Genomic DNA, 55660 nt, shown 5'->3' with positions numbered 1-55660 from the left:
CCGAGGGCTTGCATCAGGCGGTCCATGACAAAGGCGGCGCGCGCCATGTAGCCGGAGTCCTCAAGGAAAGAGAGGAACAGATACATCATGCCGATCTGCGGCACCAGCGGCAGCACGGTGTTGATACCGCCGCCGATCCCTTGGGCGAGGAACACGGTCAGCCAGTCCGGGAAGTGCAGGGTGTAGCCCAGCCATTGAATACCGTGAATAAAGACCGCGACCGAGCCGGCGTCAAAAATCGGCTGCAGCGCGCCGCCGATGTTGATCGCCAGCAGGAACATCAGATACATGACAAAGAGAAAAATCGGCAACCCGAGGAAGCGGTTGAGGATCACCTTGTCCATCGCCGCGGTAAAGCGGCTTGGCTCGGCGGTCAGGGTGTTGCTGACGGCGTCGCAAATGGCGGCGATGGTCTGATAGCGCGCGTCAGCGATATGCAGCGCCGGGTCGTCGATCTCGTCGCTAAGATTCGCCAGGGTGATATCCAGTTTATCGGCGGCGTCGCCGGCATAGGCCCGGCTGTAGATGTCGCCCTCCAGCATCTGCAGACCGAGCCAGCGCCGTTGCTTGACCGGGATCTGCGCTGACATCTGCTGCGCCAGCAGGTCAGCTTCGCGCAGCAGCGGCTGCGGATAATGGACCAGCTCAATATCGCTGTTCGCCTGATGACGGTCGAGGGCAATCTTCAGCGCTTCGATCCCGCGTCCGCGGGTCGAAACCAGCGGAATGACCGGGCAGCCGAGGCGCGCGGCGAGGGCATCGATATCGATACGCACCTGCTGCTTTTCGGCAATATCCAGCATGTTCAGCGCCACGACGCAGGGGATCCCCAGCTCAAGCAGCTGCAGCGTCAAATAGAGGTTTCGCTCGAGGTTGGAGGCGTCGACCACGTTAATCAGCATGTCGGCCTCGCCGCTGAGGATGTAGTGGCAGGCGATCTGCTCGTCCAGCGAGGTCTGCGAAGAGATGGTGGTCAGAGAGTAGGTCCCGGGGAGGTCAACCAGCGTGACCTGGTGGTCAGTGGTGGCGAACACGCCCTCTTTACGCTCAACGGTGACCCCGGCCCAGTTGCCCACGCGCTGGCGGGCGCCGGTCAGTTGATTAAATAAAGTGGTCTTGCCGGAATTAGGATTACCAATTAAACCAACGGTTAATTTTTTCATATTTCAGACTCTTGTGCCGGGCCAGCCGTTATTGTGCAACCGCTTCCAGTTCGATTAAGGCGAGATCTTTTTTGCGTAATACCAAACTGACGCGTCGGGTTTCAATATGAACAGGATCGCCGAGCGGCGCCACGCGCACCACATGAAAAGAGGATCCGGGCAGCATGCCGAGGGAGAGCAATTTCTGACGGTATGCTGGGCTAATATCGCGGGAGAATCCAATGATTTTCCACGCACTATCAGGTGTGAATTGCATAGGGCCTACTTGTCTATCGCTAACCGAAGATGAATTGACCGGGCGTCGGGATGTCACCGCGCCGGATACCATAGCCAACGAAAAAAGAAAAAATCATTCTGAAAGTGATGATAATGAGAATGGTTTTTATCATCAATACATATGATGCGATCAACGCTATTTTTAAAGCGGAAATCACTTTTTTATTGATGTGCCGCAAAATCTGTCTGTGATCGAAAATGCACGAAATATTATTTCGGCGATCTAATGTTTAATTAAGATTTCTTAAGTTAACGAAATGAAAATATTAATTTCGCTGTCTTCAGGCGTGGAATAAAAACAGGTTATCAGAAACAACTGAACCTGTTTTGCGCGTGATGGCGATGGCCTGGTCATGAAAAAAAAACTGCCCCTGAAAAGGGGCAGGGTGGGATTAGCGTTTTTTACCCATCGCCGCCGCGAGGGCATCCATCATCGCGCTGTTGCCGGCAGGCTGCGCGTCGCGAACGCGAGGTTTGGCGGCTTTCGCGGCCGGGCGGTTGCCCTGCGGGCGATCCTGACCGCCGCCGCGGCGGGCGTTGCTGTCGCCCGGCTGCTCGTCGAGACGCATGGTCAGGGCGATACGCTTACGCGGCAGATCGACTTCCATGACCTTGACCTTCACGATGTCGCCCGCTTTCACCACGGTGTGCGGATCTTCAACAAACTTGTCAGAAAGCGACGAAATGTGGACCAGTCCGTCCTGATGGACGCCGATATCGACAAATGCGCCGAAGTTGGTGACGTTGGTGACGGCCCCTTCCAGAATCATCCCCGGCAGCAGATCGTTCATGGTCTCTACGCCGTCTGCGAACTTCGCTGTCTTAAACTCCGGACGCGGGTCGCGGCCCGGTTTTTCCAGCTCTTTGATGATGTCGGTCACGGTCGGTACGCCGAACTTCTCATCGGTGAAATCCACGGCCTTCAGGTGGCGCAGCGCACTGCTATTGCCCATCAGATCTTTCAGCGCCTGCTGGGTAGCGGCCAGAATGCGTTCGACCACCGGGTAGGCTTCCGGGTGAACGGTGGAGGCATCCAGCGGGTTGTCGCCGTGGTTGATACGCAGGAAGCCGGCGCACTGTTCAAAGGCTTTCGGCCCCAGGCGGCTGACCTTCAGCAGCTGCTGGCGGTTCTGGAACTGGCCGTTCTCGTCGCGCCAGGCGACGATGTTCTGCGCCATCATGCGGGTCAGGCCGGCCACGCGGGTCAGCAGCGGCACGGAGGCGGTGTTCAGGTCAACGCCAACGGCGTTCACGCAGTCTTCCACCACCGCGTCCAGCTTACGCGCCAGCTGGGTCTGGCTGACATCGTGCTGATACTGGCCGACGCCAATGGATTTCGGGTCGATTTTCACCAGCTCGGCCAGGGGATCCTGCAGACGGCGGGCAATGGAGACCGCGCCGCGCAGCGACACGTCGAGGTCAGGGAACTCCTGCGCCGCCAGCTCGGAGGCGGAGTAAACGGAAGCCCCGGCTTCGCTGACGATCACCTTCTGGGCGGTGACCTTCGGGAACTGTTTCTGCACGTCGAGGAAGAAACGCTCGGTTTCACGCGAGGCGGTGCCGTTGCCGATCGCCACCAGCTCGACGTTGTGCTTCTCGCACAGCGCCGCCACGACAACCGCCGCTTTAGCCGCCTGGCCGGTGTGGGGGTAGATGGTATCGGTGGCCACCAGTTTGCCGGTACCGTCAACCACGGCCACTTTCACCCCGGTGCGCAGGCCCGGGTCAAGGCCCATGGTAGCGCGCAGCCCGGCGGGCGCAGCCATCAGCAGGTCGTGCAGGTTGCGGGCGAAGACGTTAATAGCTTCGTCTTCGGCGCGCTCGCGCACGGTACCCATCAGCTCGGTTTCGAGATGCATCAGGACTTTGATCCGCCAGGTCCAACTGACGACGCCTTTACGCCAGCTGTCCGCCGGGGCGTTATTCAGGCGCAGGCCCAGATGGTCGATAATAATCTGCTCGCCGTGGCTCTCTTTCGGCGGCTCGTCAAACTGCGGGTCAGCGTTTAAAGAGAGCTGCAGGACGCCTTCGTTGCGACCGCGGAACATCGCCAGCGCGCGATGCGACGGCACGGTGGCGATCGGTTCATGGTGATCGAAGTAGTCGCGGAATTTGGCGCCTTCCTCTTCTTTGCCGCTGACGACGGTGGAGACCAGGTGGGCGTTTTTCCACAGATAGTCACGGACCTTCGCCAGCAGCGCGGCGTCTTCGGCAAAACGCTCCATCAGGATATAGCGCGCGCCATCCAGCGCCGCTTTGCTGTCGGCCACGCCTTTATCGGCATCAATATATTTTGCGGCTTCCGTTTCCGGATCGTGGGACGGTTCGTTCCACAGCAGGTCAGCCAGCGGCTCCAGCCCCGCTTCGATAGCGATTTGCCCGCGGGTGCGGCGCTTCGGTTTATACGGCAGGTAGAGATCTTCCAGTTCAGTTTTGCTGAGCGTGGTGTTGATGGCTTTTTCCAGCGCGTCGGTCAGTTTGCCCTGTTCAGCGATGGATTTGAGGATCGCCTGACGACGGTCTTCCAGTTCGCGCAGATAGCCGAGGCGGGTTTCCAGATTACGCAGCTGCGTGTCATCCAGACCGCCGGTGACTTCTTTACGATAACGTGCAATAAACGGCACGGTGTTCCCTTCATCAAGCAGGCGAACGGCAGCTTCTACCTGTTCGGCTCTGGCCTGAAGTTCACCCGCAATAATGCGGCAGAGCGAATCATTCATCATGGCTTTTAATTCATCTTTAGGGTCAAAAAACAGGGACTAGTTATACGGACTGACGACTAAAAATGCCAGTCGCGCCGGGCGTCTCTCGGAAAGTTCTTGTCTATTTAACGTATTCGATCTCATTGACATACCAGCTGGCTTCGCCCGCCGGCGTGTTGACGATGGCCAGATCGCCAACCTCTTTTTTTAACAGTGCGCGCGCCATCGGCGAGTCGATGGAGATATAGTCTTTGCGGCCAAAAATTTCATCGTAACCGACGATGCGAAAGCGCTTGATATCGCCTTCATCGTTTTCAATCTCTACCCAGGCGCCGAAGAAGACTTTGCCCTCCTGCTGTGGGGAGTAATCGACGATCTTTAACTGTTCCAGACATTTGGTCAGATAGCGGACCCGGCGATCGATCTCGCGCAGGCGCTTTTTGTTGTACTGGTAATCCGCGTTCTCGCTGCGGTCGCCGAGGCTGGCGGCCCAGGTCACCTTTTTGGTCACTTCCGGGCGCTCCTGGCGCCACAGATAGTCCATCTCCTGCTTCAGTTTTTCATATCCCTCGCGGGTGATCAGCGGCGTTTTCATCGTGAGTTCAACCTTCTGACAGTCTGTCGTTGCGCACAATTTGTAGCGCGTAATAATACCGACAGGATAAATACTGTGTCTTATGATTAAATGTATACTTAACCTGCTGTTAAATATGCTTTGTAACAATTTAGCCTGGAATATATACCAGATTTAGCTGGTGAGCGCGCCGGGCTTTTTTGAGAATACGCACTGACTATTGCAGTGAACCTTTGGGAGTACAAACAATGCAAGAGAATTATAAGATTCTGGTTGTGGATGACGACATGCGCCTGCGTGCGCTGCTCGAACGTTATCTGACCGAGCAGGGCTTCCAGGTTCGTAGCGTGGCGAACGCCGAACAGATGGATCGTCTGTTAACCCGCGAATCCTTCCACCTGATGGTGCTGGATCTGATGCTGCCTGGGGAAGATGGTCTCTCGATTTGCCGCCGTCTGCGCAGCCAGAGCAACCCGATGCCGATCATTATGGTGACGGCGAAAGGCGAAGAGGTTGATCGTATCGTGGGCCTGGAGATCGGGGCCGACGACTACATTCCGAAGCCGTTCAACCCGCGTGAACTGCTGGCCCGCATCCGGGCGGTGTTGCGCCGTCAGGCGAACGAGCTGCCGGGCGCGCCGTCGCAGGAAGAGGCGGTTATCGCCTTTGGTAAATTCAAACTGAACCTGGGCACCCGCGAGATGTTCCGTGAAGACGAGCCGATGCCGTTGACCAGCGGCGAGTTTGCGGTCCTGAAGGCGCTGGTAAGCCATCCTCGTGAGCCGCTGTCGCGCGATAAGTTAATGAACCTCGCTCGCGGCCGCGAATACTCTGCGATGGAGCGTTCCATCGACGTACAGATCTCCCGCCTGCGCCGCATGGTGGAAGAGGACCCGGCGCATCCGCGCTATATCCAGACCGTCTGGGGTCTGGGCTACGTCTTCGTCCCGGACGGTTCTAAGGCATGAAACGCGTGCGCTTTTCGCCGCGCAGCTCCTTTGCTCGCACGCTGCTCCTGATCGTCACCTTGCTGTTCGTCAGCCTGGTGACGACCTATCTGGTAGTACTGAATTTCGCGATCCTGCCAAGTCTCCAGCAGTTTAATAAAGTATTGGCCTACGAAGTGCGTATGCTGATGACTGATAAGCTGCAGCTGGAGGATGGCACCCAGCTGGTGGTGCCCCCGGCGTTTCGCCGTGAAATTTATCGCGAGCTGGGGATTTCGCTCTATTCCAATGAAGCGGCGGAAGACGCAGGCCTGCGCTGGGCGCAGCATTATGAATTCTTGAGCCAGCAGATGGCTCATCAGCTTGGCGGCCCCACTGAGGTGCGGGTGGAGGTCAATAAAAGCTCCCCCGTGGTGTGGCTGAAGACCTGGCTGTCGCCCAATATTTGGGTGCGGGTGCCGCTGACCGAGATCCATCAGGGCGATTTCTCGCCGCTGTTCCGCTATACCCTGGCGATCATGCTGCTGGCGATAGGCGGCGCCTGGCTGTTTATCCGTATTCAGAACCGCCCGCTGGTGGATCTGGAGCATGCGGCGCTGCAGGTCGGGCGCGGCATTATTCCGCCGCCGCTGCGCGAGTATGGCGCCTCCGAAGTGCGTTCGGTGACGCGCGCCTTCAACCACATGGCCGCGGGCGTGAAGCAGCTGGCCGACGACCGTACGCTGCTGATGGCCGGGGTCAGCCATGATTTACGGACTCCGCTGACCCGCATTCGTCTGGCCACCGAGATGATGGGCGAGCAGGACGGCTATCTCGCGGAGTCGATCAACAAAGATATCGAAGAGTGCAACGCCATCATCGAGCAGTTTATCGACTATCTGCGCACCGGGCAGGAGATGCCGATGGAGCTGGCGGATCTGAATGCGGTGCTGGGGGAAGTGATCGCTGCGGAGAGCGGCTATGAGCGGGAGATCGCCACCGCCCTGCAGGCCGGCGAAATTCCGGTACGCATGCATCCTCTGTCTATCAAGCGCGCGCTGGCGAATATGGTGGTCAACGCGGCCCGCTATGGCAATGGCTGGATCAAGGTCAGCAGCGGCAGCGAAGCGAGCCGGGCCTGGTTCCAGGTAGAAGATGACGGACCGGGGATTAAACCTGAGCAGCGAGAGCACCTGTTTCAGCCGTTTGTACGCGGCGACAGCGCCCGCAGCACCAGCGGCACCGGGCTGGGGTTGGCGATTGTTCAGCGTATTATCGATAATCACAACGGCCGGCTGGAGATTGGCTCCAGCGAACGCGGCGGGTTACTGATCCGCGCCTGGCTGCCGGTGCACCGGGTACTGGCGCCGATGAAACCGGCCAAAGAGAGCTGATCGCGCCCGCGGTTGGTTGGTCAGAACGCTGCACAATAAAAAGCCGGGCAAGCCCGGCTTTTTCATCTTTGCGCCCGTTAGCGCTGCGGCCCTGCCGCCACCAGCGCGGCGCCCGCTGGCGTATCGGTATACTTCTCAAAGTTCTCAATAAACAGCTTCGCCAGCTGGTCGGCTTTTTCCTGCCACTGCTCCGGGGAACCATAGGTGCTGCGCGGATCGAGGATCTGGGGATCCACGCCCGGGAGGGCCGTCGGGATCTGCAGGTTAAACATCGGCAGGGTAAAGGTCTCCGCGTTGTCCAGCGAGCCATTGAGGATGGCGTCGATGATGGCGCGGGTATCTTTAATCGAGATGCGCTTGCCGGTGCCGTTCCAGCCGGTATTGACCAGATAAGCCTGCGCGCCGGCCGCCTGCATGCGTTTGACCAGCACTTCGGCGTACTGCGTCGGGTGCAACGACAGGAAGGCGGCGCCGAAGCAGGCGGAAAAAGTTGGCGTGGGTTCGGTCACGCCGCGCTCGGTGCCGGCCAGTTTGGCGGTAAACCCGGACAGGAAATGGTACTGCGTCTGATCGGCGGTCAGGCGGGAGACCGGCGGCAGTACGCCGAACGCATCGGCCGTCAGGAAGATCACTTTGGTGGCGTGACCCGCTTTGGAGACCGGTTTGACGATATTATCGATATGGTCGATGGGGTAGGAGACGCGGGTGTTTTCGGTCTTTGAGCCGTCATCGAAATCGATTGTCCCGTCGGCGCGCACTACTACGTTTTCCAGCAGGGCGTTACGGCGAATGGCGTGATAGATATCCGGCTCGGCCGCTTCAGAGAGCTTGATGGTCTTGGCGTAGCAGCCCCCTTCGAAGTTAAACACCCCGTCGTCATCCCAGCCATGTTCGTCATCGCCAATCAGGCGGCGTTTCGGGTCGGTGGAGAGGGTGGTTTTGCCGGTGCCTGAGAGGCCGAAGAAAATGGCGACATCGCCTTTCTCGCCCACGTTGGCAGAACAGTGCATGGAGGCGATGCCCTTCAGCGGCAGCAGGTAGTTCATGATCGAGAACATCCCTTTCTTCATCTCGCCGCCGTACCAGGTGCCGCCGATCAGCTGAATGCGCTCGGTGAGGTTGAAAGCGATGAAGTTTTCCGAGTTCAGGCCCTGCTCTTTCCACTGCGGGTTGGTGCACTTCGCGCCGTTCATCACGATGAAGTCGGGCGTGAATTCCGCCAGCTCTTCGTCGCTCGGGCGGATGAACATGTTTTTAACGAAGTGCGCCTGCCAGGCCACTTCGGTAATGAAACGTACGCTGAGACGGGTATCGGCGTTAGCGCCGCAGAAGGCGTCGACGATAAACAGGCGTTTACCGGACAGCTGCTGTGTTACCAGCCCTTTCAGATGCTGCCAGGTTTCCTGCGAAAGCGGCTTGTTGTCGTTTTTACCCTTGCCTTTATCGGACCACCAGACGGTATCGCGGGTGGTGTCGTCGCGCACGAGGTACTTATCTTTCGGAGAACGACCGGTAAAAATGCCCGTGTCGACGGCGATAGCACCCAGACTGGTTAATACGCCACGTTCGTAGCCTTCCAGGTTGGGGTCGAGCTCTTCCTGAAACAACATGTCGTAGCTGGGATTGTGGACGATATCCTGAACGTCATTGATACCATAAGCCTTGAGATCCTGCGGGGTTAAACCATGATTAACGCGCATGTCACTGCTCCTTAGCCAAGATGTACTGCTGTAAATTGTAGGGTTTATTACCGGGTATTGACCGCGACCAGGCTCATAGATTTACGTATCTCGACATTCTTCAGAATGACGAAAAAAACGGTGACTCCTGTCACGAAGTGAAGTGGATTATCTCAGGAAATGGCCGGATGGTGGGGTTAGATGTTTCTCAATGGTTAAAAAGTAATTAAAAAAACTGCTGAAATGTGAATGTAATCGCTTTCCTGGAATAAAATTACGTAACTCTTTCAGCGAAAATCGATTCAACTCGTGAATAAAAAGTCAGGCACCGGGCGACATACCACATCGCCGCCCGGTGCCTGAAGAAGAAGTGAGGATTAATGGACCTGCGGATCGGCCGGAGAGGCGTTGTTACGGATCTCGGCGATGTCCATGGCGTTGAAGATATAGTGGTTACCGCAGTAGTCGCAGTGCATATCAATCTCGCCTTCGTCGGCAAGGATGCTATCTATCTCTTCGTCCGGCAGGGTTTTCAGCGCGCCGGCGCAGCGTTCGCGGGAGCAGGTGCACTTGAACTCCACGCTCTGCGGATCGTAGACCGTGACTTCTTCTTCATGGTACAGACGCCACAGCACATCGTTCGCCGGCAGGGTGAACAGCTCTTCCGCCTTGATGGTCTCGGTGAGCGTCGCCAGGTGCTCAAAGTCGGCAGTCTGGGCATCCTGCGCCGGCATCACCTGCAGCAGCATCCCGCCCGCCATCGGCTGACCTTCATGTTCGCCGGTGCGGATAATAAGGCGCGTCGGCAGCTGCTCTGAACGCTGGAAGTAATCTTCCAGGCAGGCGGCCAGCGTATCGCCTTCCAGACCGACCACGCCCTGATAACGCTCACCCTCTTCCGGGGAGATGGTGATGACCAGATAGCCGTTGCCGACCATCGCTTTCAGATCCGCATCGTCCGCAATCTCGCCCTGCACGCGCGCGACGCCGCGCAGCTGCTGCTGGTTATTGCCATTGATGACCGCCAGCTGTAAAGGCCCATCGCCCTGCAGCTGCACGGTGATGTCGCCGGCAAATTTCAGCGTCGCAGTCAGCAGACTGGTGGCGACCAGCAGCTCCGCCAGCACCGTTTTCACCGGCTGGGGATAAGTGTGATTCGCCAGAATCTGTTCCAGGGTTTCCGACACCGTCACCAGCTCACCGCGCACGGCATAGTTTTCAAACAGATAACGATGTAATTGATCGTGTTGAGTCATAATCATCTCTCTTTCTGGCGCGAGTTACTCACTCTCGCCGTGTTTAAATCTCATCAGGTCGCGGCGCTCTTTCTTGTCCGGACGTCTGTCAGGGTGCGGCATGGTCAGGGCGTTCATTTTGCGCGCCAGGGCCATTTTTTCACGCTTCTCGATACTCTCAGCCGTCTCTTCATACAGGGTGACGGCTTCGCTTGCCGGGCGGCGCTGTTCGGTGATACCGACGATGCGCACCGTCCGCTCGTCGTTGCCCTGACGCAGCGTTAGCATGGCGTCCAGTTCGACGATTTTCCCGGGCTTGCTGCGTTGTCCGTTGTAATGCACCTTGCCGCCTTCAATCATCTCTCGCGCCAGCGCGCGGGTCTTGTAAAAGCGGGCGGCCCAAAGCCATTTGTCCAGTCTGACGGTTTCGGTAGGCTTCTCTTTCATCGCCTCTCCTTCGGGGTAAGCGAAGGGATCAGTCGTCGGTAATCATTCAGCCCCGGATGGCGCAGATACTGCTTTTCCGCCAGCCCGGAGTCGGGATTGGTAATGCCCAGGCAGTAACGAATGCCAAACTCCCTCGCGGCATCCAGAATTGCCTCGCTGTCGTCGACAAACAGCGTTTTATGCGCCTCAAGGCCGGTTTCCTCCGCCACGGCGCGCCACAGACGCTGATCCTCTTTCGGATAACCAAATGTGTGGGTGGAAAGTAATAAATCAAGGTGCGCATCCAGGCCGGTGTGTTTGAGTTTCACCGCCAGATTGTGGGGATGGGCATTGGTCAACAGAATACGTCGCTTACCGCTGGCCTTGAGCGCATCAAGGAACGGCACGGTATCCTCACGCAGCGTGGCGCGCGGACCCTGTTCGCTGGTCATCGCACAAATATCCAAACCCAGGCGCTCGCTCCAGTAATCCAGACAGTACCAGTTTAGCGTATGCTGCACGGCGTGATACTCCTGGTGCATGGCCTCTTTCGCCTGTTGCAGATTGAGGCCGCGGGCGGCCCCCCAGGTTTCCGGCACCAGCGTTTGCCAGAAATAGTTGTCGAAAGCGAGATCCAGGAGCGTGCCGTCCATATCCAGCAGAACGGTATCGACCTCCTGCCAGGCGATATCAAAATGCATGATGACTCTCCAGCGAGCGGGAAATGGGCGACAGGGTATCACACCCAGTCGCCGGGAAAATTAATCTTGCGGGTCAGACGAGGGGAGCAGCACCGGGTTCAGGCAGCTTTCGTAATATTTCTGAATCTCTTCCATACGCTGGCGATGGCGTTGATAACGACGCAGCGCCTGCACCCCGTGGTAAGCCATGCATCCCACCATCGACAGCAGCAGCAGGGTGATGCCCAGATAGCGCCACAGGCCGCTGCGGTCAGGAATGCGGTGCAGGTTGATATGCTGAGTGCCGTTGGCGTCAGTAAACAGATTGGTGACTATCCCTTCGGCATGGAAGGGGGTATGCATCAGCATACCGGCCAGCCGCCGCAGTTCCCCCCACTGCTCATGCGCCGGGTAATCATACAGGCTCACCGCCGGCCACGGCTGATTGACCAGCACGCTACCCTCGTCGCTGGCGATGAGGAAGCCGCCCGGGGCCGGGCTGTTGAGCGCCTGCGCCGCCCGCGAGGTTTCACGCATGACAAAGGGGGCGGTTGAGGTGGTCACCAGATTCTCCAGCGACTCGGCGCTGACTGGCCGCAGCAGCACGTTCACGCCATCCAGTTTCCCGGCGGACGCACGCTTAGTTAACGTCTCCCAGTTACGGGTATTGCCGAGATTAACCAGCGCATTCTTCAGCCGCAGGCAATCATCGGCAGCGGAACAGAGATCGTTGGTTTTCTGAACGATATCGCCGAAATCATCCAGTAGCACCATGCCAGATTTCTGAATGGCGGAGCGCAGCGCCGGGCTGACGCGGGAGTCGTCGTCGGTTTCCGGGTGCAGCTGACGCTGGACGGACTGCATCAGAGCGGTCGCTTTGCTGACAATGTCAGACTCCGGCAGCGGCAGAGGAGGGGCATCGTTCCACACAATCTGCGAACAATCGAAAGGCAGGAACGGCGAATCCTCTTTGGCCGTCCAGCTGCCCGGCGTGCGGATGTTGCACATCCCGGTGCCGGTCAGGCGCAGCGTATCGCCAATGCGCACATGGGCCTTTTCCAGCTGGCTGACGGTCGTGGCTTCAATGGTCTGCGCCCCCTTCAGCCACGACAGGGTGAACTTAAACGGCATATTCAGCGGTACGCTGGCCCATAGCATGATTACCACCACCAGGGCGCCGGCGGCGATAATCGCGCTGCGCAGCCAGTACTGCAGCGGGAAGTTTTTCACTTCATCATGAAGCGACAAGTAGCGTCCCTGACGGGCTACATGGCGGTTGAGATAGATATCAATATCGGTCTGCTGTCCGAGGTCCTGGGCGATCCAGGGCTGCCAGTGGCGCGGATAGATGAGATCGATAATGCCCAGCGAGATATTATTGATATGCTCCTGATCGTTTTCGCCAAACAGCCCCCAGCGCTTAGGGACGCCGCGCAGGCAATGGATTTCGCGCAGCGAGGCGCGGCGCGGCGGGGCATAGATCCCCAATAGGCCGGCGGCGAGCAGCAGCAAACCGGCAGCCACCAGCCATGGGGTAAAGACGGCAGGCCCAATCAGACTGAAATAAAAGAACAGGAAAGAGGCGACGATCAGGATCGCTTCGCGCAGACCATCCGGGCGGTTCAGGGCGTGTTCTTCCGGGCTTTCCCGACGGATCTGCCGCAACTCTACCTGTTCGCTCTCTTCGCCGCGAATTGAGGCCTGGGTGGCCGAGGCGCGTTCCAGCGCGTAGCTTTGCGCTTCCTGACGATAGTCGCTCAGGGTATGGCCGTTAAGGGTGATAACCAGCGGCAGGCTGTCGGTGGGGATCAGCTCGACGCTGTTTTCATCGTTGATATGCTGTTCCCAGAACGGCGGCAGATGTACCTCCACCGAATCGAGAAAATAGCGCCATTTATTCGGCGCGTCGGTAGTGATCCCGTAGCGGGTGATGGCTCGCGTCACCCCATAGACGGTATCGCTCTGTTCGTTTAGCGCCAGAGCGACGGGCGCGCTGGTGGCGCCGGACGCGGGAACCTGCTGGGCGCGGCTCAGTTCGGCAAGATACTTTTCGATGGCCTGGCGCTCATCGGCCGCGATCGGCCGCGTGGTGGCATCGCTAAAGGCGTGCAGTAGAGGGAGCCGGCGGCGTCTGGCGTGCGTGCGATACCACCATCCAATGAGCAATACGCAGATTAGCAGAGCTGTAAGGAATATCAGAAAGGTGCCCATGCCCATCCCATCATAGTTATATTTTTCTTACGAAATCGTCGGTGAACGTGAAGACTAACGTCAAGCTGCAGTGTTAGCGGCGCACCTGCTTGCAGGGTAGTAAATATGTCATGCAGCAGCGCATTAGCTTACCAAAAACGTTAAAGGCCAGAAATCGGTAAATTCTCAAAGAGAATTCAAGCTATTGACTTTTTTATCTTTATTACTTTTCCCTTTGCAGGGAAAAGGTTACAACTCTGTAAATAAGTAGCGATTTGGATTGCCGAAAGCGTGTTGCGTATCGCACAATGACTGCTTAATCACAGCATAGACCGATGACAATGAGCAAATCATTACAAAAACCCACCATTCTCAATGTTGAAACTGTCGCCCGTTCGCGCCTCTTTAATGTCGAAAGCGTCGATCTGGAATTCAGCAACGGTGTGCGTCGCGTTTATGAACGTATGCGGCCTTCCACCCGCGAAGCGGTGATGATTGTGCCGATTGTTGATGATCATATTATTTTGATTCGCGAGTATGCCGTCGGGACGGAATCCTACGAGCTGGGCTTCTCCAAAGGGCTGATTGATCCGGGTGAAACCGTGGATGAAGCGGCCAATCGCGAGCTGAAAGAAGAGGTTGGCTTCGGCGCCAATAAGCTGACGTTTCTGAAGAAGCTCAGTATGGCTCCCTCTTACTTCTCCAGCAAAATGAACATCCTGGTGGCGGAAGATCTCTATCCGGAGTCGCTGCCGGGCGATGAGCCCGAGCCGCTGCCGCAGGTGCGCTGGCCGCTGGCGCAGTTGATGTCGCTGCTGGATGAAGAAGATTTTAACGAGGCCCGCAACGTTAGTGCGCTGTTTTTAGTGCGGGAATGGTTGCAGGCCCAGGGCCGACTCTGAACGAGCGTTTACGCTAAGCAGCAATAAAAAAGCGCCCGCAGGCGCTTTTTTTGTCAGAACAGCTCGTGGGTTTCACCGCCGCCGTCAGTCAGGGTGGTGCCCACCTCATGGACCGCCTGCTGCGTGGGCTGGGTACCCTCAATAAAGTATTCCGCCCGGCTGTTGCCACCGTTCGCCAACTGACCGGTGCTGCGGTCAATATTCACCGTGACGATACCCGGCGGCGGCGTTAATGGCTCTTCCGGAACGCCTTCCAGCACGCTCTTCATAAAGCTGTCCCAGGCCGGCTGGGCGCTTTTGGCGCCGCCTTCGTAGCCGGAGATCTGATCTTTAATCGCCCCCGATGCGGTGGTCCGGCCAAGATCGCGACGATGATCGTCAAAGCCGATCCAAACCGAGGTCACCACGCCCGGTCCGTAGCCTGAGAACCAGGCGTCCTTCGAGCTGTTGGTGGTCCCGGTTTTGCCGCCGATGTCATGCCGCTGAAGGTCACGTCCGGCGCGCCAGCCGGTTCCCATCCAGCCCGGTTCGCCAAAGATGTTGCTGTTCAGCGCGCTCTTGATCAGGAAGGCCAGCGGGGTGTTGATCACATGCGGCGCGTATTCCTGGGCGCCGCTCTGCGCCACCAGTGACTGATTGGCCTGCTCCAGCTGCGGCTGCGGCGGCACGGTGCCATTCTGCGGTTCCGTCGAGGTGGCGACATCTTCCACATCTTTGTTTTCCAGCACGTTGGATTTTGGCGTATCGCCGTAAATCACCGGTAAATCACACTGCGGGCAGGCGATTTTCGGACGCTCTTCGAAGAGGACCCCGCCCTGATCGTTCTCAATCTTACTGATAAAGAACGGGTTCACCAGGAAGCCGCCGTTGGCCATCACCGAATAACCGCGGGCGACCTGCAGAGGCGTAAAGGAGGCGGAGCCCAGCGCCAGCGATTCGGTGTGGACAATGTTTTGCGCCGGGAAGCCAAAGCGCTGCAAATACTCGGCGGCATAGTCAACGCCCATGGCGCGCATGGCGCGCACCATGACCACGTTTTTTGACTGCCCCAGGCCCTGGCGTAAACGAATCGGACCAGCATACTGCGGCGGCGAGTTTTTCGGCCGCCAGTCGGAACCGGCTCCGGCGTCCCAGCGCGAGATTGGCACATCGTTGAGCATGCTTGCCAGAGTTAAGCCTTTATCCATCGCAGCCGTGTAGAGGAATGGCTTGATGTTGGAGCCGACCTGGCGCAGCGCCTGAGTGGCGCGGTTGAACTTGCTCTGGTTAAAGTCAAACCCACCGACAAGGGCGATAATCGCGCCGTTTTGCGGGTTAATGGAGACCAATGCCGAGTTGACGTCCGGCACCTGCGACAGCCACCAGCTGTCTCCCACTTTGCGAACCCAGATCTGCTGCCCGGCCTGCACGACGTCGTTGACTTTACGCGGGGTTGCCCCCTGCTGCGTATCGGAGATAAAGCGGCGAGCCCAGCGCACGCCGTCCATCGTCAGCGAAACGGAGTCGCCGTTAGCCAACAGCGCGACAGCCTCCTGGGCATTCGCGGAGGTGACCACCGCAGGAGAAAGCGGGCCAAAGCCAGGCTGGCGCTTCAGGGCGTCAGCGATCTTTTTCGCCTCCCACGGCGTTTCGCCGACCTTCCACAGCACGCTGGCCGGGCCGCGGTAGCCGTGACGCATATCGTAATCCAGCACGTTATTGCGGACCGCCTGCTGGGCCGCCTGCTGGTTTTTGCGGGTAATCGTGGTGTACACCCGGTAGCCATCTTCGTAGGCCTGCTCGCCGTAGCGATTCACCATCTCCTGGCGCACCATTTCGCTCAGATAGGGCGCGGAGAAGGCGATTTTCGGCGCGTGGTAGCTGGCGTCGATGGGTTCGCTGCGCGCCTCATCGTATTGCGCCTGGGTGATGTACCCCTCGCTCAGCATACGCGACAGCACCACGTTGCGCCGGGCTGTGGCGCGATCCATCGAATAGAGCGGGTTAAAAGTGGACGGGGCTTTCGGCAGACCGGCAATCACCGCCATTTCGCTGAGGGTCAGCTGGTCGATAGGTTTGCCAAAATAGACCTGCGCCGCGGCGCCGACGCCATAGGCGCGGTAGCCGAGGTAAATCTTGTTCAGGTACAGCTCAAGGATTTCATCTTTGTTCAGCAGCTGCTCGATGCGGATAGCCAGAAAGGCCTCTTTAATCTTACGCATCAACGTCTTCTCGGGGCTGAGGAAGAAGTTACGCGCTAACTGCTGGGTGATGGTGCTGGCGCCCTGCGAGGCGTGGCCTGAAAACATCGCCACGCTGGCGGCGCGGAAAATACCCACCGGATCGACGCCGTGATGCTCATAGAAACGACTGTCTTCGGTAGCGATAAACGCTTTCACCAGCTCGGGGGGAATTTGCTGCAACGTGACAGGGATACGGCGCTTTTCGCCGTACTGCGCAATAAGCTCACCGTCGGCGCTATAGACCTGCATCGGGATCTGCAAACGCACATCCTTCAGGGTTGCGACGTCGGGGAGTTGCGGCTCTATGTATTTGTAGAGGCCAAAAATCGAGCCTGCTCCCAGCAGTACGCAACAGACTGCAAGGATCAATAGATACTTTACGAACTTCACCGGTGTTTTCCCATTTAGTTTTATTTGGGCAGTTTATAAACAAACGCGCGGTAGTATAAAGGCAAGCCAGGTGCATTGATATAGCCGGACAGTTTTGCCGGATAAGGAGATCGTAAGCATGGCTTTCAGAAACTGGCGGATCGGAATGCATATCCAACAAGATAGCATTGCCATTGTCGCGCTACTGTTTGAGCGCTCACACTGGGCGCTGCGCCGCTGGTGGCGCATTCCGCTGCCGCCAGGCCTGGTGCGGCAGGGGATGGTGGCGGACGTCAGCGCCCTCGGCTCACGGCTGGCAGCCTGGCGGCGGGAGCTACCGGTACAGCATCAGATCAATATCGCCTTTCCCGCGGCTCGCACGCTGCAAAAACGCGTGCCTTATCCCCAGTTCGCCCTGCGAGAGCGGGAACAGGCGACGTGGATAGCCAGCGCCATGACCCAGCAGCTGGCGATGCCCGCCTCCTCTCTCTGTATTGATTATGCGCCCACCTCGCGAAATGACAGCTGGCAGGTTACGGCGGCGCAGCGGCTGGATATCAATGTTCTGCGGGAGCTGGCAGGGCGGCTGCGGCTGCGGGTAGCTGCCATCGTACCGGATGCCAGCGCGCTCGGCGCTTTTTTCCCCTGGGTGACGGCAGCAGAGCAAGGCCTGGCGTGGCGGGATGAAAAGCACTGGCTATGGGCGACCCATGAGGCCTGGGGCTGTGACGCTTGCGATGCGATAGTGTCCTTGAGCCAGCTGGCGGGGCAGCTTCAGGTTCCTCTGCGCTTGTGCGCTGACGCGGGTGACGAGGCCAGTCGTTTTGATGTCTGGCAGGTGGTTCACCGCCGACAGCCTCCGCTGCCAGCCGATGGCGATCGCTACGCCATTGCCCTTGGGCTGGCGCTGGGGGGCGGGCGCCATGACGCATGTCGTTAATCTTCTCCCCTGGCGTGACCTGCGTCGCCGCCAGCGCCTGCGCTACACCCTGTTGTTAGCCATCGGTATCGTGCTGCTGGCGGGGATGACCCTGCAGGTGGGGCGAACGGCTGGTCTACAGCGCGACGCCCTGGCGAGGCTCCACGCAACGGCCGACGCAGCGCTGCTCGCCTCGCTCAAACAACGTGAACAGGCGATGCGCGAAGCGTGGCAGCAGCATCAACGCCAGCGCGAGCAGCACCAGCGCAGATCGACGATCGCCGCCTGGCAACCCCGACTAATGGCGCTCGCGGCGGACCTGCCTGCTCAGGCATGGCTGACGCGGCTGGAGTACCAGGGGGCGCGCCTGACGCTGGATGGCCTGGCCCTCAACCTGCAGGCGCTGGCTGGAGTGGAGGCTTCTCTGGCCAGCGTCACGGGATTCGCGCCGGCTAAAGCCGGCGGAACGCAGCGCGACGCCGAGGGGCGCTGGCGGTTCAGTTTCACCCTGTCGGGAGCGCGCGCCGATGAGGATTAATACCCTGCGCACCCGGGCGGGGCTGCTGATCCTGCTCGCGATGGGGCTGACGGGGGGCGGCGTGGCGCTTTGGCGCGATGCCCGGCCGACGCTGGCGGCGCTGTCCCGCGATGGCGCTCTGCAAACGCAGTGGCGGCGGATCATGGCGCTGCGCATCCCTGACGGTGAAAGATCCGGGGAGCGCATCGACAAGCAGCCGTTCTCGCCCATAGCCATTCCGCTCGCCGGGGCGAAGCTAATCGCCTGGCATCCGCAGGGGAGCGGCGGCGAGATGGAGCTGGCTCTCTCCTGGCCGACGGTACCCGCTCTGTTTTCATGGCTGGCGCGCAGCGGGATGAACCCGCGTTCGTTCTCGCTGGAGCGCGAGGGGCAGGCGCTGCGCATGCGGCTGCAGCTGGAGGCGGAAGATGGTTGGTAAATGCTGGGTTTTGCTGTGGTTGCCGCTGTCGCTGCTGGCGGCCGAGCGCGATCCTTTTCAGCCGGTTGAGGATCCCTGCCGCGCGGCGCAGCTGTCGCAATGGCGTTATGGCGGCGCGGCCGGCGATGGTGCAGGCTGGATGGGTTTTTTGCAGGACGGAAGCGGCACGTGGCGACGGGTGCGCCTGGATGAGCAATTGCCCACGGGCTGGCGGGTGAACCGGCTGACGGACAGTGAACTGGACATCGTCACGCCTCCGGGATGTGAACCGCCAGCGTGGCGCTGGCAACGTAAAGGAAAACAAGATGATGCGATGGATAAGCCTGCTTTTGCTGCTACCGCTGGCGGTGGTCGCCGCGCGAAATGATAAGCCGGTTTCGCTGGTCGTTGACGACGCGCCAGTGGCCCAAGTGCTGCAAGCCCTGGCCGAAATGAACCAGAAGAATCTCGTTGTCGCACCGGACGTCAGCGGCACGCTCTCCCTGCGCCTGCAGAAGGTTCCCTGGACCCAGGCGCTGCGGGCAGTGGCGGATAGCGCAGGCCTCTCTTTGCAACAGCAGGGGAAGGTCATCTACGCACATACGCAGGCCTGGCAAAAGGCCAACCTGGCGCAGCGCGAAGCGGAACAGGCGAAACGTCTGCAGAATCTGCCGCTGCGGGCGGAGAGCGTGACCCTGCACTATGCCGATGCCGAGGAGCTGGCTAAAAGCGGCGGTAAGTTGCTTAGCGCCCGGGGAAACCTGATGGCGGACAAGCGGACCAATCGGCTGCTGATCCGCGATGATGACCGCCATCTACCGGCGCTGAAGGCCTGGGCGCAGGAGATGGATCTGCCGGTCGGACAGGTGGAGCTGGCCGCCCATATTGTGTCAATGAGCGAAACCAGCCTGCGTGAACTGGGGGTGAAATGGCGGCTGGCGGAGGCTGAAAGCACGCCGGGATCCGGGCGCATCACCACCCTAAGCAGCGATCTGTCAGTCAACGACGCCAGCACCCGCGCAGGCTTTAACATCGGCAAAATTAACGGGCGCTTGCTTGAGCTGGAGCTTTCCGCGCTGGAGCGCAAGCAGCAGGTCGAGATTATCGCCAGTCCTCGTTTGCTCGCCTCTCATATGCAGCCCGCCAGCATCAAGCAGGGGAGCGAGATCCCCTATCAGGTCTCCAGCGGTGAAAGCGGCGCCACGTCGGTGGAGTTTAAAGAGGCGGTGCTGGGCATGGAGGTGACGCCGACGGTGCTGCAGCAGGGGAGAGTGCGGTTGAAGCTGCGAATAAGCGAGAACACGCCAGGCCAGGTGCTGAAGCAGGATAACGGCGAGGCGCTGGCCATTGATAAACAGGAGATCGAGACCCTGGTGGAAGTCCGCAGCGGCGAGACCCTGGCGTTGGGCGGCATCTTTTCGCAGAAAAACAAAACCGCCCGCGACAGCGTCCCGCTGCTTGGCGATATCCCGGTGCTGGGGCGTCTGTTTCGCCGCGACGGGAAAGATAATGAACGCCGTGAACTGGTTGTCTTTATTACGCCACGGATTCTGGCAGTACGTTAAGCAGGTTTTTCATGCTAAACACGTTTCAGGTGTTTGACGTGAGGACGGAATTAGCATACAAGGGGTACCGATTTGAGAGTCGGGTACGACATCAATCCTCCCTTTATTGTCCGGCGATTTTATTCAGTTGCCAAACCAGCCGGAGTATTGAGATAATTTTTAGTCTGACTCTCGCTCTATTGCATATGAGGTTTCAGTTCATGCCCTGCGGCGCTGGGTGTCTGCGAAGCGGGTTTATCATTAACGAATAGTCTTAGTAGTACCGAAAAAATGGCAGAGAAACGCAATATCTTTCTGGTTGGGCCTATGGGTGCCGGCAAAAGCACTATTGGGCGCCAGTTAGCCCAACAGCTCAACATGGAATTTTACGATTCCGATCAAGAGATTGAGAAACGCACTGGCGCTGATGTGGGCTGGGTCTTCGATGTTGAAGGCGAAGAAGGCTTCCGCGACCGTGAAGAAAAAATTATCAATGAGTTGACGGAAAAACAGGGAATTGTGCTGGCGACTGGCGGCGGCTCTGTAAAATCCCGTGAAACGCGTAACCGTCTCTCCGCCCGCGGCGTGGTGGTCTACCTGGAAACAACGATCGAGAAGCAGTTGGCCCGTACGCAGCGCGATAAAAAGCGTCCTTTGCTACAAGTCGATGCGCCGCCTCGTGAAGTACTGGAAGCGCTGGCTGACGAGCGTAACCCGCTGTATGAAGAGATCGCCGATGTGACTATCCGCACAGACGATCAGAGTGCGAAAGTCGTCGCGAACCAGATTATTCATATGCTGGAAAGCAACTGATTCTGGCTTAATAAAAGTGCGTCAGAGTAAAAGTCACTGAGGTGGATGTCGCGTTATGGAGAGGCTTACTGTTACCCTCGGGGAACGTAGTTACCCGATTACCATCGCGGCTGGTTTGTTCAACGATCCAGCTTCCTTCCTGCCACTTAAGTCGGGCGACCAGGCTATGCTGGTCACCAACGAAACGCTGGCGCCGCTTTATCTGGATACCGTCCGCTCTGCGCTTGAGCAGGCAGGGGTCAACGTTGACAGCGTAGTCCTGCCCGACGGCGAGCAGTATAAAAGCCTGGCGGTGATGGATACCGTATTTACCGCGCTGTTGCAAAAACCCCATGGCCGCGACACCACGCTGGTGGCGCTCGGCGGCGGTGTTATCGGTGATTTAACCGGTTTCGCCGCGGCAAGCTATCAGCGCGGCGTGCGTTTTATCCAGGTCCCTACCACCCTGCTGTCGCAGGTCGACTCGTCGGTCGGCGGCAAAACCGCAGTGAACCACCCTCTCGGCAAAAACATGATTGGCGCCTTCTGGCAGCCGGTTTCCGTGGTGGTTGATCTTAACTGTCTGAAGACGCTGCCGAAGCGCGAACTCGCTTCCGGACTGGCTGAGGTCATCAAGTATGGGGTGATCCTCGACGGCGCCTTCTTCAGCTGGCTGGAAAACAACATTGATGCCTTGCTGGCGTTGGATGAAAAGGCCATGGCGTACTGCATTCGCCGCTGCTGTGAGCTGAAAGCGGAAGTTGTGGCTGCCGACGAGCGTGAAACCGGGTTACGTGCTTTACTCAATCTTGGACATACCTTCGGCCATGCTATCGAAGCGGAAATGGGCTACGGTAACTGGCTGCACGGCGAAGCGGTGGCGGCAGGTATGGTGATGGCGGCGCATACGTCCGAACGGCTGGGGCAGTTCCGCGCGCAGGATACTCAGCGCCTTATCGATCTGCTCAAGCGTGCAGGCTTACCGGTACGCGGCCCGCAGGAAATGCGTGCGCAGGCGTATTTGCCCCATATGATGCGCGATAAGAAAGTACTGGCTGGCGAAATGCGGCTGGTGCTCCCGCTCGCAATAGGAAGCAGCGAGCTGCGCGGCGGAGTGCCGCACGATGTGGTTCTTGGCGCGATTGCTGACACTCAGCAGGCGCAACAATAAGAAGGTCTGGCCGCGTTCGCGCGGCGTTATCATTTCGGGTGATGTGCAATAATCGTGAGCATAAGCCTTTTAGTGGGGTGTTAAATGGATGATTTCAAACCAGAAGACGATATGAAAGCCGATCGCAACGATCGTCGTGCTGGTCGTTCCCGTCAGTCTTCCGAGCGTGATGCCGATCCGCAGATCAATTTTGACGATGTCGATCTTGATGCCGATGAAGGCCGTCCGACGCGCGCCGGCAAGGCCCGTCGTGAGCGTGAAGAGGAAGAATTCGAAGAAGAACTGGATGCGGAAGATGAGGAGATGCTCGAAGAGCAGCCTGTAGAGCGTCGTCCGCGTAAGCGTAAAAAAGCGCCGGCGAAACCCGCTTCCCGCCAGTACATCATGATGGGCGTGGGCATTCTGGTACTGTTGCTGTTAATCGTGGGTATCGGTTCCGCGCTGAAATCGCCATCTTCTTCCAGCCAGCAGACCGCTTCCGGCGAGAAGAGCATTAATCTGTCTGACGACCAGTCCACCAGCACGCCAGCTGCCGGCCAGGATCAGACTGCCGCCAATACTACCACCCAGCAGGACGTCACGGTACCGCCTATTGCCGCGAACCCGACCCAGGGCCAGGCCGCGGCAGAGCCGCAGGGCCAGCAGCGCGTTGAAGTTCAGGGCGATCTGAATAATGCGTTGACCCAGCAGCAGGGCCAGCTGGACGGCGCCGTAGCTAACTCGACGCTGCCAACTGAACCGGCAACCGTCGCGCCGATCCGTAATGGCGCCAGTGGCACCGCGGCGCCGCGCCAGACGACCGAACGTCAGACGGCGGCAACGCCGCGTCCTGCTGAGCGTAAGCACACCGTCATCGAAGCGAAGCCGCAGCCGAAACCACAGGCGGTGGCAAAAGCGCCGGTAGAAACGAAGCCGGTTCAGCCGAAGCATGTTGAAAGCGCGGCGACCACTGCCCCGGCGAAAACGACCGTCGCGGAAAGCAAACCGGTAGCCACCGCGCAGAGTAAACCTGCAGCACCAGCAACCACCACCACTGCTGCGCCAGCCGCAACGGCGGCCGCGGCAGCGCCGGCGGCGAAGAGCGGTAAAACGGCAGGCGACGTCAGCTCGATGAAATCTGCGCCGTCGGGTAACTATACCCTGCAGCTCAGCAGCTCCTCTAACTATGAAAACCTGAACAACTGGGCGAAGAAAGAGAAGCTGGACAGATATGTTGTCTATGAAACATCGCGTAACGGCCAACCGTGGTACGTGCTGGTGAGCGGTATCTATTCATCGAAAGATGAAGCGAAACGCGCGGTCACCTCGCTGCCGCCGGACGTGCAGGCGAAAAATCCATGGGCAAAACCACTGCATCAGGTTCAGGCTGATCTGAAATAATGCCGTGGGGTAGTCTTAAGCGCAGGATGCTGTCGGAGCTTTCTCCACAGCCGGAGAACGTGTAATTAGTTAGGCAGCATGAAAAAGAATCGCGCTTTTCTAAAGTGGGCAGGGGGGAAGTACCCCCTGCTTGACGATATTAAAAAGCATTTGCCGGAAGGTGAGTGCTTAATCGAGCCCTTTGTGGGCGCCGGGTCGGTATTTCTCAATACCGACTTTTCTCGTTATATCCTCGCGGATATCAACAGTGATTTAATCGGCCTGTACAACATCGTCAAATTGCGCACCGACGAGTACGTCGCTGCCGCCCGCGAGATGTTTACCCCGGAAAATAACGTCGCTGAGCGCTACTACCAGTACCGTGATGAGTTCAATCAGAGCCAGGACCCGCTGCGTCGCGCGGTGCTGTTCCTGTATCTGAACCGTCACGGTTACAACGGCCTGTGTCGCTACAATTTGCGCGGCGAGTTCAATGTGCCGTTTGGCCGCTATAAGAAGCCCTATTTCCCCGAGGCTGAGCTCTATCATTTTGCCGACAAGGCGCAAAACGCTGAGTTTTACTGCGAATCTTATGAAGAGTGCATGCAGCGTGCGGATAGCCGCACGGTGGTGTATTGCGATCCGCCCTATGCGCCGTTGACGGCGACGGCGAACTTTACCGCCTACCACACCAACAGCTTCAACCTGGAGCAACAGGTGCTGCTGGCGCAAAAGGCGGAGTCGCTGATGAAGAAACGGATCCCGGTGCTGATTTCCAACCACCGCACGCCGTTGACGCAGGAGTGGTATAAAAACGCGGCAGAAACGCATATTGTGAAGGTTCGGCGCAGCATCAGCAGCAACGGTGGTACGCGTAAAAAGGTGGACGAGCTCTTAGCGCTCTACCGTCCGCCTAAGACCAAATAAATTTCAAGGAGATGCGGATGAAGCAGTATTTGATTGCCCCTTCGATTCTGTCGGCTGATTTTGCCCGTCTGGGTGAGGATACCGCGAAGGCGCTGGCGGCGGGTGCGGATGTCGTGCACTTCGACGTCATGGACAACCACTACGTGCCGAACCTGACGATTGGCCCGATGGTGCTGAAGTCGCTGCGTAACTACGGTATTACCGCGCCGATCGACGTCCACCTGATGGTGAAGCCGGTCGACCGCATCATTCCTGATTTTGCCGAAGCTGGCGCCAGCATCATCACCTTCCACCCGGAAGCCTCCGAACACGTCGACCGCAGCCTGCAGCTTATCAAAGAGCATGGCTGTAAAGCGGGCCTGGTGTTTAACCCCGCGACGCCGCTGAGCTATCTCGATTATGTGATGGATAAACTGGACGTGATCCTGCTGATGTCGGTTAACCCGGGCTTTGGCGGCCAGTCCTTTATTCCCCAGACGCTGGATAAACTACGTGAAGTGCGCCAGCGCATCGATGCGTCCGGCTACGACATCCGTCTGGAAGTGGATGGCGGGGTGAAAGCGAGCAATATCGGCGAAATCGCCGCGGCGGGCGCGGATATGTTCGTTGCCGGTTCGGCGATCTTCGGCCAGCCGGACTACAAGAAAGTGATTGATCAAATGCGTAGTGAATTAGCGAAGGTGAGTCATGGATAAATTACAGGTGATCCGCGGCATCGCGTTTGATCTCGACGGCACGCTGGTGGACAGCGCGCCGGGTCTGACCGCCGCCGTTGATAACGCCCTCTACGCCCTGGAACTGCCGGTGGCGGGAGAAGAGCGCGTCGTAACCTGGATCGGCAACGGCGCCGATGTCCTGATGGAGCGGGCGCTGAGCTGGGCTCGCCAGGAGCGTGCCACGTTACGTGCGGCGATGGGCAAGCCTTCCGTCGACGATCATGATATTCCGCAAGACGAACAGCTGCGCATTTTGCGTAAACTGTTTGACCGCTATTACGCCGAAGCGGCGGAAGAGGGCAGTTTCCTGTTTCCGGCAGTGGCCGATACGCTCGGCGCGCTGCAGGGCAAAGGTCTGCCGCTGGCGTTGGTGACCAATAAGCCGACGCCGTTCGTCGCCCCGCTGCTGGACGCGCTCGATATTGCGAAATATTTTACCGTGGTGATCGGCGGCGATGACGTCCAGAACAAAAAGCCGCATCCGGAACCGCTGCTGCTGGTAGCGCAAAAGCTCGGCCTGACGCCGGAGGCGCTGCTGTTCGTCGGCGATTCACGTAATGATATTCAGGCGGCCAAAGCGGCTGGCTGCTGCTCAGTTGGCCTGACCTACGGTTATAACTATGGCGAACCGCTTGCGCTGAGCGAGCCGGACTATCTCTTCGACCAGTTTAATGAACTCTTACCCGCTCTCGGGTTACCGCACAGTGAAACTCAGGAATTGAAACATGACTAAGCCCATCGTTTTTAGTGGCGCACAGCCCTCAGGTGAACTGACCATTGGCAACTACATGGGTGCGCTGCGTCAGTGGGTAAACATGCAGGACGATTACCACTGCATCTATTGCATCGTGGACCAGCACGCCATCACCGTGCGCCAGGATCCGCAGCAACTGCGTAAGGCGACGCTGGACACCCTGGCGCTGTATCTGGCCTGCGGCATCGACCCGCAGAAAAGTACTATCTTCGTTCAGTCGCACGTGCCGGAACACGCCCAGTTAGGCTGGGCGCTGAACTGCTACACCTATTTCGGCGAACTGAGCCGCATGACCCAGTTTAAAGACAAGTCCGCGCGCTACGCGGAGAACATCAACGCCGGTCTGTTTGATTATCCGGTACTGATGGCCGCTGACATCCTGCTGTACCAGACCAACCAGGTTCCGGTGGGCGAAGATCAGAAACAGCACCTTGAACTGAGTCGCGATATTGCCCAGCGTTTTAACGCCATCTACGGCGATATTTTTAAAGTGCCTGAGCCGTTTATCCCTAAATCCGGCGCGCGCGTGATGTCGCTGCTGGAGCCGACGAAAAAGATGTCCAAGTCCGACGACAACCGCAACAACGTCATCGGCCTGCTGGAAGACCCGAAATCGGTGGTCAAGAAGATCAAACGTGCGGTCACCGATTCCGACGAGCCGCCGGTGGTGCGCTACGACCTGAAAGAGAAAGCGGGCGTCTCCAACCTGCTGGATATCCTCTCCGCGGTCACCGGGAAAACCATTCCTGAGCTGGAGCAGCACTTCGAAGGCAAAATGTATGGCCACCTGAAAGGCGAAGTCGCCGAAGCGGTATCGGGCATGCTGATTGACCTGCAGGAGCGCTATCACCGTTTCCGTAACGACGAAGCGTTTCTCAATCAGGTGATGAAAGACGGCGCAGAAAAGGCCAGCGCGCGGGCTTCTCAAACCCTGAAAGCGGTATACGAAGCGATTGGCTTTGTCGCCAAGCCGTAAGCGACGCAACAGCTAAACAGGGCGGGATTATCCCGCCCTTTTTTATGCCTGTCGTTCACGCCGCGAGGCGAAGGTTAGTGGTTCGAGAACCAGTTCAGTTTATCCCGCAGGCCGACCACGCGGCCGACAATGATCAGCGCCGGGCTGGCCATCTGCTGCGCCAGAATATCCAGCTGTCCTAAGGTGCCGCTGACCACTTTTTGCGTCACGGCGGTGCCGTTCTCGACGATGGCGGCAGGCATATCTTCCGCCATGCCGTGGGCGATAAGCTTCTCGCGGATCGCCGGCGCCTGGTTCAGACCCATGTAGAACACCAGGGTCTGCTTCTCCACCGCCAGGTTCGCCCAGTCCAGCTCGCCGCCGGTTTTCAGATGGCCGGTGACCAGGCGCACGCCCTGGGCGAAATCGCGATGGGTCAACGGGATCCCCGAGTAGGCGGAGCAGCCGGAGGCGGCGGTGATGCCAGGCACAACCGAGAAGGGGATTCCCGCCTCGCAGAGGGTCTCCAGCTCCTCTCCGCCGCGGCCAAAGATAAAGGGATCGCCGCCTTTCAGCCGGACCACGCGTCTTCCTTTTTGCGCTTCGCGCAGCAGGATCTGGTTGATCTCCTCCTGAGGCACGCAGTGATAGCCTGAGCGCTTGCCAACGAACACCCGGTCGGCATCGCGGCGCACCAGATTCATGATGTCGTCGGAGACCAGTCGGTCATAGACCACCACGTCGGCCTGCTGGATCTGCTGCAGACCTTTGAGCGTGAGCAGCCCGGCGTCACCGGGGCCGGCGCCAACCAGGACGACCTCGCCGCGATGCTCTAACGGCTCGGTCAGCAGTTGCTCGGTGGTATCCGCCACCGCCTGCCGATCATCATTGGCCAGCGACTGCGCCAGGCGGTCGTTAACGAACAGCTTCTCCCAGAACCGTCGGCGTTCGCCTACGGTGGCAAACTGCTGCTTGACGCGAGCGCGCAGATGGCCGGCGTAGCGGGCCAGCTGACCAAGATGCAGGGGTAAGATTGACTCCAGCTTCTCGCGCAGCAGGCGCGCCAGCACCGGTGATGTCCCGCCCGAGGAGACGGCGACCATCAGCGGCGAGCGGTCGATGATCGACGGCATGATAAAGCTGGCCTGGCGCGGGGCATCCACCACGTTACAGAAAATACGCCGTGCTTCGGCCGCGTCGCTGACCTGCTGGTTCACTGTTTCATTATCGGTAGCGGCGATGGCCAGCCAGCAGTTGTCCAGCAGCGAGGGGATAAACTCCCCCTGCACCAGGGTCAGCATCTGTGAATCGGCCCACACCTGAAACTGAGGGGTAAAGTCGAGCGCATTGACCGTGACGTTTGCGCCAGCATCCAGCAGCAGACGGGCCTTGCGTTCGGCGACATCCCCGCCGCCAACCAGTAAACAATCTCGCTGGCGTAACTGGCAGAATATGGGTAAGTGATCCACAGAATAACCTCATAAAAATAAGGGATAGAAAGTGAGTGGTCGTAGAATAGCAGCAAAGGTAATACAAAACATGCGACATATCCCGCACTCATGCGCTGTCGGTCAGAAGTGTTACTTATATCTCCCCCCGTGACCGGGGGGAGGAAGCGGGACTCACGCTTTAAGCTGAACGTGGCCGTCTTTTACCCGGGCGTCGAAACGGGCGATAGAGTGGCTGGCATCTTCCATACACAGGCCGTCGCTCAGGCGGAAGCGCTGTTTTTTCAGCGGGCTGGCAACCCACAGGGCGCCGTCATGCTCGGCGATAATTCCGCGAGACAGTACGCTGGCGTTAAAGAACGGATCAATGTTGCTGATGGCGAACACCCTGTCGTCATGATAGGGACGGAAGATCGCCACCTGCTGCTGACCGAGCAGGGCGCAGACGCCGGTGGCGGGCAGGATGTCGTCAATTTTGCAGATGTTTACCCACTGGCTCATGCTTTTTCCTCCACCAGAGTAACCGGGATACGCTCATACGGCGTGGCCGGGCGATGCTGGTCACGTTCCGGCACCACCTGAACGTTCGGGTCGCGCTGGTCGCTGTTGATAAAGTGTTTGAAGCGAGTCTGCGCCGCCGGGTTATTGACGGTCTCGGTCCACTCGCAGGCGAAGGCGGCGCGCAGGCGAGCCAGCTCCTCTTCCAGATGGTCGTTCAGACCGAGCTTGTCATCGATGATCACGCTGCGCAGATAGTCGATCCCGCCTTCCATGTTGTCCAGCCACGGCGCGGTGCGGGTCAGCTTATCGGCGGTGCGGATGTAGAACATCATAAAGCGGTCGAGATACGTAATCAGCGTCTCGCGATCGAGGTCCGCGGCCAGCAGATCGGCGTGGCGCGGCTTCATCCCCCCGTTACCGCATACGTACAGGTTCCAGCCTTTCTCGGTGGCGATGATCCCGACGTCTTTGCCCTGGGCTTCCGCGCATTCGCGGGTACAGCCGGAGACGCCGAACTTCATTTTGTGCGGGGTGCGGATGCCTTTGTAGCGGTTTTCCAGTTCGACGCCGAAGCCGACGCTGTCGCCGACCCCGTAGCGGCACCAGGTGCTGCCGACGCAGGTTTTCGCCATCCGCAGCGCTTTGGCGTAGGCGTGGCCGGTTTCGAAGCCCGCTTCAATCAGTTGCCGCCAGATCTCCGGCAGGTCGTCTTTCTGCGCGCCAAACAGGCCGATGCGCTGGGAGCCGGTGATTTTGGTGTACAGATTGAATTCACGAGCGATACGGCCCACGGCGACCAGCCCTTCCGGGGTGATTTCGCCGCCCGCGGAGCGCGGAATGACCGAGTAGGTGCCATCTTTCTGGATGTTGGCGAGGAAGTTGTCGTTGGTGTCCTGCAGCGGCGTGTGCTGAGGCTTGAGGATGTACTCATTCCAGCAGGAGGCCAGCAGGGAGCCGACGGTTGGTTTACAAACTTCACAGCCGTAGCCCTGGCCGTGTTTGGCCAGCAGTTCGTCGAAGGTTTTGATGCCTTCCACGCGGATCAGGTGGAACAGCTCCTGGCGGGAGTAAGCGAAGTGTTCGCACAGGTTGTTGTTGACCTCGATGCCCTGTTTCGCCAGCTCGGCGTTGAGCACCTGGGTGACCAGCGGGATACAGCCGCCGCAGCCGGTACCGGCCTTGGTTTCCGCTTTCAGCGCCGCGACGGTATGGCAGCCTTTGTTAATGGCGGCGATCAGGTCGCCTTTGCTGACGTCAAAGCAGGAGCAGATTTGCGCGCTGTCCGGCAGTTTATCGACGCCGATCGACGGTTTGCCGCTGCCGGCGTGGGCCGGGAGGATCAGCGAATCCGGATTCTCCGGCAGCTCAATGGCGTTGAGCACCAGCTGCAGCAGGTTACCGTAGTCGCTGGTGTCGCCGACCAGCACCGCGCCGAGCAGGGTTTTGTTGTCGGCGCTGACGATCAGACGCTTATAGACTTCTTTGCTTTCGTCAAGATAGACGTAGCTGCGGGCGCCCGGCGTGCGGCCGTGGGCATCGCCGATGCCGCCCACGTCCACGCCCAGCAGCTTCAGCTTGGCGCTGAGGTCGGCGCCGGTGAAGCTGTTTTCACTGCCGAGGAGGTGATCGACGGCCACCTGGGCCATTTTATAACCCGGCGCGACGAGGCCATACACGCGGTTGTTCCAGCTGGCGCATTCGCCGATGGCATAGATATCCGGGTCGGAGGTCTGGCAGCTATCGTTGACCATGATGCCGCCGCGCTGGGCAACCGCCAGCCCGCACTGGGTGGCCAGTTTATCGCGCGGGCGGATCCCGGTAGAGAAGACGATGAAATCGACCTGCAGCTCGCTACCGTCGGCGAAGCGCATGGTTTTGCGCGCCTCGATGCCCTGCTGAACGATCTCTTTGGTGTTTTTACTGGTGTGAACTTTCACGCCCATGCTTTCAATTTTGCGCCGCAGCTGCTCGCCGCCCATCTGGTCGAGCTGCTCGGCCATCAGCATCGGCGCGAACTCGATAACATGGGTTTCCACGCCGAGGTTTTTCAGCGCGCCTGCGGCTTCGAGGCCGAGCAGACCGCCGCCGACCACCGCGCCGCGTTTACTGCGACGGGCGCAGGATTCAATGGCGTTGAGATCTTCAATGGTGCGATAGACGAAGCAATCCTGGGTTTCCGCGCCTTTAATCGGCGGGATCCAGGGGTATGAGCCGGTCGCCATGATCAGCTTGTCGTAGAACACCGTGCGCCCGGCGCTGGAGTGGATCACCTTCTCCTGGCGGTTGATGGTGATGGCCCTTTCGCCGACCAGCACCTTGACGCCGTGTTTCTCATAGAAACCTTCTCGGACCAGCGACAGCTCTTCTGCGGTATGGTGGGAGAAATAAGACGACAGGTGGACACGGTCGTAGGCGATACGCGGCTCTTCACAGAACACGGTAATGTCGAATTGTCCGGCAGGCGCCTTATCAAGAAGCTCTTCGATAAAGCGATGGCCAACCATGCCGTTACCGATAATAGCGATTCTGACTTTGCTCATTTTTGCCTCGATTTCTTTTCTATTACCGCCTACCTTAACGATTCAGCCATCAGGCTTATTGATGCAAATCAATGACAACTTCACCTACCACTTAATGGGTATATAATTGATTTGTCTGTATTTTTCTAAGTTGTGGAAAACGCTGGCTTTTCCTTTTTGCTGATTTTGTGTACAAGAATTGGGTGGGTCGCGATTGGGGTTGAGTAGAAAACAAGCCGTATTGAATGGAGAGGTTGATATGACAGCAGCGCCGCTTTGGTTGATTCAGAACGTACGCCTGGCAGACCGCGACGGCCTGTGGCAGATAGCGATAGATAAGGGGCGCTTTGGCGAGATCACGCCGATGGGGGAGGCGCGGGACGAAAGCTACGAAGTGTTGAACGCTCGCGGCGGGCTGGCGATCCCGCCTTTTATTGAGCCGCATATCCATCTGGATACCACCCAGACGGCCGGCGAGCCAAACTGGAACCAGTCCGGCACTCTGTTTGAGGGGATTGAGCGCTGGGCGGAGCGGAAAGCGCTGCTCAGCCATGAAGACGTTAAAGCCCGGGCGTGGAAAACCCTCAAGTGGCAGATCGCCAATGGCGTGCAGTTTGTCCGTACCCATGTCGATGTCTCCGATCCGACGTTGACGGCGCTGAAGGCGATGCTGGAGGTCAAACAGGAGGTGGCGCCATGGGTCGAGCTGCAGATTGTCGCTTTTCCGCAAGAGGGGATCCTCTCTTACCCCAACGGCGAGGCGCTGCTGGAAGAGGCCCTGAAGCTGGGGGCGGATGTCGTCGGGGCGATCCCGCACTTTGAGTTCACCCGTGAATATGGGGTGGAATCGCTGCATATCGCTTTCCGGCTGGCGCGGAAATATGACCGCCCGCTGGATATTCACTGCGATGAAATTGACGACGAACAGTCGCGCTTTGTGGAAACCGTTGCCGCGCTGGCGTTAAAAGCGGGAATAGGGCCGCGGGTGACGGCCAGCCATACCACCGCCATGCACTCCTATAATGGCGCTTATACCTCGCGCTTGTTCCGCCTGCTTAAGCTCTCCGGCATCAATTTTGTCGCCAATCCGCTGGTCAATATTCATCTGCAGGGCCGGTTTGACGACTACCCGAAGCGACGAGGCATTACCCGGGTGAAGGAGCTGATGGCGGCGGGGATCAACGTTTGCTTTGGTCATGATGATGTCTTTGACCCGTGGTACCCGCTGGGGACCGGTAATATGCTGCAGGTCCTGCATATGGGGCTCCACGTTTGCCAGCTGATGGGCTACCAGCAAATTAACGACGGCCTGCAGCTTGTCACCGACAACAGCGCCCGCACGTTTGGCCTGACGGATTACGGCATCGTCAGCGGCAATCCGGCTAACCTAATCATTCTGCCGGCGGAGAATGGCTTTGAGGCGGTACGCTGCCAGGTGCCGGTGCGCTGGTCAATTCGCGAGGGAAGGGTGATTGCGACCACCCAACTGGCGCAAACCTGGATCCAGACCGACCGCGGTGGCGAGGAGCTTTCTTTTATGAGAAACAGCCCCCTTGCGGACGCAAAGGGGCCGAAGGCTTAGTGAGAGGCCGCCTGAGCGTTGTTCTGGCGGTGACGGGAGACGAAGCCGAGGATAAAGCACATCACGAACACCACGGCGTAGAGGCCGTTAGCGGTGTGCAGCGCGGCCAGCGGACCGCTGGCCGCCACAATCGGGCCGGTGACCACGAAAGTCAGCATGGTGCCGATGGTGCCGCAGGTGAGGATAAAGTTCACCAGCTTTGGTGAAGCGACTTTAGTTTGCTGCGAACCGAGCGTAATGATCGAGGTGTAGATGGCGCTGGAGAAGAAGCCCAGGGTCAGAATAAACCACGGCATATGCTCCGGCGAACCATTGATAAACAGGTACATCAGCACCGTCGCGAGGCCGGCGAGGACGGTTAAGATGCGCTGCAGGTCGAAGAAGCGCAGGATAAAGCTGAATGACCACATGCCGATCATGTAGGACATCCAGAAATCGCTCACCAGCTTACCGGCATCGCCGAGGCTCATGCCAAGGCTCTTGGCATATTCCGGTACCCAGGAGATAAAGCCCAGCTGACCGAGAATATAGCACAGCGCCGCGACGGAGAGGAACAGCACGCCGATGCCCCACTTCTCTTTCACCACCGGCTGGCTGTTTTCGCTCTGCGCTTTTTTGCCGAGTACCGGGAAGTCACAGCCGAATGTCAGGACGAAAATAGCGACATACACCAGACCGATACAGGCGTAGACCCAGTACCACTCGATGCTGCGCGCCAGCAGGACTGCGGCGACCATCGGGAAAATCATTCCCGCCATGCTAAAGAAGGAGTCGGTAAACAGCAGACGCGCCCCGCGCTGACGGCCTTCATACATATGGGTGATCAGGAAGGTCCCGATCGACATGGTGATCCCGCTCACCAGGCCGAGAACGAACATTGATGCGGAGAACAGCGCCAGGCTGTGGCTGAGCATCAGGCCGGCCACCGCCAGCACCATCAAAATAAAGCCAAAACGCAGCTGAGTTTTCAGCGGCACGATCTCCATCAGCCAGGCATTGAGGAAGATGGAGATCAGAATACCGGCGTTCAGAAAGGTAAAGGTGTTGCTCATACTGGAAACGGGCAGATGGAAATAATCCGCAATGTTACCCATCACCATCCCGGTGACGATCACCAACGCGCCGGTCAGGGCGTAGGAGAAGAAGCTGATCCATGTGAGCTTAATACGGTTGCTGTTAGTCATGACTGGCCTGTGAATAGAAAGGTAAAGCGCGTTGACGCCGCGCCGGGCGGACAGATTTTAGTCGTTCAGGTGATGTAATTAAATGTTTATTGTGAAATACGTTATCTTTTGCATGTTTTAATGTGACTTGAATCACGTTTTTTCGACGCCAGAGAGAACGTTTGCGCGGTTACAATTATTACAGCTAAGTAAAATTTGGTAAAAGGCTGGCCCAGGATGCAAAGGCTCTTTAGAATCAAGGCACTCGCTTTTATTCTGCTCCGTTAAGGATTTTCCATGCTCAAATCAACACTGGCGGCGATGGCTGCCGTTTTCGCCATTTCAGCGTTCTCCCCGGCCATGGCGGCAAAGGGCGATCCGCATGTGCTGCTGACCACCTCGGCAGGTAACATTGAGCTTGAGTTAAACAGCCAGAAAGCCCCGATTTCCGTGGATAACTTCCTGAAGTACGTTAACAGCGGCTTCTACAACAACACTACCTTCCATCGCGTGATCCCGGGATTCATGGTGCAGGGCGGCGGCTTCAACGAGCAGATGCAGCAGAAACAGCCTAACCCGCCGATCAAAAATGAAGCAGACAACGGCCTGCGCAACACCCGCGGCACCATCGCCATGGCGCGTACCGCCGATCAGGATAGCGCCACCAGCCAGTTCTTCATCAACGTGGCGGATAACGCCTTCCTCGACCATGGCCAGCGCGACTTTGGCTATGCGGTGTTTGGCAAGGTAGTGAAAGGCATGGACGTTGCGGATAAGATCTCCCAGGTTCAGACCCATAACGTCGGCCCATACCAGAATGTGCCGACTAAACCGGTTGTTATCCTCTCTGCGAAAGTGCTGCCCTAATCTTCCCACGGCGCGGTAGTCTATCGCCGCGCCGGTTGCCTCCCGGCATAACCTGTAATTGCTGCTTATACTTGTGGCACACAGGGGACGATAAGGGGGCGACGATGCGTCCACTCACCGATAAGCAAAAATCCCGACTCTGGGAACAGACACGTAATAGCAATTTTCAGGCCAGCCGTCGCCTCGAAGGCGTATCGGTGCCACTGGTTACGCTGACTGCCGAGGAGGCGCAGGCGCGCCTCGCGACGCTGCGGAGGGAGTATGAGCGATAAATTTGGCGATGAACGCGATCCTTACCTCTATCCGGCCCTGAACGTCCTGCGCAACCGCCTCGGCATCCGCCAGGCCAACACTCTGCAGCAGGCTGCCCTGGAGATGACATCGCTGCGGGCGGCTACCCTGCCGCTGGGTCCGCGGGTGCGCGGCTTACCCTATCTGTGCGCTATTCATCATCAGCTGTATCAGGATCTGTTTGACTGGGCGGGTAGGCTGCGTGAAGTGAACCTCTACCTGGGCGATACGCCGTTCTGTCACTTTGCCCGCATCGAAGAGGAAGGGAACGCCCTGATGCAGGCCCTGGAGCAGGAGGATTATCTCTGCGGCCTGCCGCGGGATACCTTTATCGAACGCTTGAGCTGGTTCTATGGTGAAATTAATGTGCTGCACCCTTTTCGTCTCGGCAATGGCCTGACCCAGCGCATTTTCTTTGAACAGCTGGCGATACATGCCGGCTACCTTCTTGACTGGCGTGACGTCGATCCTGCCGCCTGGAGCACCGCCTGCCAGCAGGGCGCGATGGGCGATCCGGACCCGCTGGCGGCGATCTTTCGCAAAGTGGTAAGCGAAGCGCGGGAATCTGAGTAGAATAGCCCGGTTTGATTGTTCCGGAGCCGCTATGATCCTGCTTATCGATAACTATGACTCTTTCACCTGGAATCTGTATCAGTACTTTTGCGAACTGGGGGCGGAAGTGCTGGTCAGGCGCAACGATGCGTTGACGCTGGAGGAGATAGCGTCGCTGGCGCCGGAGAAGATGGTGATTTCGCCCGGTCCCTGTACGCCGGATGAAGCGGGGATTTCCCTCTCAGTAATCCGTCACTATGCAGGAAAAACGCCGCTGCTGGGCGTCTGCCTCGGGCATCAGGCGATAGCCCAGGCGTTTGGCGCGACCATTGTGCGGGCGGCGCAGGTGATGCATGGAAAAACTTCGCTTATCGAGCATAACGGCGAAGGGGTGTTTCAGGAGCTGAATAATCCTCTGACGGTGACCCGCTATCATTCGCTGGTGATTGACCCGCCGACGCTGCCGCCTGAGTTTATCGTCACCGCCCGCAGCGCCAGCGGTGAGATCATGGGGATTCGTCATCGCGACTGGGATCTCGAGGGCGTGCAGTTCCATCCGGAAAGCATCCTTAGCGAACAGGGCCATCAATTGCTGGCGAACTTTATTAAGCGGTGATTTCGGTTGCCATTGACTGACTTTTTATGCATATTTTGTGATTATATTATCATAATCATATCTGCATAACGAAGAGGGATGGGCAAGACATGGCAACTGAACAACCGGCAATCACCCGCGCCACATTCGATGAAGTTATTTTGCCAATTTATGCACCGGCAGAATTCATCCCGGTAAAGGGGAAAGGCAGCCGCGTCTGGGATCAGCAGGGCAAAGAGTATATTGATTTCGCCGGCGGTATCGCGGTGACGGCGCTGGGCCATTGCCACCCGGCGCTGGTGGCGGCGCTTCACGAGCAGGGCGAAACGCTGTGGCATACCAGCAACGTCTTTACCAATGAGCCAGCGCTGCGCCTGGGACGTAAGCTTGTCGATGCCACCTTCGCCGAGCGAGTGGTGTTTATGAACTCCGGTACCGAAGCCAATGAAACAGCCTTTAAGCTGGCGCGTCACTATGCGGTGACCCGCCATAGCCCATATAAAACCAAAATCATCGCCTTCCATAATGCCTTTCATGGCCGCTCTCTGTTTACCGTCTCGGTCGGCGGGCAGCCGAAGTACTCCGATGGTTTCGGCCCTAAACCGGCGGATATTGTCCATGTTCCCTTCAACGACCTGCAGGCGGTAAAAGCGGTGATGGATGACCACACCTGCGCGGTGGTGGTGGAGCCGATTCAGGGCGAAGGCGGCGTGACGGCAGCGACGCCGGCGTTCCTGCAGGGACTGCGCGAACTGTGCGATCAGCACCAGGCGCTGTTAGTCTTTGATGAAGTGCAGTGCGGAATGGGGCGTACCGGATCGCTGTTCGCCTACATGCACTATGGCGTAACCCCGGATATTCTCACCAGTGCCAAAGCGCTGGGCGGCGGTTTCCCGGTCAGCGCCATGTTGACCACCCACGAGATCGCCAGCGCCTTCCATGCCGGTTCCCATGGGTCAACCTACGGCGGCAACCCGCTGGCCTGCGCGGTCGCCAACGCCGCTTTCGATCTGATCAATACTCCGGCGGTGCTGGATGGCGTGAACGCGAAACGCGAACTGTTCGTCAAACACCTGCAGCAGCTGGATGCCGAGTTTGATCTGTTCAGTGATATTCGCGGGATGGGCCTGCTGATTGGCGCCGAACTTAAGCCGCAGCACAAGGGCCGCGCGCGCGATTTCCTCTATGCCGCTGCGGAAACCGGCGTCATGGTGCTTAACGCCGGGCCGGATGTGATGCGTTTTGTTCCCTCGCTGATCATCGAAGAGCAGGATATCGCCGAGGGGATGGCGCGCTTTGCCCAGGCCGTGGCAAAGGTGATTAACGGCTGATCTTCCGTAGCCAGATGCCATGATGCGGCCGCTGACGCCATGCTACGGACGAGATAGTGTGCATGGTGTTCAGATGGCCCAGAATGCGTTGCAGATGCTGCTCCAGGGTGCTCAACGGACCGATCGGCACCTCGCTTTCCGGTGACTCCATAATATTGACATCCCCTGTGCTGCCGGGGCCATCGCTGTCCAGCCGCTGCTGACAGCGCTGCAGGGCAATCTCACAGGATTCGAGATAGCGCTGGGCAAGATCCGGGGTGAGCATCGTATGCTCCCGGGCCAGGGTGGTCATGGCGTTGATATGTTCGACGATAAACTGGCTGTGCGTCACCCATAGCTTCATATCTTCCAGGTAGTGGGTATTGAACCCCGGCTCCTGCATCGCCTGATTCAGGGAGTTGTAGAGCGCGTTGTGCGCCTGATTAACGCGCATACGTTGATAGGCCAGCGCGGGCGCTTTGGGATCGGGGCTGAGGATCAGGCGAATCGCCTGCTGGTCGGCCTCCAGCGCATCGTGGGCGTTTTTTTTCAGCAGGCCGCTCTGCCACTGCGGCCACAGCCAGACCATCCCGCCGAAGGCGATCAGGCAGCCGATCAGCGTGTCGATCAGCCGGGCGATAATAAACTGTTCGCCGTTGAGCGTCAGCAGCTGCAGGGTATATACCGCCGTCACCGTAAAGCCCACCATCGCCCAGCCATAGTGTTTGCGGATAATCAGATAGCTGAGCAGTGTGATCAGCAGCATCCCGCTCAGGGTGTAGCTCTCCGGAACGTGAAAGTGCAAGGTCAGCCCGGCTATGATCAGGCCGGCGAGCGTCCCCGCCGCCCGGTGGACAATACGAACCCGCGTGGCGCCATAGCCATTCTGGGTAACAAAGAGCACCGTCATCAGGATCCAGTAGGGCTTCGGCAAATGCAGGGCGTTGCCCATCAGGCTGGCGATGCTCAGCATCACGCTGATGCGGGCGGCATTGCGCAGCGCGGGCGATTTCAGCGACAGATAGTTTTTTAGCGCGGGAAACAGCGGTAAACGACGCTCTTTGTCAGCCATCAGATCCCGGGCATACAGCGGGCGCTGGGTATGCAGCACCCGGGCGATGCGGCTGAAGTGCCAGGCGCAGAAGTGGCCGACCGGGTTGTCCGGATGCTGGCGGGCGATCTTTTCCAGGGCGCCGATCTGTTTATCCATCTGGAAGCGCTGCGGAAAGCGATGATAGAGCATGTCATCCGCCAGCACCCGCAGACGGGCGGCGACGGTCTGCGCGTTCCAGCGGATCACCGCTTCGGCATGGCTGCGTTCTACCAGTTTTTGCACCTCTTCCGGCTGATGCAGGCTGACCGAAATATGCTCCTGTAGATCCAGCCCCATCTGGAACGCCCGCAGAAGACGTTTGTGGTCGTTACGTTGGTTGGCGGCCAGCATATGCATCTGCTGATAGCACTGGGTGATTAAATCGACCACCTTCTGCTGGCGGATGAGCAGCGGCGGCAGGGCGGTCGAGGGATCGGTATGCTGGGTCAACAGGCTATATTTGGCTTCGCAATAATTGGCCAGTTCCCGGTAGAGCAGACTGAGCGACTCCCGCAGCGGCTGTTCACGCCACAGCCAGAACCAGAACCAGTTAAACACGCCGTACCATAGCGTGCCGAAGGCGTAGATCAGCAGCGGCTCCCAGATGGGCATATTGCCCGCCAGGCTGAGGGTAAAAATGGCGGCGATCAGCGACGCGGGCAGCAGGCGCGCGTGCAGCGAACTGATCTCCGCGGTGACGCCGAGCAATAGCGCCAGGCCGCTGAGAATAAGCGGCAGGGGAATCGCCTGGGCGAGCAGCAGCTGCACCACCAGGCTGCATCCGGCAAACAAACAGCCGCCGATAATCAGACGTTTAAAAAAGCGCTTATGCGGGGTGTCGAGGCCGGCGATGTTGCAGCAGGCGGGGACTAAGGAGAACAGGAGGCCCTGCTGGAGATGGCCGAGCAGAAGACCGATGGCCACAGGCAGACACAGCACCAGCGTTTGCCGCAGTGCATAGTTAACTTCCGGGTGGTAAATCAGCCTGCGCCACATGAGGGAAAAACAAAAACGGCGTACTGCAGGAGCAATACGCCGCTTAGCAACTTAACGGGTACCGTAGACGACGATAGTTTTACCGTGGGCGGAAATCAGGTTCTGATCTTCCAGCATTTTCAAAATACGGCCAACGGTTTCACGAGAGCAGCCGACGATCTGACCAATTTCCTGACGGGTAATTTTAATTTGCATACCGTCCGGGTGGGTCATGGCATCGGGTTGCTTCGCCAGGTTCAGCAGCGTCTGGGCGATACGGCCCGTCACGTCGAGGAAGGCGAGGTTGCCCACTTTCTCAGACGTCACCTGCAGACGGCGAGCCATTTGCGAAGAGAGACGCATCAGAATGTCCGGGTTCACCTGGATCAGCTGACGGAATTTCTTATAAGAGATTTCGGCCACTTCACATGCGGTTTTCGCCCGTACCCAGGCGCTACGCTCCTGACCCTCTTCAAACAGGCCTAATTCACCGATGAAATCGCCCTGGTTGAGGTAGGAGAGGATCATCTCTTTACCTTCTTCATCCTTGATGAGTACAGCCACGGAGCCTTTAACGATGTAGTACAGCGTTTCTGCTTTCTCACCCTGGTGGATCAGCGTGCTCTTTGATGGGTACTTATGAATGTGGCAATGAGACAAGAACCATTCAAGGGTAGGGTCTGTTTGCGGTTTGCCAAGCACCATGCGCGGTTATCCTCTGTTATAAGCTATCTCCGGGCGCCGACACTACACGGCGTCCGGGCATGCAATCGTATTGTTTCCCTATACCTGGGAAGCTGGCTGATGATTTTTCGACAGCCCGTAATGTGAACTCCTCTGCATACATGCAGTACATCAATGTATTACTGTAGCATCCAGACTGTTTTAGCATAGCTTTCGCCGCATGTCTCCTGGTGTCTCGCTTCAGCATGACGCAGGTCGCCTTCCGTTGCGAGAATTGTTATGTGCGCGTAATCTGACAAGAATATTGCGATACTGGAGTTAAATTTTATGCAAGCGCGTGTGAAATGGGTTGAAGGGTTAACCTTTATCGGGGAGTCCGCGTCAGGACACCAGATTCTGATGGATGGCAACTCCGGGGATAAGGCGCCCAGCCCGATGGAGATGGTGCTGATGGCGGCGGGCGGTTGCAGTGCGATCGATGTGGTCTCCATTTTGCAAAAAGGTCGCCATGAGGTGACTAACTGCGAAGTGAAGCTGACCTCTGAACGTCGGGAAGAGGCGCCGCGCCTGTTCACGCATATTAATCTGCACTTTATCGTCACCGGTAAGGCGCTGAAAGATGCCGCGGTCTCCCGTGCGGTGGATCTGTCGGCAGAGAAATACTGCTCGGTGGCGCTGATGCTGGAAAAAGCGGTGAAGATCACCCATTCCTATGAAGTGATCGAGGCGTAGTCTTCGCCTGCTGTTGTGAATTTTCTTAACCCCGGCCTGGCCGGGGTTTCTTCTGTTAGCCGATCTTGCGGCCTTCCATCAGGCGTTCGACCAGCGGCGCCATAATAAGCTCCATCGCCAGCCCCATTTTACCGCCCGGCACCACCAGAGTGTTCATGTGCGAGATAAACGAGCCCTGTAGCATCGCCAGCAGCCAGGGGAAGTCGATGTTCTGCAGATTGCGGAAATGGATCACCACAAAGCTCTCGTCCAGAGAGGGGATCGCTTTCGCGGCAAACGGGTTGGAGGTGTCCACCGTCGGCACGCGCTGAAAGTTGATGTGGGTGCGGGAAAACTGCGGGGTGATGAAGTTGATGTAATCTTCCATCGATCGGACGACGGAGTCCATCACCGCCTCCCGGGAGTGGCCGCGCTCGCTGGTGTCGCGAATGAGTTTCTGTATCCACTCGAGATTAACGATAGGCACGACCCCGACCAGCAGGTCGACATGGCTGGCGACATCATGCTGCGGCGTGACAACCCCGCCGTGCAGCCCCTCATAGAACAGCACGTCCGTCGGCTCCGGCAGCGGCTGCCACGGGGTGAAGGTTCCCGGCACCTGATTCCACGGCACGGCTTCGTCATAGGTGTGGAGGTATTTACGCGACTGACCTTTGCCATGGCGGCCATAGTCGACAAAGGTCTGTTCCAGCAGACCGAAGTCGTTCGCCTCCGGGCCAAAGTAGCTGATATGTTTGCCCTGATCCCGCGCTTTGCGGATCGCCATGTCCATTTCCGGGCGGGTGTAGCGATGAAAGCTGTCGCCTTCCACCTCCGCAGCGTGCAGATTTAGCTGCGCGAAGATTTTGCGAAAGGCGAGGCTGGTGGTGGTAGTGCCCGCGCCGCTGGAGCCTGTGACGGCGATCACCGGATGTTTGGCAGACATAACAACTCCCTGGTTAAACGATGTAGTGGCGTCGCCTTAGCCGTTAAACAGGGCGCGCGGCATAATATTGACCGTCTCATGCAGTTCCGACCACACGAGGACTGCCTCTCCGCGTTTCAGCTGCTGTTTTACATCGGCGACTTTATCGGCAAGTGAACGTTCATGTTCACCATAATCGGTGCCTTCACGTAACACAAAGCTTTCAATCAGGTTATCCAGCGTTTCGGGATCCAGATCCTGCCAGGGAATAATCATACGGGAACCTCCAGCCAGCGGTTTAACCAGTCGGGAATGCGTCTTTCCAGCCACATCTCCGGTTTACGCAGGGTGCCGCCGACGAAGCCAACGTGGCCGCCTTGTTCAGTCAATTGATACTCGACGTTCGCCGGCAGTTGTTCCTGCGGGGGAATGGAATGGTGGTCCATAAACGGATCGTCTTTCGCGTGAATGATGAGCGTCGGCTTAGTGATATCGCTGAGCCGCGGCATGGCGCTGCATTGCCGGTAGTAATCCAGCGCATCGGCAAAGCCATGGATTTTGGCGGTGATCATATCGTCAAATTCCCGGATGCGGCGCATCCCTTTGAGCTGACGTAAATCGACGGGCAGCGAGCCAGGATACGCTTTCAGCTTGCGTGAGGCGTTGGCTTTTAACAGATTGAGCAGGTAGCGCTGATAAACCCGCGAGAAGCCCTTATCCATATGATAGCTGCAGGCTTCCAGCATGAAAGGCGCGGAGACGATCACCGCCGCATCCAGCGGGCAGCGGTCGCCTTCTTCTGCCAGCAGGCAGCCCAGCATATTGCCGCCCAGCGAATAGCCGACGGCGGCGGTCGGCGCGGGGCCAAACTCGCGCTGCAGCCAGTGCAGAAACCAGGTGCCATCTTCCGTTTCGCCGGAGTGATAGATGCGGTGATTGCGGTTAGGTTCGCCGCTGCAGCCGCGAAAATGCATGACTACGCCAAGCCAGCCGCGCTGCATCGCCGCGTGGATCAGTCCATGGGCATACGGGCTGTGCAGACTCCCTTCCAGACCATGAAAGACGACGAGGCGCGGCTTGTGGCACGCCTGGTGCGGGTCTTCGCTCCAGGCGAGATCAACAAAATCGCCGTCTGGCAGCTCAAGGCGCTGCCAGTGCGGGGTAAAGCGCAATTTACGGCGGATCAGCCGCGGCAGCATGGTTTGCAGATGACGATTGCCCACGCCGCGCATGGGATGGAACTCACGCGAATCGTTTTCGGGGGGCGTCATGTCTGTGGGGATGATTTCAACCATAGCACCAGAATAATTAATAAACGTGATGATGACTATACCGCGCAGGGCGCGCAGGAGTTAGCCAATATGTGGTCTTGTGGCCAGTGAGGCCAGGTTACACCACAACAAACCATTGATGTCACTGATGGCCAGACCGCGAGGGCGGGCAGAAATACACTCTGCCCGCGCCATAGTAGGCGCAGGCAGAATGATGACGCGGCGATTAGCCTTCCTGAAGCATGCGCTCCAGCTGCTCCTGTGCCTCCAGCCAGGCCATTTCGCACTCCTCCAGCCCGGATTTCGCGCTGGCCTGCTGCTGCAGGCATTCAGTCAGTTCTGCTTTACGCGAGGCGTCGTAGAGTTCGCTGTCGCCAAGTTTCTCTTCTGCACTGGCCAGCTGCGCGTTGAGCTTATCCATCTCTTTTTCCAGACGGGCGATCTCTTTGCGCAGCGGTTGGGTCTGGCTGCGTAGCTCCGCTTCCCGACGCTTCTGGTCTTTGCGCGCTTGCGCGCTGTTGCCGCTCTCTTTTGGCGCGTCGCCGCTCTGGGACTCCTGTTTTTGCGAGTCGCTGAGCCACTGCTGATAATCTTCCAGATCGCCGTCGAACGGTTCGACTTTGCCATCGTGGACAAGGTACAGATCGTCGGTGGTGGAGCGGATCAGGTGGCGATCGTGCGATACGACCACCAGCGCCCCTTCAAAGTCGATCAGCGCTTCGGTTAAAGCCTGACGCATATCGAGGTCGAGATGGTTGGTCGGTTCGTCGAGCAGCAGCAGGTTAGGGCGCTGCCAGACGATCAGGGCCAGCACCAGACGCGCCTTTTCTCCACCGGAGAAGCGGCGGGTCTCTTCGCTGACCTTATCGCCCTGGAAACCAAAGCCGCCCAGATAATCGCGCAGCTTCTGCTCCAGCTCCTGCGGCGCCAGGCGCGCCAGGTGCTGCAGCGGCGACTCATCGGCGCGCAGAAACTCCAGCTGATGCTGGGCGAAGTAGCCGAGCTTGATGCCTTTGGCGAGGCCGATCTCCCCGCTTACGGGCTGGAGTTCGCCAGCCAGGAGCTTAATCAGCGTCGATTTCCCGGCGCCGTTGCGGCCCAGCAGGCCGATACGCGACCCCGGCACCAGATTGAGCTTGATGGAGTCGAGGATAATACGCTCGCCATAGCCGGCGCTGACTTTCTCCATCTTCAGCAGCGGGTTAGGCAGGCTCTCCGGCTGGCGGAAGCTGAAGTGGAACGGGTTATCCACGTGCGCCGGGGCGATGAGCTCCATCCGCTCCAGCATTTTAATACGGCTCTGCGCCTGCTTGGCTTTGGTGGCTTTGGCGCGGAAGCGATCGATATAGCTTTGCAGATGCGCGACACGCTGCTGCTGGCTTTCGTACATCGCCTGCTGCTGAGCGAGCCGGGTGGCGCGCTGCACTTCAAACGAACTGTAGTTGCCGGTGTACTCAAACATCGTCTGCTGTTCGATGTGGATAATTTTGTCGACGATAGGATCGAGGAAATCGCGATCGTGGGAGATCAGGATCAGCGTCCCCGTGTAGCCCTTCAGCCACTTCTCCAGCCAGATCACCGCATCAAGGTCGAGGTGGTTAGTCGGTTCATCGAGCAGCAGCAGATCGGAGCGGCAGATCAGCGCCTGCGCGAGGTTAAGGCGCATACGCCAGCCGCCGGAAAAATCGCTGACCGGCCGCTCAAGCTGTTCATTGCTAAAACCCAGGCCGTGCAGCAGGCTGGCGGCGCGGGAGCGGATGGTCCAGGCGTCGATGGCGTCCAGCTTGCCGTGGACGGTGGCGATGGCATGGCCGTCGTTGCGCTCGTTAGCCTGCTGGAGCGCGGCTTCCAGCTGGCGATATTCACGATCGCCGTCAATGACATAATCGATTGCCGGCTGCGGCAGGGCCGGGGTTTCCTGATTCACCCAGGCCAGCTGCCAGTTGCCGGGAAAGGTCCTACTGCCGCCGTCAGCGCTTATCTCGTTTTTCAAAAGCGATAGCAGCGTCGATTTCCCGCAGCCGTTTTTCCCCACCAGACCGACCTTCTGGCCAGGGTTGATGGTAGCGGTGGCGTTGTCCAGCAGGACGCGTACGCCGCGACGAATTTGTAACGAGGAGAAAACAATCATAAGGCGCCGTATGTTCAGACTATGTTAATTTGTCATTATGATAATGTAGTTTGGAAGCGAATCGCTTCACCGGGCCGCCATGGTAGCCCAAAACGAAGACGATACACAAAGTCATTCTGGCTGTGTCAAAAAGCCGGGGCTGTGCAGGCCGCCAGAAGACCTACGGGAGGGGAATGATGTCTCAGACAGCGAAAGTGTTGCTGCTGTATGCCCACCCAGAATCTCAGGATTCCGTGGCCAACCGGGTTTTATTACAACCCGCCTTACAGTTGCCGAACGTCACCGTGCACGATCTCTACGCGCACTATCCGGATTTTTTTATCGATATTGCTCACGAACAGGACCTGCTGCGCCAGCATGAGGTGATTGTTTTCCAGCATCCTTTATATACCTGGAGCTGTCCTGCGCTGCTCAAAGAGTGGCTGGATCGTGTCTTAAGCCGCGGCTTCGCCAGCGGCGCCGGAGGGAACGAACTGGCGGGAAAGTACTGGCGCAGCGTGATCACCACCGGCGAACCAGAGAGCGCTTACCGTCGCGATGCAAATCGCTATCCGATGAACGATATTCTGCGTCCTTTTGAACTGACCGCCGGTATGTGCCGTATGCACTGGATGAGCCCCATTATCGTCTACTGGGCCCGGCGGCAGCAGCCAGAGGAGCTGCGCAGCCGCGCCCTGGCCTATCGGGACTGGCTGGCCAACCCCCTTGCCGCCGGAGGTGTCCATGGCGGGATTTGATCTGCTGCTGGCGGGGGTGCTGTTTTTGTTCGCGGCCGTCATTGCCGTCCCTCTGGCTTCAAGACTGGGGATTGGCGCGGTGCTGGGCTATCTGCTGGCCGGGATCGCCATTGGCCCTTGGGGGCTCGGGTTTATCAGCGATGTGGATGAAATTCTCCATTTCTCTGAACTCGGCGTGGTGTTCCTGATGTTTATCATCGGCCTGGAGCTCAATCCCGCCAAGCTATGGCGGCTGCGAAGCTCCATCTTCGGCGTTGGCGCGGCGCAAGTGATGCTCAGCGCGGCGATCCTCGGCGGTCTGTTGATGACGACAGGGTTTTCATGGCAGGCGGCGGTGGTCGGCGGGATTGGCCTGGCGATGTCCTCTACCGCGATGGCACTGCAGCTGATGCGCGAGAAGGGAATGAGCCGCAGCGAATCAGGGCAGTTAGGCTTTTCGGTCCTGCTGTTTCAGGATCTGGCGGTGATCCCGGCGCTGGCGCTGGTGCCTCTGCTGGCTGGTTCCGCGGATGAGCATGTGAACTGGCTGACGGTCGGCATGAAGGTCCTGGCGTTTGCCGGGATGCTGATTGGCGGTCGCTATCTGCTGCGGCCGGTATTCCGCTTTATCGCCAGCTCCGGGGTCAGGGAAGTGTTCACTGCCGCCACGCTGCTGCTGGTCCTCGGATCCGCCCTGTTTATGGAGGCGCTGGGGCTGTCGATGGCGCTGGGTACCTTTATCGCCGGCGTGCTGCTGGCGGAAAGCGAGTATCGCCATGAACTGGAGATCGCCATCGATCCGTTCAAGGGGCTGCTGCTTGGGCTGTTCTTTATCTCCGTCGGTATGGCGCTGAACCTTGGCGTGCTGTACACCCATCTGCTGTGGGTGGTGGTGAGCGTGGCGGTGCTGGTGGCGGTAAAAATGCTGGTGCTTTATCTGCTGGCCCGTCTCTATGGCCTGCGGAGTTCCGAACGTATGCAGTTTGCGGGCGTATTAAGCCAGGGCGGCGAGTTCGCGTTTGTCCTCTTTTCGCTGCCCGCCTCGCAGCGGTTGTTCCAGCACGACCAGATGGCGCTGCTGCTGGTGGCCGTCACCTTGTCGATGATGACCACGCCGCTGCTGATGAAAGGGATCGATAAGATACTGTCGCGACGCCTGAATCCAGCGGAGGATACCGATGAAGCGCCGTGGGTAGAGGACGATAAACCGCAGGTGATTATTGTTGGCTTTGGCCGTTTCGGCCAGGTCATCGGTCGCCTGCTGATGGCTAATAAGATGCGTATTACGGTGCTGGAGCGAGACATCAGCGCGGTAAATCTGATGCGCAACTATGGCTATAAAGTCTATTTTGGCGACGCTACCCAGCTGGAGCTGCTGCGCTCGGCAGGGGCGGAGGAGGCGCAGTCGATCGTCATTACCTGTAATGAGCCGGAAGACACCATGCGGCTGGTGGAGATGTGTCAACAACACTTTCCACATCTGCACATCCTGGCCCGCGCTCGCGGGCGCGTCGAGGCGCATGAGCTGCTGCAGGCCGGCGTGACGCAGTTTTCTCGTGAGACTTTCTCCAGTGCGCTTGAGCTGGGGCGTAAAGCCCTCATTACCCTGGGGATGCATCCTCACCAGGCCCAGCGCGCGCAGCTGCACTTCCGACGCCTCGATATGCGAATGCTGCGTGAGTTAATGCCGGTGCATACTGATACGGTACAGATATCACGCGTGCGGGAAGCCCGGCGCGAACTGGAAGAGATTTTTCAGCGCGAAATGCAGAAAGAGAGCCGGCAGCTGGACGGCTGGGACGAGTTTGAATAAAGGTAAATCATATGGCAGTGCGTAAACGTTTTATTGCCGGGGCGAAATGTCCGGCGTGCCAGGCGCAGGATTCACTGGCGATGTGGCGTGAGAATAATGTCGATGTTGTTGAATGCGTTAAGTGCGGTCATCAGATGCGTGAGGCGGATAAAGAGGCCCGTGAGCATGTACGCAAAGAGGAGCAGGTGATTGGCATTTTTCATCCCGACTAGCGTTATCCGTCGGCTTTTTTTAAGCTAAAGGGTACACGGCAGCAGAATTCCGCTACAATCTGCGCCACTATTCTTCCCATCTCAGGAGATATCATGAAAGTAGCAAAAGACCTGGTGGTCAGCCTGGCCTATCAGGTACGTACAGAAGACGGTGTGTTGGTTGATGAGTCTCCGGTAAGCGCGCCGCTGGATTACCTGCACGGTCACGGCTCCCTGATTTCCGGTCTGGAAAACGCGCTGGATGGCCACGAAGTGGGCGATAAATTTGACGTAGCCGTCGGCGCTAACGACGCTTACGGTCAGTATGACGAAAACCTGGTGCAGCGTGTACCGAAAGACGTCTTCATGGGCGTTGATGAACTGCAGGTTGGCATGCGCTTCCTGGCGGAAACCGATCAGGGTCCGGTACCAGTAGAAATCACTGAAGTTGAAGACGACCACGTTGTGGTTGATGGCAACCACATGCTGGCAGGCCAGAACCTGAAATTCAATGTGGAAGTTGTCGCCATCCGCGAAGCGACCGCTGAAGAGCTGGAGCACGGTCACGTGCACGGCGCGCATGGTCACGATCACGACCACGATCATGGTCACGATGGCTGCTGCGGCGGTCACGGTCACGACCACGATCATGGCCACGACCATGGTAAAGGCGGCTGCGGCGGCCACGGTGGCTGCGGCTGCCACTAATCTTTGCGCCTCGGCACGAAGACGACAAAAAGCGGGGAAACCCGCTTTTTTTACGCCTCAATAGTGCGGCGGTGGCGTCTCTTCAGCCTGGGAGGCGATATGGGAGGGTTGGGTCGCCTTCAGCTTCTCGATCATCAGACGCATATGCTCCCGCATCTTCGCCATCTCGATCTCGTGGGCGGTCACGGTTTTGTTGAGGTCTTCGATGGTGATTTCCTGAAACGCCAGCCGGCTTTCCAGCTCCGCAAGGCGCGTTTCTAATGTGCTATCGTGCATGGGTAACCTCTTTAGTCTGATCCTGCGGGCGGATTCTACTTAAGTTTCCCCCGGCGCGCAGCATCGCTGCGTCCTACAGGAAACTTATTCATACAAAAATAGTCCTAAAAGAGGCGATATTCAGGAACGTCCGTATGTAGATTTTAACGGCGACGTTCTATAGTACGTTTTTTGCTTTTTACGATAACCCTGGGGTGAGAGGCCCCGGCCCTGGAGAAATGGATGAAATCACTGTTTAAAGTAACGCTGCTGGCGACCACAATGGCCGTCGCCCTGAATGCACCGCTGACCTTTGCTGCAGATACCGCGGCGAAAGCAGCCCCGGCGGCTGAGAGTAAATCGGCATTTAAAAATGACGATCAGAAATCAGCCTATGCGCTGGGCGCGTCCCTGGGGCGTTACATGGAAAACTCTCTGAAAGAACAAGAAAAACTGGGCATTAAGCTGGATAAAGCCCAGCTGATCGCCGGCGTACAGGACGCGTTTGCCGATAAGAGCAAACTGTCCGACCAGGAGATCGAACAGACTCTGCAGGCCTTTGAAACACGCGTGAAGACCGCAGCTCAGCAGAAAATGGAAAAAGACGCTACTGAGAACGAAACCAAAGGTAAAGCTTTCCGTGACAGCTTTGCCAAAGAGAAGGGCGTGAAAACGTCTAAGACTGGCCTGCTGTATAAAGTCGAGAAAGAAGGCACTGGCGATGCGCCTAAAGACAGCGACACCGTGGTGGTTAACTACAAAGGTACGCTGATCGACGGCAAAGAGTTTGATAACTCTTATACCCGCGGCGAGCCGCTCTCTTTCCGTCTCGACGGGGTGATCCCGGGCTGGACTGAAGGCCTGAAGAACATCAAGAAAGGCGGCAAAATCAAGCTGGTCATTCCGCCAGATCTGGCCTACGGCAAAACCGGCGTCCCGGGGATCCCGGCCAACTCCACGCTGGTCTTTGATGTAGAGCTGCTGGATATCAAACCGGCGCCGAAAGCAGATGCTCAGCCGGAAGCCGCTGGCGATGCGAAAGCCGCAGACGCGAAAGCTGACGCTAAGAAGTAATCGGGTTCAGGCCGCCGTCTCGTCAGAGGCGGCGGCTTTTTTATTGCGCGCAGATATAATTAAAACTGGAAAGATCCTCAGGCGCTGTATTACTTTAGATAGCTTAATAATGATGATGAGCCTGCCCTGACAATAACGACAGGCTCCTGAAAAGGAGTGCTTTTTTTCATGTCCAGGTCGCTTTTAACCAACGAAACCAGCGAGCTTGACCTGCTGGATCAACGTCCCTTTGACCAGACCGATTTCGATATTCTTAAATCTTATGAAGCGGTGGTGGACGGGTTGGCGATGCTCATCGGTTCGCACTGTGAAATCGTGCTGCATTCTTTGCAGGATCTGAAATGCTCTGCCATCCGTATCGCCAATGGTGAACATACCGGCCGCCAAATCGGTTCACCGATTACCGATCTTGCGCTGCGCATGCTGCACGATATGACGGGCGCCGATAGCAGCGTTTCCAAATGCTACTTTACCCGCGCCAAAAGCGGCGTCCTGATGAAGTCGGTGACGATTGCCATCCGCAACCGCGATCACCGGGTGATTGGTCTGTTGTGCATCAACATGAATCTGGATGTGCCGTTTTCGCAGATCATGAGCACCTTTATTCCACCAGAAACGCCTGAGGTTAACTCGCCGGTGAACTTTGCTTCCTCGGTTGACGATCTGGTCGCCCAGACTCTGGAATTCACCATCGAAGAGGTGAATGCCGATCGCAGCGTGTCGAACAATGCTAAAAACCGTCAAATCGTGCTGAATCTCTACGAGAAAGGGATCTTCGATATTAAAGACGCCATTAACCAGGTGGCCGATCGTCTGAATATCTCCAAGCACACCGTCTACCTCTATATTCGCCAGTTCAAAAGCGGTGATTTCCAGGGGCTGGATAAGTAATGCGTTTTGCCCTCACGGTGACCGGACCTGCCTATGGCACGCAGCAGGCGAGCAGCGCCTGGCAATTTGCTCAGGCCGTGCTGCAGGAAGGCCATGAGCTGGCGTGCGTTTTTTTCTATCGCGAAGGTGTGCTTAACGCTAACCAGTTGACGGCGCCCGCCAGCGATGAGTTCGATCTGGTGCGCGGGTGGCAATCCCTCCACAATGAGCACGGCGTCGCGCTGCATATCTGCGTGGCGGCCGCCCTGCGTCGTGGCGTAACGGACGAACGCGAAGCGCAACAGCTCGCTCTGCCTGGCCATAATCTGCAGCCGGGTTTTACGTTAAGCGGACTTGGCGCGCTGGCGGAAGCGGCGCTCACTTGCGATCGGATGGTACAGTTCTGATGAAACGTGTGGCTTTCGTTTTTTCTTCCGCGCCGCACGGCAGCGCCGCCGGCAGGGAGGGCCTCGATGCCTTATTAGCCACCTCCGCCCTCACCGACGAGATTGGCGTGTTTTTCGTGGGCGACGGCGTGTTTCAGCTGTTGCCCGCCCAGCGGCCTGGCGCTGTGCTGGCCCGCGACTACATCGCCACCTTTAAACTGCTGTCGCTATACGATATCGACCAGTGCTGGCTGTGCGCCGAGTCGGCGCGAGAGCGCGGCCTGGATCCCGCGACCCCGTGGGTGGTGGATGCCGAATGCCTGGCGCCGGATGCCCTGCGCGCCCGTCTGCATGAATTTGATGTGATTTTGCGTTTCTGAGGCCCCCATGCTCCATACGCTCAGTGTTTCTCCCTGGCATGCCGATATCGCAGCAATGCTTCGCTTGATGGAGCAGGGTGACGATCTGTTACTGCTGTCTGATGGCGTCGCGGCGGCTATCGCCGGCGGCCGCTTCCTTGAGATCCTGCAATCCGCCCCCATAACCCTTTACGTGCTGCAAGACGACGTTGACGCCCGCGGGCTAACTGGTCAAATTGCGGACAGTGTCGGCAGGGTTAGCTATACTGATTTCGTCAGACTCACAGTCAAACATGCCGGTCAGTTGGCCTGGTGATGGCGGGATCGTTGTATATTTCTTGACACCTTTTCGGCACCGCCCTAAAATTCTGCGTCCTCATAATATATGAGGCGATTTATTACGTGTTTACGAAGCAAAAGCTAAAACCAGGAGCTATTTAATGGCAACAATTAACCAGCTGGTACGCAAACCACGCGCGCGCAAAGTTGCAAAGAGCAACGTGCCAGCGCTGGAAGCCTGCCCGCAGAAACGTGGCGTATGTACTCGCGTATATACCACCACTCCTAAGAAACCGAACTCCGCACTGCGTAAAGTTTGCCGTGTGCGTCTGACTAACGGTTTCGAAGTCACCTCCTACATCGGTGGTGAAGGTCACAACCTGCAGGAGCACTCCGTGATCCTGATCCGTGGCGGTCGTGTTAAAGACCTTCCGGGTGTTCGTTACCACACCGTTCGTGGTGCGCTTGACTGCTCCGGCGTTAAAGACCGTAAGCAGGCTCGCTCCAAGTACGGCGTGAAGCGTCCTAAGGCTTAATGGTTCTCCGTTAAGTAAGGCCAAACTGATTTATCTTAATGTCATACTAAACTCTTAGAGTTTTGGACAATCCTGAATTAACAACGGAGTATTTCCATGCCACGTCGTCGCGTCATTGGTCAGCGTAAAATTCTGCCGGATCCGAAGTTCGGATCAGAACTGCTGGCTAAATTTGTCAATATCCTGATGGTAGATGGTAAAAAATCTACTGCAGAAACTATCGTATACAGCGCGCTGGAGACCCTGGCTCAGCGTTCTGGTAAATCTGAACTGGAAGCCTTCGAAGTTGCGCTCGAAAACGTGCGCCCGACTGTCGAAGTTAAGTCCCGCCGCGTAGGTGGTTCTACTTATCAGGTTCCAGTTGAAGTTCGTCCGGTCCGTCGTAATGCCCTGGCAATGCGTTGGATCGTTGAAGCTGCTCGTAAACGCGGTGATAAATCCATGGCTCTGCGCCTGGCGAACGAACTCACTGATGCTGCAGACAACAAAGGTACTGCAGTTAAGAAACGTGAAGACGTTCACCGTATGGCCGAAGCCAACAAGGCGTTCGCTCACTACCGTTGGTAATCCCTTCGGAGTCATAGTCACCAGGCGGGCGCTTCAGATGAGTCGCCCGCTCTGGATAACTTAACTGAACGCCTAAAGAAATAAACGAGGAATCAAATGGCTCGTACAACACCCATCGCACGCTACCGTAACATCGGTATCAGTGCGCACATCGACGCCGGTAAAACCACTACTACCGAACGTATTCTGTTCTACACCGGTGTAAACCACAAAATCGGTGAAGTTCATGACGGCGCCGCTACCATGGACTGGATGGAGCAGGAGCAGGAACGTGGTATCACCATCACTTCCGCTGCGACTACTGCATTCTGGTCTGGTATGGCTAAGCAGTATGAACCGCACCGTGTAAACATCATCGACACCCCGGGGCACGTTGACTTCACTATCGAAGTAGAACGTTCCATGCGTGTTCTTGATGGTGCGGTAATGGTTTACTGCGCAGTTGGTGGTGTTCAGCCGCAGTCTGAAACCGTATGGCGTCAGGCAAACAAATATAAAGTTCCGCGCATCGCATTCGTTAACAAAATGGACCGCATGGGCGCTAACTTCCTGAAAGTTGTTGGTCAGATCAAAACCCGTCTGGGCGCGAACCCGGTTCCGCTGCAGCTGGCAATTGGTGCTGAAGAAGGTTTCACCGGCGTTGTTGACCTGGTGAAAATGAAAGCCATCAACTGGAACGATGCAGACCAGGGCGTAACCTTCGAATACGAAGATATCCCGGCTGACATGCAGGACCTGGCTGACGAATGGCACCAGAACCTGATCGAGTCCGCAGCTGAAGCTTCTGAAGAGCTGATGGAAAAATACCTGGGTGGTGAAGAACTGACTGAAGAAGAGATCAAAAAAGCTCTGCGTCAGCGCGTTCTGAACAACGAAATCATCCTGGTAACCTGTGGTTCTGCGTTCAAGAACAAAGGTGTTCAGGCGATGCTGGATGCGGTAGTTGACTACCTGCCATCCCCGGTTGACGTTCCGGCGATCAACGGCATCCTGGACGACGGTAAAGATACTCCGGCTGAGCGTCACGCAAGCGACGACGAGCCGTTCTCTGCACTGGCGTTCAAAATCGCTACCGACCCGTTCGTGGGCAACCTGACCTTCTTCCGCGTGTACTCCGGTGTGGTTAACTCTGGTGATACCGTACTGAACTCCGTGAAAGCTGCACGTGAGCGTTTCGGTCGTATCGTACAGATGCACGCTAACAAACGTGAAGAGATCAAAGAAGTTCGCGCGGGCGACATCGCTGCTGCAATCGGTCTGAAAGACGTAACTACGGGTGACACCCTGTGTGACCCGGATGCGCCGATCATTCTGGAGCGTATGGAATTCCCTGAGCCGGTAATCTCCATCGCCGTTGAGCCGAAAACCAAAGCTGACCAGGAAAAAATGGGTCTGGCTCTGGGTCGTCTGGCTAAAGAAGACCCGTCTTTCCGCGTATGGACTGACGAAGAGTCTAACCAGACCATTATCGCCGGTATGGGTGAGCTGCACCTCGACATCATCGTTGACCGTATGAAGCGTGAATTCAACGTTGAAGCGAACGTCGGTAAACCTCAGGTTGCTTACCGTGAAGCGATTCGCGCGAAAGTTACCGATATCGAAGGTAAACACGCCAAGCAGTCTGGTGGTCGTGGTCAGTACGGTCACGTTGTGATCGACATGTACCCGCTGGAGCCGGGCTCTAACCCGAAAGGTTACGAGTTCATCAACGACATCAAAGGTGGTGTAATTCCTGGCGAATACATCCCGGCCGTTGATAAAGGCATCCAGGAACAGCTGAAAGCTGGTCCGCTGGCAGGTTACCCGGTAGTTGATATGGGTATCCGTCTGCACTTCGGTTCTTACCACGACGTTGACTCCTCTGAGCTGGCGTTTAAACTGGCTGCGTCTATTGCCTTTAAAGAAGGCTTTAAGAAAGCAAAACCAGTTCTGCTTGAGCCGATCATGAAGGTTGAAGTAGAAACTCCGGAAGAGAACACTGGTGACGTTATCGGTGACTTGAGCCGTCGTCGCGGTATGCTGCGCGGTCAGGAATCCGAAGTAACCGGCGTTAAGATCCACGCTGAAGTACCGCTGTCCGAAATGTTCGGTTATGCAACTCAGCTGCGTTCTCTGACCAAAGGTCGTGCATCATACACCATGGAATTCCTGAAGTATGATGATGCGCCGAACAACGTTGCTCAGGCCGTTATTGAAGCCCGTGGTAAATAATCCACAGGATTAAAACCTAAGTCCCGTGCTCTCTCCGAAGGGGAGAGCACTATAGTAAGGAATATAGCCGTGTCTAAAGAAAAATTTGAACGTACAAAACCGCACGTCAACGTTGGTACTATCGGCCACGTTGACCATGGTAAAACTACCCTGACTGCTGCCATCACTACCGTTCTGGCTAAAACCTACGGTGGTTCCGCTCGCGCATTCGACCAGATCGATAACGCGCCGGAAGAAAAAGCTCGTGGTATCACCATCAACACCTCT

Annotated in this window: 56 protein-coding genes (1 of these 56 cut by a window edge); 35 read left to right on the top strand and 21 right to left on the bottom strand. The window is 57.7% G+C overall.

The annotated features are described in order from the left end of the window. The 4 genes from feoB to greB all read right to left on the bottom strand — a co-directional run. Positions 1–1163, bottom strand: the 5' portion of a protein-coding gene (gene feoB, locus ACLH1I_RS20055) for a Fe(2+) transporter permease subunit FeoB (protein WP_064178583.1). The gene continues 1156 nt to the left of window position 1, outside the view; only the first 1163 of its 2319 coding nucleotides appear in the window; its start codon is at positions 1161–1163; its stop codon lies beyond the left edge, outside the window. Between the two features lie 28 nt (positions 1164–1191). Next, on the bottom strand, positions 1192–1419 hold the full coding sequence (gene feoA / locus ACLH1I_RS20050; protein ID WP_004202154.1) for a ferrous iron transporter A: 228 nt from the start codon (positions 1417–1419) through the stop codon (positions 1192–1194). Positions 1420–1831: 412 nt separating this feature from the next. Continuing rightward, entirely contained in the window at positions 1832–4162 is a 2331-nt protein-coding gene (locus ACLH1I_RS20045) for a Tex family protein (RefSeq protein ID WP_151629251.1), read from the bottom strand. 100 nt (positions 4163–4262) lie between these two features. Next, the gene (gene greB, locus ACLH1I_RS20040) at positions 4263–4736 is read right to left on the bottom strand and encodes a transcription elongation factor GreB (protein WP_002920503.1); all 474 of its coding nucleotides are present in this window, start codon (positions 4734–4736) and stop codon (positions 4263–4265) included. 227 nt (positions 4737–4963) lie between these two features. Between greB and ompR the strand changes: the two genes are divergently transcribed. Together ompR and envZ are read left to right on the top strand one after the other, a co-directional pair. After that, a complete protein-coding gene (ompR, locus tag ACLH1I_RS20035; RefSeq protein WP_001157751.1) occupies positions 4964–5683 on the top strand; it encodes a two-component system response regulator OmpR in 720 nt (239 codons plus the stop codon). Continuing rightward, the gene (gene envZ, locus ACLH1I_RS20030) at positions 5680–7035 is read left to right on the top strand and encodes a two-component system sensor histidine kinase EnvZ (protein WP_004202158.1); all 1356 of its coding nucleotides are present in this window, start codon (positions 5680–5682) and stop codon (positions 7033–7035) included. Before ompR ends, envZ begins: the two co-directional genes overlap by 4 nt. Positions 7036–7112: 77 nt before the next feature. Here the strand turns inward: envZ and pckA are convergent, their stop codons facing one another. The 5 genes from pckA to ACLH1I_RS20005 all read right to left on the bottom strand — a co-directional run bounded on the left by pckA (position 7113) and on the right by ACLH1I_RS20005 (position 13266). Beyond that, positions 7113–8735, bottom strand: a complete 1623-nt coding sequence (gene pckA, locus ACLH1I_RS20025) for a phosphoenolpyruvate carboxykinase (ATP) (RefSeq protein ID WP_004202159.1) — start codon at positions 8733–8735, stop codon at positions 7113–7115. A gap of 356 nt (positions 8736–9091) precedes the next feature. Next, positions 9092–9976, bottom strand: a complete 885-nt coding sequence (hslO, locus tag ACLH1I_RS20020) for an Hsp33 family molecular chaperone HslO (RefSeq protein WP_017899960.1) — start codon at positions 9974–9976, stop codon at positions 9092–9094. An 18-nt stretch (positions 9977–9994) separates the two neighbouring features. Then, positions 9995–10396 carry a ribosome-associated heat shock protein Hsp15 gene (gene hslR, locus ACLH1I_RS20015; protein WP_017899959.1) on the bottom strand — a complete coding sequence of 134 codons (402 nt, stop codon included), beginning with the start codon at positions 10394–10396 and terminating at the stop codon, positions 9995–9997. Next, positions 10393–11076, bottom strand: coding sequence for a GMP/IMP nucleotidase (gene yrfG, locus ACLH1I_RS20010; RefSeq protein WP_004202162.1), 684 nt, complete (start codon positions 11074–11076; stop codon positions 10393–10395). Before yrfG ends, hslR begins: the two co-directional genes overlap by 4 nt. A 60-nt stretch (positions 11077–11136) precedes the next feature. After that, positions 11137–13266, bottom strand: a complete 2130-nt coding sequence (locus tag ACLH1I_RS20005) for an intracellular growth attenuator family protein (RefSeq protein WP_004202163.1) — start codon at positions 13264–13266, stop codon at positions 11137–11139. Positions 13267–13586: 320 nt separating this feature from the next. Here ACLH1I_RS20005 and nudE point away from each other — a divergent pair, with 320 nt between their 5' ends. Then, positions 13587–14147: an ADP compounds hydrolase NudE gene (gene nudE, locus ACLH1I_RS20000; protein ID WP_004202164.1), complete on the top strand. Its 561-nt coding sequence runs from the start codon at positions 13587–13589 to the stop codon at positions 14145–14147. 53 nt (positions 14148–14200) lie between these two features. Here nudE and mrcA read toward each other — a convergent pair whose 3' ends face one another. Then, the gene (gene mrcA / locus ACLH1I_RS19995) at positions 14201–16759 is read right to left on the bottom strand and encodes a peptidoglycan glycosyltransferase/peptidoglycan DD-transpeptidase MrcA (RefSeq protein ID WP_049116363.1); all 2559 of its coding nucleotides are present in this window, start codon (positions 16757–16759) and stop codon (positions 14201–14203) included. 118 nt (positions 16760–16877) lie between these two features. On the opposite strand from mrcA, the gene ACLH1I_RS19990 reads away from it, so the two are divergent. The 12 genes from ACLH1I_RS19990 (at position 16878) to trpS (ending at position 26831) form a co-directional block, all read left to right on the top strand. After that, positions 16878–17678 (top strand): hypothetical protein, encoded by an 801-nt coding sequence (locus ACLH1I_RS19990; protein ID WP_048325911.1) that lies wholly within the window; start codon positions 16878–16880, stop codon positions 17676–17678. Then, positions 17662–18195 carry a PilN domain-containing protein gene (locus ACLH1I_RS19985; protein ID WP_048325907.1) on the top strand — a complete coding sequence of 178 codons (534 nt, stop codon included), beginning with the start codon at positions 17662–17664 and terminating at the stop codon, positions 18193–18195. The genes ACLH1I_RS19990 and ACLH1I_RS19985 overlap by 17 nt, the downstream gene beginning before the upstream one ends. Continuing rightward, positions 18185–18613: a hypothetical protein gene (locus ACLH1I_RS19980; RefSeq protein ID WP_048325905.1), complete on the top strand. Its 429-nt coding sequence runs from the start codon at positions 18185–18187 to the stop codon at positions 18611–18613. The genes ACLH1I_RS19985 and ACLH1I_RS19980 overlap by 11 nt, the downstream gene beginning before the upstream one ends. Beyond that, positions 18603–18980, top strand: a complete 378-nt coding sequence (locus ACLH1I_RS19975) for a HofP DNA utilization family protein (RefSeq protein ID WP_004202171.1) — start codon at positions 18603–18605, stop codon at positions 18978–18980. The genes ACLH1I_RS19980 and ACLH1I_RS19975 overlap by 11 nt, the downstream gene beginning before the upstream one ends. Next, positions 18919–20157 (top strand): DNA uptake porin HofQ, encoded by a 1239-nt coding sequence (hofQ, locus tag ACLH1I_RS19970; protein ID WP_048325904.1) that lies wholly within the window; start codon positions 18919–18921, stop codon positions 20155–20157. Before ACLH1I_RS19975 ends, hofQ begins: the two co-directional genes overlap by 62 nt. Positions 20158–20427: 270 nt before the next feature. Continuing rightward, positions 20428–20949 carry a shikimate kinase AroK gene (aroK, locus tag ACLH1I_RS19965; protein ID WP_002920267.1) on the top strand — a complete coding sequence of 174 codons (522 nt, stop codon included), beginning with the start codon at positions 20428–20430 and terminating at the stop codon, positions 20947–20949. A 55-nt stretch (positions 20950–21004) separates the two neighbouring features. Further along, positions 21005–22099 (top strand): 3-dehydroquinate synthase, encoded by a 1095-nt coding sequence (gene aroB, locus ACLH1I_RS19960; RefSeq protein ID WP_004202175.1) that lies wholly within the window; start codon positions 21005–21007, stop codon positions 22097–22099. Between the two features lie 84 nt (positions 22100–22183). After that, positions 22184–23479 (top strand): cell division protein DamX, encoded by a 1296-nt coding sequence (gene damX / locus ACLH1I_RS19955; RefSeq protein ID WP_004202177.1) that lies wholly within the window; start codon positions 22184–22186, stop codon positions 23477–23479. A 78-nt stretch (positions 23480–23557) separates the two neighbouring features. Next, on the top strand, positions 23558–24385 hold the full coding sequence (gene dam, locus ACLH1I_RS19950) for an adenine-specific DNA-methyltransferase (RefSeq protein WP_004202178.1): 828 nt from the start codon (positions 23558–23560) through the stop codon (positions 24383–24385). 17 nt (positions 24386–24402) lie between these two features. After that, positions 24403–25080 carry a ribulose-phosphate 3-epimerase gene (gene rpe, locus ACLH1I_RS19945; protein ID WP_004202179.1) on the top strand — a complete coding sequence of 226 codons (678 nt, stop codon included), beginning with the start codon at positions 24403–24405 and terminating at the stop codon, positions 25078–25080. Then, positions 25073–25834 (top strand): phosphoglycolate phosphatase, encoded by a 762-nt coding sequence (gene gph / locus ACLH1I_RS19940; protein ID WP_151629253.1) that lies wholly within the window; start codon positions 25073–25075, stop codon positions 25832–25834. Before rpe ends, gph begins: the two co-directional genes overlap by 8 nt. Then, positions 25827–26831: a tryptophan--tRNA ligase gene (gene trpS, locus ACLH1I_RS19935; RefSeq protein ID WP_002920253.1), complete on the top strand. Its 1005-nt coding sequence runs from the start codon at positions 25827–25829 to the stop codon at positions 26829–26831. Before gph ends, trpS begins: the two co-directional genes overlap by 8 nt. A gap of 74 nt (positions 26832–26905) precedes the next feature. Here the strand turns inward: trpS and cysG are convergent, their stop codons facing one another. From cysG to nirB, 3 genes are all read right to left on the bottom strand, one after another. Further along, positions 26906–28279, bottom strand: a complete 1374-nt coding sequence (gene cysG / locus ACLH1I_RS19930) for a siroheme synthase CysG (RefSeq protein WP_004202185.1) — start codon at positions 28277–28279, stop codon at positions 26906–26908. 153 nt (positions 28280–28432) lie between these two features. After that, the gene (gene nirD, locus ACLH1I_RS19925) at positions 28433–28759 is read right to left on the bottom strand and encodes a nitrite reductase small subunit NirD (RefSeq protein WP_004202186.1); all 327 of its coding nucleotides are present in this window, start codon (positions 28757–28759) and stop codon (positions 28433–28435) included. Further along, positions 28756–31299: a nitrite reductase large subunit NirB gene (gene nirB, locus ACLH1I_RS19920; protein WP_017899950.1), complete on the bottom strand. Its 2544-nt coding sequence runs from the start codon at positions 31297–31299 to the stop codon at positions 28756–28758. Before nirB ends, nirD begins: the two co-directional genes overlap by 4 nt. A 238-nt stretch (positions 31300–31537) precedes the next feature. On the opposite strand from nirB, the gene ACLH1I_RS19915 reads away from it, so the two are divergent. Further along, on the top strand, positions 31538–32860 hold the full coding sequence (locus ACLH1I_RS19915) for a cytosine deaminase (RefSeq protein WP_004202190.1): 1323 nt from the start codon (positions 31538–31540) through the stop codon (positions 32858–32860). Here the strand turns inward: ACLH1I_RS19915 and tsgA are convergent. Further along, a complete protein-coding gene (gene tsgA / locus ACLH1I_RS19910) occupies positions 32857–34044 on the bottom strand; it encodes an MFS transporter TsgA (protein WP_004202192.1) in 1188 nt (395 codons plus the stop codon). The two genes, ACLH1I_RS19915 and tsgA, sit on opposite strands and share 4 nt — an antisense overlap. Before the next feature lie 276 nt (positions 34045–34320). On the opposite strand from tsgA, the gene ppiA reads away from it, so the two are divergent. The 5 genes from ppiA (at position 34321) to ACLH1I_RS19885 (ending at position 37659) form a co-directional block, all read left to right on the top strand. Beyond that, on the top strand, positions 34321–34890 hold the full coding sequence (gene ppiA / locus ACLH1I_RS19905) for a peptidylprolyl isomerase A (RefSeq protein ID WP_002920238.1): 570 nt from the start codon (positions 34321–34323) through the stop codon (positions 34888–34890). Positions 34891–34994: 104 nt separating this feature from the next. After that, on the top strand, positions 34995–35162 hold the full coding sequence (locus ACLH1I_RS19900; RefSeq protein WP_004202194.1) for a YhfG family protein: 168 nt from the start codon (positions 34995–34997) through the stop codon (positions 35160–35162). Then, complete coding sequence (locus ACLH1I_RS19895) at positions 35152–35754, top strand: putative adenosine monophosphate-protein transferase Fic (RefSeq protein WP_049116368.1); 603 nt, start codon at positions 35152–35154, stop codon at positions 35752–35754. The genes ACLH1I_RS19900 and ACLH1I_RS19895 overlap by 11 nt, the downstream gene beginning before the upstream one ends. 31 nt (positions 35755–35785) lie before the next feature. Continuing rightward, complete coding sequence (gene pabA / locus ACLH1I_RS19890; protein WP_004202196.1) at positions 35786–36349, top strand: aminodeoxychorismate synthase component 2; 564 nt, start codon at positions 35786–35788, stop codon at positions 36347–36349. A gap of 89 nt (positions 36350–36438) precedes the next feature. Then, positions 36439–37659: an aspartate aminotransferase family protein gene (locus ACLH1I_RS19885; protein WP_017899947.1), complete on the top strand. Its 1221-nt coding sequence runs from the start codon at positions 36439–36441 to the stop codon at positions 37657–37659. On the opposite strand, the gene ACLH1I_RS19880 is transcribed toward ACLH1I_RS19885, so the two are convergent. Together ACLH1I_RS19880 and crp are read right to left on the bottom strand one after the other, a co-directional pair. Beyond that, on the bottom strand, positions 37649–39727 hold the full coding sequence (locus tag ACLH1I_RS19880; protein ID WP_032456678.1) for a YccS/YhfK family putative transporter: 2079 nt from the start codon (positions 39725–39727) through the stop codon (positions 37649–37651). The genes ACLH1I_RS19885 and ACLH1I_RS19880 overlap by 11 nt on opposite strands. A gap of 51 nt (positions 39728–39778) precedes the next feature. Further along, entirely contained in the window at positions 39779–40411 is a 633-nt protein-coding gene (gene crp, locus ACLH1I_RS19875) for a cAMP-activated global transcriptional regulator CRP (protein ID WP_000242758.1), read from the bottom strand. A gap of 306 nt (positions 40412–40717) precedes the next feature. On the opposite strand from crp, the gene ACLH1I_RS19870 reads away from it, so the two are divergent. Next, positions 40718–41122 (top strand): OsmC family protein, encoded by a 405-nt coding sequence (locus ACLH1I_RS19870; RefSeq protein ID WP_004202200.1) that lies wholly within the window; start codon positions 40718–40720, stop codon positions 41120–41122. 55 nt (positions 41123–41177) lie between these two features. Here the strand turns inward: ACLH1I_RS19870 and ACLH1I_RS19865 are convergent, their stop codons facing one another. From ACLH1I_RS19865 to ACLH1I_RS19850, 4 genes are all read right to left on the bottom strand, one after another. Continuing rightward, entirely contained in the window at positions 41178–42047 is an 870-nt protein-coding gene (locus ACLH1I_RS19865; protein ID WP_004202201.1) for a phosphoribulokinase, read from the bottom strand. A 36-nt stretch (positions 42048–42083) separates the two neighbouring features. Continuing rightward, positions 42084–42302, bottom strand: a complete 219-nt coding sequence (locus ACLH1I_RS19860; protein WP_002920151.1) for a YheU family protein — start codon at positions 42300–42302, stop codon at positions 42084–42086. Continuing rightward, entirely contained in the window at positions 42299–43297 is a 999-nt protein-coding gene (locus ACLH1I_RS19855; RefSeq protein WP_072140368.1) for a hydrolase, read from the bottom strand. Before ACLH1I_RS19855 ends, ACLH1I_RS19860 begins: the two co-directional genes overlap by 4 nt. A 226-nt stretch (positions 43298–43523) precedes the next feature. Next, a complete protein-coding gene (locus tag ACLH1I_RS19850) occupies positions 43524–45428 on the bottom strand; it encodes an ABC transporter ATP-binding protein (protein ID WP_411302883.1) in 1905 nt (634 codons plus the stop codon). A 173-nt stretch (positions 45429–45601) separates the two neighbouring features. Here ACLH1I_RS19850 and kefG point away from each other — a divergent pair, with 173 nt between their 5' ends. From kefG to slyD, 4 genes are all read left to right on the top strand, one after another. Further along, a complete protein-coding gene (gene kefG / locus ACLH1I_RS19845) occupies positions 45602–46165 on the top strand; it encodes a glutathione-regulated potassium-efflux system ancillary protein KefG (protein WP_004202208.1) in 564 nt (187 codons plus the stop codon). Next, the gene (gene kefB / locus ACLH1I_RS19840) at positions 46152–47957 is read left to right on the top strand and encodes a glutathione-regulated potassium-efflux system protein KefB (RefSeq protein WP_064187430.1); all 1806 of its coding nucleotides are present in this window, start codon (positions 46152–46154) and stop codon (positions 47955–47957) included. Before kefG ends, kefB begins: the two co-directional genes overlap by 14 nt. Positions 47958–47968: 11 nt before the next feature. Next, positions 47969–48169 (top strand): YheV family putative zinc ribbon protein, encoded by a 201-nt coding sequence (locus ACLH1I_RS19835; protein WP_002920143.1) that lies wholly within the window; start codon positions 47969–47971, stop codon positions 48167–48169. Between the two features lie 93 nt (positions 48170–48262). After that, positions 48263–48856 (top strand): peptidylprolyl isomerase, encoded by a 594-nt coding sequence (slyD, locus tag ACLH1I_RS19830; RefSeq protein ID WP_004202213.1) that lies wholly within the window; start codon positions 48263–48265, stop codon positions 48854–48856. Positions 48857–48913: 57 nt separating this feature from the next. Here slyD and ACLH1I_RS19825 read toward each other — a convergent pair whose 3' ends face one another. Next, positions 48914–49132, bottom strand: coding sequence for a protein SlyX (locus tag ACLH1I_RS19825; protein WP_002920136.1), 219 nt, complete (start codon positions 49130–49132; stop codon positions 48914–48916). Positions 49133–49354: 222 nt separating this feature from the next. On the opposite strand from ACLH1I_RS19825, the gene fkpA reads away from it, so the two are divergent. The 9 genes from fkpA to ACLH1I_RS19780 all read left to right on the top strand — a co-directional run. After that, positions 49355–50185: an FKBP-type peptidyl-prolyl cis-trans isomerase gene (gene fkpA, locus ACLH1I_RS19820; protein WP_004202215.1), complete on the top strand. Its 831-nt coding sequence runs from the start codon at positions 49355–49357 to the stop codon at positions 50183–50185. A gap of 168 nt (positions 50186–50353) precedes the next feature. Continuing rightward, on the top strand, positions 50354–51076 hold the full coding sequence (locus ACLH1I_RS19815) for a transcriptional regulator (RefSeq protein WP_002920130.1): 723 nt from the start codon (positions 50354–50356) through the stop codon (positions 51074–51076). Next, positions 51076–51462, top strand: coding sequence for a sulfurtransferase complex subunit TusD (gene tusD / locus ACLH1I_RS19810; RefSeq protein WP_004202218.1), 387 nt, complete (start codon positions 51076–51078; stop codon positions 51460–51462). The genes ACLH1I_RS19815 and tusD overlap by 1 nt, the downstream gene beginning before the upstream one ends. After that, entirely contained in the window at positions 51462–51821 is a 360-nt protein-coding gene (gene tusC, locus ACLH1I_RS19805; protein ID WP_004202220.1) for a sulfurtransferase complex subunit TusC, read from the top strand. Before tusD ends, tusC begins: the two co-directional genes overlap by 1 nt. A gap of 7 nt (positions 51822–51828) precedes the next feature. Further along, positions 51829–52116 carry a sulfurtransferase complex subunit TusB gene (gene tusB / locus ACLH1I_RS19800; RefSeq protein WP_004202221.1) on the top strand — a complete coding sequence of 96 codons (288 nt, stop codon included), beginning with the start codon at positions 51829–51831 and terminating at the stop codon, positions 52114–52116. 124 nt (positions 52117–52240) lie between these two features. Beyond that, a complete protein-coding gene (gene rpsL, locus ACLH1I_RS19795) occupies positions 52241–52615 on the top strand; it encodes a 30S ribosomal protein S12 (RefSeq protein ID WP_002920115.1) in 375 nt (124 codons plus the stop codon). A 96-nt stretch (positions 52616–52711) separates the two neighbouring features. Beyond that, entirely contained in the window at positions 52712–53182 is a 471-nt protein-coding gene (gene rpsG, locus ACLH1I_RS19790; protein WP_002920113.1) for a 30S ribosomal protein S7, read from the top strand. Between the two features lie 96 nt (positions 53183–53278). Further along, on the top strand, positions 53279–55393 hold the full coding sequence (gene fusA / locus ACLH1I_RS19785; RefSeq protein ID WP_004202222.1) for an elongation factor G: 2115 nt from the start codon (positions 53279–53281) through the stop codon (positions 55391–55393). Between the two features lie 69 nt (positions 55394–55462). Next, positions 55463–55660 (top strand): GTP-binding protein (locus ACLH1I_RS19780; protein WP_032440645.1); only part of this gene is annotated, 198 nt, incomplete at its 3' end.

The organism is Klebsiella sp. 1SOBk10mer, from assembly GCF_046602535.1.
GTDB lineage: Bacteria > Pseudomonadota > Gammaproteobacteria > Enterobacterales > Enterobacteriaceae > Klebsiella > Klebsiella quasipneumoniae.
Note: the sequence above shows the minus strand (reverse complement) of the source record. Positions and strands in the feature narration are given on the sequence as shown.

Excerpts from the sequence above, each read along its gene's own strand:
- feoA (WP_004202154.1), bottom strand. The coding sequence starts at position 1,419 with ATGCAATTCACACCTGATAGTGCGTGGAAAATCATTGGATTCTCCCGC.
- ACLH1I_RS20045 (WP_151629251.1), bottom strand. The coding sequence starts at position 4,162 with ATGATGAATGATTCGCTCTGCCGCATTATTGCGGGTGAACTTCAGGCC.
- greB (WP_002920503.1), bottom strand. The coding sequence starts at position 4,736 with ATGAAAACGCCGCTGATCACCCGCGAGGGATATGAAAAACTGAAGCAG.
- ompR (WP_001157751.1), top strand. The coding sequence starts at position 4,964 with ATGCAAGAGAATTATAAGATTCTGGTTGTGGATGACGACATGCGCCTG.
- envZ (WP_004202158.1), top strand. The coding sequence starts at position 5,680 with ATGAAACGCGTGCGCTTTTCGCCGCGCAGCTCCTTTGCTCGCACGCTG.
- pckA (WP_004202159.1), bottom strand. The coding sequence starts at position 8,735 with ATGCGCGTTAATCATGGTTTAACCCCGCAGGATCTCAAGGCTTATGGT.
- hslO (WP_017899960.1), bottom strand. The coding sequence starts at position 9,976 with ATGATTATGACTCAACACGATCAATTACATCGTTATCTGTTTGAAAAC.
- hslR (WP_017899959.1), bottom strand. The coding sequence starts at position 10,396 with ATGAAAGAGAAGCCTACCGAAACCGTCAGACTGGACAAATGGCTTTGG.
- yrfG (WP_004202162.1), bottom strand. The coding sequence starts at position 11,076 with ATGCATTTTGATATCGCCTGGCAGGAGGTCGATACCGTTCTGCTGGAT.
- ACLH1I_RS20005 (WP_004202163.1), bottom strand. The coding sequence starts at position 13,266 with ATGGGCACCTTTCTGATATTCCTTACAGCTCTGCTAATCTGCGTATTG.
- nudE (WP_004202164.1), top strand. The coding sequence starts at position 13,587 with ATGAGCAAATCATTACAAAAACCCACCATTCTCAATGTTGAAACTGTC.
- ACLH1I_RS19990 (WP_048325911.1), top strand. The coding sequence starts at position 16,878 with ATGGCTTTCAGAAACTGGCGGATCGGAATGCATATCCAACAAGATAGC.
- ACLH1I_RS19985 (WP_048325907.1), top strand. The coding sequence starts at position 17,662 with ATGACGCATGTCGTTAATCTTCTCCCCTGGCGTGACCTGCGTCGCCGC.
- ACLH1I_RS19980 (WP_048325905.1), top strand. The coding sequence starts at position 18,185 with ATGAGGATTAATACCCTGCGCACCCGGGCGGGGCTGCTGATCCTGCTC.
- ACLH1I_RS19975 (WP_004202171.1), top strand. The coding sequence starts at position 18,603 with ATGGTTGGTAAATGCTGGGTTTTGCTGTGGTTGCCGCTGTCGCTGCTG.
- hofQ (WP_048325904.1), top strand. The coding sequence starts at position 18,919 with ATGATGCGATGGATAAGCCTGCTTTTGCTGCTACCGCTGGCGGTGGTC.
- aroK (WP_002920267.1), top strand. The coding sequence starts at position 20,428 with ATGGCAGAGAAACGCAATATCTTTCTGGTTGGGCCTATGGGTGCCGGC.
- aroB (WP_004202175.1), top strand. The coding sequence starts at position 21,005 with ATGGAGAGGCTTACTGTTACCCTCGGGGAACGTAGTTACCCGATTACC.
- damX (WP_004202177.1), top strand. The coding sequence starts at position 22,184 with ATGGATGATTTCAAACCAGAAGACGATATGAAAGCCGATCGCAACGAT.
- dam (WP_004202178.1), top strand. The coding sequence starts at position 23,558 with ATGAAAAAGAATCGCGCTTTTCTAAAGTGGGCAGGGGGGAAGTACCCC.
- rpe (WP_004202179.1), top strand. The coding sequence starts at position 24,403 with ATGAAGCAGTATTTGATTGCCCCTTCGATTCTGTCGGCTGATTTTGCC.
- gph (WP_151629253.1), top strand. The coding sequence starts at position 25,073 with ATGGATAAATTACAGGTGATCCGCGGCATCGCGTTTGATCTCGACGGC.
- trpS (WP_002920253.1), top strand. The coding sequence starts at position 25,827 with ATGACTAAGCCCATCGTTTTTAGTGGCGCACAGCCCTCAGGTGAACTG.
- nirD (WP_004202186.1), bottom strand. The coding sequence starts at position 28,759 with ATGAGCCAGTGGGTAAACATCTGCAAAATTGACGACATCCTGCCCGCC.
- nirB (WP_017899950.1), bottom strand. The coding sequence starts at position 31,299 with ATGAGCAAAGTCAGAATCGCTATTATCGGTAACGGCATGGTTGGCCAT.
- ACLH1I_RS19915 (WP_004202190.1), top strand. The coding sequence starts at position 31,538 with ATGACAGCAGCGCCGCTTTGGTTGATTCAGAACGTACGCCTGGCAGAC.
- tsgA (WP_004202192.1), bottom strand. The coding sequence starts at position 34,044 with ATGACTAACAGCAACCGTATTAAGCTCACATGGATCAGCTTCTTCTCC.
- ppiA (WP_002920238.1), top strand. The coding sequence starts at position 34,321 with ATGCTCAAATCAACACTGGCGGCGATGGCTGCCGTTTTCGCCATTTCA.
- ACLH1I_RS19900 (WP_004202194.1), top strand. The coding sequence starts at position 34,995 with ATGCGTCCACTCACCGATAAGCAAAAATCCCGACTCTGGGAACAGACA.
- ACLH1I_RS19895 (WP_049116368.1), top strand. The coding sequence starts at position 35,152 with ATGAGCGATAAATTTGGCGATGAACGCGATCCTTACCTCTATCCGGCC.
- pabA (WP_004202196.1), top strand. The coding sequence starts at position 35,786 with ATGATCCTGCTTATCGATAACTATGACTCTTTCACCTGGAATCTGTAT.
- ACLH1I_RS19885 (WP_017899947.1), top strand. The coding sequence starts at position 36,439 with ATGGCAACTGAACAACCGGCAATCACCCGCGCCACATTCGATGAAGTT.
- ACLH1I_RS19880 (WP_032456678.1), bottom strand. The coding sequence starts at position 39,727 with ATGTGGCGCAGGCTGATTTACCACCCGGAAGTTAACTATGCACTGCGG.
- crp (WP_000242758.1), bottom strand. The coding sequence starts at position 40,411 with ATGGTGCTTGGCAAACCGCAAACAGACCCTACCCTTGAATGGTTCTTG.
- ACLH1I_RS19870 (WP_004202200.1), top strand. The coding sequence starts at position 40,718 with ATGCAAGCGCGTGTGAAATGGGTTGAAGGGTTAACCTTTATCGGGGAG.
- ACLH1I_RS19865 (WP_004202201.1), bottom strand. The coding sequence starts at position 42,047 with ATGTCTGCCAAACATCCGGTGATCGCCGTCACAGGCTCCAGCGGCGCG.
- ACLH1I_RS19860 (WP_002920151.1), bottom strand. The coding sequence starts at position 42,302 with ATGATTATTCCCTGGCAGGATCTGGATCCCGAAACGCTGGATAACCTG.
- ACLH1I_RS19855 (WP_072140368.1), bottom strand. The coding sequence starts at position 43,297 with ATGACGCCCCCCGAAAACGATTCGCGTGAGTTCCATCCCATGCGCGGC.
- ACLH1I_RS19850 (WP_411302883.1), bottom strand. The coding sequence starts at position 45,428 with ATGATTGTTTTCTCCTCGTTACAAATTCGTCGCGGCGTACGCGTCCTG.
- kefG (WP_004202208.1), top strand. The coding sequence starts at position 45,602 with ATGATGTCTCAGACAGCGAAAGTGTTGCTGCTGTATGCCCACCCAGAA.
- kefB (WP_064187430.1), top strand. The coding sequence starts at position 46,152 with ATGGCGGGATTTGATCTGCTGCTGGCGGGGGTGCTGTTTTTGTTCGCG.
- ACLH1I_RS19835 (WP_002920143.1), top strand. The coding sequence starts at position 47,969 with ATGGCAGTGCGTAAACGTTTTATTGCCGGGGCGAAATGTCCGGCGTGC.
- slyD (WP_004202213.1), top strand. The coding sequence starts at position 48,263 with ATGAAAGTAGCAAAAGACCTGGTGGTCAGCCTGGCCTATCAGGTACGT.
- ACLH1I_RS19825 (WP_002920136.1), bottom strand. The coding sequence starts at position 49,132 with ATGCACGATAGCACATTAGAAACGCGCCTTGCGGAGCTGGAAAGCCGG.
- fkpA (WP_004202215.1), top strand. The coding sequence starts at position 49,355 with ATGAAATCACTGTTTAAAGTAACGCTGCTGGCGACCACAATGGCCGTC.
- ACLH1I_RS19815 (WP_002920130.1), top strand. The coding sequence starts at position 50,354 with ATGTCCAGGTCGCTTTTAACCAACGAAACCAGCGAGCTTGACCTGCTG.
- tusD (WP_004202218.1), top strand. The coding sequence starts at position 51,076 with ATGCGTTTTGCCCTCACGGTGACCGGACCTGCCTATGGCACGCAGCAG.
- tusC (WP_004202220.1), top strand. The coding sequence starts at position 51,462 with ATGAAACGTGTGGCTTTCGTTTTTTCTTCCGCGCCGCACGGCAGCGCC.
- tusB (WP_004202221.1), top strand. The coding sequence starts at position 51,829 with ATGCTCCATACGCTCAGTGTTTCTCCCTGGCATGCCGATATCGCAGCA.
- rpsL (WP_002920115.1), top strand. The coding sequence starts at position 52,241 with ATGGCAACAATTAACCAGCTGGTACGCAAACCACGCGCGCGCAAAGTT.
- rpsG (WP_002920113.1), top strand. The coding sequence starts at position 52,712 with ATGCCACGTCGTCGCGTCATTGGTCAGCGTAAAATTCTGCCGGATCCG.
- fusA (WP_004202222.1), top strand. The coding sequence starts at position 53,279 with ATGGCTCGTACAACACCCATCGCACGCTACCGTAACATCGGTATCAGT.